General features: G+C 67.1%; 59 protein-coding genes and 1 pseudogene (2 of these 60 only partly in view). 51 read left to right on the top strand and 9 right to left on the bottom strand.

Annotated features, from left to right (window positions below):
• The 9 genes and pseudogenes from nusG to ACFYR3_RS10270 form a co-directional block, all read left to right on the top strand.
• On the top strand, positions 1-818 hold the 3' portion of the coding sequence (nusG, locus tag ACFYR3_RS10310; RefSeq protein WP_356782114.1) for a transcription termination/antitermination protein NusG. The gene continues 58 nt to the left of window position 1, outside the view; the window shows 818 of its 876 coding nt (coding positions 59-876); its start codon lies beyond the left edge, outside the window; it ends in the stop codon at positions 816-818.
• Between the two features lie 193 nt (positions 819-1,011).
• Entirely contained in the window at positions 1,012-1,446 is a 435-nt protein-coding gene (gene rplK / locus ACFYR3_RS10305; protein WP_326786085.1) for a 50S ribosomal protein L11, read from the top strand.
• A gap of 94 nt (positions 1,447-1,540) precedes the next feature.
• On the top strand, positions 1,541-2,266 hold the full coding sequence (gene rplA, locus ACFYR3_RS10300; protein ID WP_355840683.1) for a 50S ribosomal protein L1: 726 nt from the start codon (positions 1,541-1,543) through the stop codon (positions 2,264-2,266).
• Positions 2,267-2,456: 190 nt separating this feature from the next.
• Complete coding sequence (locus ACFYR3_RS10295) at positions 2,457-3,404, top strand: hypothetical protein (protein WP_356782113.1); 948 nt, start codon at positions 2,457-2,459, stop codon at positions 3,402-3,404.
• 97 nt (positions 3,405-3,501) lie between these two features.
• Positions 3,502-4,188 (top strand): annotated as a pseudogene (locus ACFYR3_RS10290) (DUF1396 domain-containing protein).
• 287 nt (positions 4,189-4,475) lie between these two features.
• Complete coding sequence (gene rplJ, locus ACFYR3_RS10285) at positions 4,476-5,006, top strand: 50S ribosomal protein L10 (RefSeq protein ID WP_153289132.1); 531 nt, start codon at positions 4,476-4,478, stop codon at positions 5,004-5,006.
• A gap of 110 nt (positions 5,007-5,116) precedes the next feature.
• Positions 5,117-5,494 carry a 50S ribosomal protein L7/L12 gene (rplL, locus tag ACFYR3_RS10280; protein ID WP_261705306.1) on the top strand — a complete coding sequence of 126 codons (378 nt, stop codon included), beginning with the start codon at positions 5,117-5,119 and terminating at the stop codon, positions 5,492-5,494.
• 638 nt (positions 5,495-6,132) lie between these two features.
• Positions 6,133-9,618 (top strand): DNA-directed RNA polymerase subunit beta, encoded by a 3,486-nt coding sequence (rpoB, locus tag ACFYR3_RS10275; protein ID WP_355840681.1) that lies wholly within the window; start codon positions 6,133-6,135, stop codon positions 9,616-9,618.
• Positions 9,619-9,732: 114 nt separating this feature from the next.
• Positions 9,733-13,632 carry a DNA-directed RNA polymerase subunit beta' gene (locus ACFYR3_RS10270; protein ID WP_328553981.1) on the top strand — a complete coding sequence of 1,300 codons (3,900 nt, stop codon included), beginning with the start codon at positions 9,733-9,735 and terminating at the stop codon, positions 13,630-13,632.
• 117 nt (positions 13,633-13,749) lie between these two features.
• Here ACFYR3_RS10270 and ACFYR3_RS10265 read toward each other — a convergent pair whose 3' ends face one another.
• The 5 genes from ACFYR3_RS10265 to ACFYR3_RS10245 all read right to left on the bottom strand — a co-directional run bounded on the left by ACFYR3_RS10265 (position 13,750) and on the right by ACFYR3_RS10245 (position 21,262).
• Positions 13,750-14,592, bottom strand: a complete 843-nt coding sequence (locus ACFYR3_RS10265; protein ID WP_355840680.1) for a M48 family metalloprotease — start codon at positions 14,590-14,592, stop codon at positions 13,750-13,752.
• A 773-nt stretch (positions 14,593-15,365) separates the two neighbouring features.
• The gene (locus ACFYR3_RS10260; RefSeq protein ID WP_355840679.1) at positions 15,366-17,126 is read right to left on the bottom strand and encodes a hypothetical protein; all 1,761 of its coding nucleotides are present in this window, start codon (positions 17,124-17,126) and stop codon (positions 15,366-15,368) included.
• Positions 17,127-17,129: 3 nt separating this feature from the next.
• A complete protein-coding gene (locus tag ACFYR3_RS10255) occupies positions 17,130-19,304 on the bottom strand; it encodes a hypothetical protein (RefSeq protein WP_389282371.1) in 2,175 nt (724 codons plus the stop codon).
• Positions 19,301-20,419, bottom strand: coding sequence for a hypothetical protein (locus ACFYR3_RS10250; protein WP_389282370.1), 1,119 nt, complete (start codon positions 20,417-20,419; stop codon positions 19,301-19,303). Before ACFYR3_RS10250 ends, ACFYR3_RS10255 begins: the two co-directional genes overlap by 4 nt.
• A 111-nt stretch (positions 20,420-20,530) precedes the next feature.
• Positions 20,531-21,262 carry a Crp/Fnr family transcriptional regulator gene (locus ACFYR3_RS10245; RefSeq protein ID WP_355840676.1) on the bottom strand — a complete coding sequence of 244 codons (732 nt, stop codon included), beginning with the start codon at positions 21,260-21,262 and terminating at the stop codon, positions 20,531-20,533.
• 429 nt (positions 21,263-21,691) lie between these two features.
• Between ACFYR3_RS10245 and rpsL the strand changes: the two genes are divergently transcribed.
• From rpsL to tuf, 4 genes are all read left to right on the top strand, one after another.
• Positions 21,692-22,063, top strand: a complete 372-nt coding sequence (rpsL, locus tag ACFYR3_RS10240) for a 30S ribosomal protein S12 (RefSeq protein WP_003948652.1) — start codon at positions 21,692-21,694, stop codon at positions 22,061-22,063.
• A 3-nt stretch (positions 22,064-22,066) separates the two neighbouring features.
• Positions 22,067-22,537 (top strand): 30S ribosomal protein S7, encoded by a 471-nt coding sequence (rpsG, locus tag ACFYR3_RS10235; protein WP_181650348.1) that lies wholly within the window; start codon positions 22,067-22,069, stop codon positions 22,535-22,537.
• Positions 22,538-22,576: 39 nt separating this feature from the next.
• Positions 22,577-24,706: an elongation factor G gene (fusA, locus tag ACFYR3_RS10230; RefSeq protein WP_355840675.1), complete on the top strand. Its 2,130-nt coding sequence runs from the start codon at positions 22,577-22,579 to the stop codon at positions 24,704-24,706.
• A gap of 143 nt (positions 24,707-24,849) precedes the next feature.
• Positions 24,850-26,043, top strand: coding sequence for an elongation factor Tu (tuf, locus tag ACFYR3_RS10225; RefSeq protein WP_355840674.1), 1,194 nt, complete (start codon positions 24,850-24,852; stop codon positions 26,041-26,043).
• Positions 26,044-26,227: 184 nt separating this feature from the next.
• Here the strand turns inward: tuf and ACFYR3_RS10220 are convergent, their stop codons facing one another.
• The 3 genes from ACFYR3_RS10220 to ACFYR3_RS10210 form a co-directional block, all read right to left on the bottom strand.
• Positions 26,228-26,821, bottom strand: coding sequence for a Uma2 family endonuclease (locus ACFYR3_RS10220; protein ID WP_389282367.1), 594 nt, complete (start codon positions 26,819-26,821; stop codon positions 26,228-26,230).
• A complete protein-coding gene (locus tag ACFYR3_RS10215; protein ID WP_389282365.1) occupies positions 26,805-27,878 on the bottom strand; it encodes a helix-turn-helix domain-containing protein in 1,074 nt (357 codons plus the stop codon). The genes ACFYR3_RS10220 and ACFYR3_RS10215 overlap by 17 nt, the downstream gene beginning before the upstream one ends.
• A 310-nt stretch (positions 27,879-28,188) precedes the next feature.
• The gene (locus ACFYR3_RS10210; protein ID WP_389282363.1) at positions 28,189-28,644 is read right to left on the bottom strand and encodes an ATP-binding protein; all 456 of its coding nucleotides are present in this window, start codon (positions 28,642-28,644) and stop codon (positions 28,189-28,191) included.
• A 139-nt stretch (positions 28,645-28,783) separates the two neighbouring features.
• Between ACFYR3_RS10210 and ACFYR3_RS10205 the strand changes: the two genes are divergently transcribed.
• From ACFYR3_RS10205 to ACFYR3_RS10195, 3 genes are read left to right on the top strand one after another with little or no spacing between them, the layout of a single operon-like run.
• Positions 28,784-29,632: a helix-turn-helix domain-containing protein gene (locus tag ACFYR3_RS10205; protein WP_389282361.1), complete on the top strand. Its 849-nt coding sequence runs from the start codon at positions 28,784-28,786 to the stop codon at positions 29,630-29,632.
• Complete coding sequence (locus tag ACFYR3_RS10200) at positions 29,629-29,838, top strand: DUF397 domain-containing protein (RefSeq protein ID WP_355840671.1); 210 nt, start codon at positions 29,629-29,631, stop codon at positions 29,836-29,838. The genes ACFYR3_RS10205 and ACFYR3_RS10200 overlap by 4 nt, the downstream gene beginning before the upstream one ends.
• Before the next feature lie 41 nt (positions 29,839-29,879).
• Positions 29,880-30,485 (top strand): hypothetical protein, encoded by a 606-nt coding sequence (locus ACFYR3_RS10195; protein ID WP_355840670.1) that lies wholly within the window; start codon positions 29,880-29,882, stop codon positions 30,483-30,485.
• 18 nt (positions 30,486-30,503) lie between these two features.
• On the opposite strand, the gene ACFYR3_RS10190 is transcribed toward ACFYR3_RS10195, so the two are convergent.
• Positions 30,504-31,520 (bottom strand): hypothetical protein, encoded by a 1,017-nt coding sequence (locus ACFYR3_RS10190; RefSeq protein WP_389282359.1) that lies wholly within the window; start codon positions 31,518-31,520, stop codon positions 30,504-30,506.
• A gap of 204 nt (positions 31,521-31,724) precedes the next feature.
• Between ACFYR3_RS10190 and ACFYR3_RS10185 the strand changes: the two genes are divergently transcribed.
• The 35 genes from ACFYR3_RS10185 to ACFYR3_RS10015 form a co-directional block, all read left to right on the top strand.
• Entirely contained in the window at positions 31,725-36,263 is a 4,539-nt protein-coding gene (locus ACFYR3_RS10185) for a DUF6531 domain-containing protein (RefSeq protein WP_389282357.1), read from the top strand.
• Between the two features lie 331 nt (positions 36,264-36,594).
• Entirely contained in the window at positions 36,595-37,065 is a 471-nt protein-coding gene (locus ACFYR3_RS10180; RefSeq protein WP_355840667.1) for a hypothetical protein, read from the top strand.
• Between the two features lie 17 nt (positions 37,066-37,082).
• Positions 37,083-37,550: a hypothetical protein gene (locus ACFYR3_RS10175; protein ID WP_356782101.1), complete on the top strand. Its 468-nt coding sequence runs from the start codon at positions 37,083-37,085 to the stop codon at positions 37,548-37,550.
• A gap of 218 nt (positions 37,551-37,768) precedes the next feature.
• Positions 37,769-38,194: a hypothetical protein gene (locus tag ACFYR3_RS10170; RefSeq protein ID WP_355840665.1), complete on the top strand. Its 426-nt coding sequence runs from the start codon at positions 37,769-37,771 to the stop codon at positions 38,192-38,194.
• 63 nt (positions 38,195-38,257) lie between these two features.
• Positions 38,258-38,722 carry a hypothetical protein gene (locus ACFYR3_RS10165; RefSeq protein WP_355840664.1) on the top strand — a complete coding sequence of 155 codons (465 nt, stop codon included), beginning with the start codon at positions 38,258-38,260 and terminating at the stop codon, positions 38,720-38,722.
• A gap of 17 nt (positions 38,723-38,739) precedes the next feature.
• Positions 38,740-38,982: a hypothetical protein gene (locus ACFYR3_RS10160; RefSeq protein WP_356782100.1), complete on the top strand. Its 243-nt coding sequence runs from the start codon at positions 38,740-38,742 to the stop codon at positions 38,980-38,982.
• A gap of 674 nt (positions 38,983-39,656) precedes the next feature.
• Positions 39,657-39,965 (top strand): 30S ribosomal protein S10, encoded by a 309-nt coding sequence (gene rpsJ, locus ACFYR3_RS10155; protein ID WP_003948644.1) that lies wholly within the window; start codon positions 39,657-39,659, stop codon positions 39,963-39,965.
• A gap of 17 nt (positions 39,966-39,982) precedes the next feature.
• The gene (gene rplC, locus ACFYR3_RS10150; RefSeq protein ID WP_037627001.1) at positions 39,983-40,627 is read left to right on the top strand and encodes a 50S ribosomal protein L3; all 645 of its coding nucleotides are present in this window, start codon (positions 39,983-39,985) and stop codon (positions 40,625-40,627) included.
• Between the two features lie 4 nt (positions 40,628-40,631).
• Entirely contained in the window at positions 40,632-41,288 is a 657-nt protein-coding gene (rplD, locus tag ACFYR3_RS10145) for a 50S ribosomal protein L4 (protein ID WP_037627000.1), read from the top strand.
• The gene (gene rplW / locus ACFYR3_RS10140) at positions 41,288-41,704 is read left to right on the top strand and encodes a 50S ribosomal protein L23 (RefSeq protein WP_189190335.1); all 417 of its coding nucleotides are present in this window, start codon (positions 41,288-41,290) and stop codon (positions 41,702-41,704) included. The genes rplD and rplW overlap by 1 nt, the downstream gene beginning before the upstream one ends.
• 39 nt (positions 41,705-41,743) lie before the next feature.
• Entirely contained in the window at positions 41,744-42,580 is an 837-nt protein-coding gene (rplB, locus tag ACFYR3_RS10135; RefSeq protein WP_355840662.1) for a 50S ribosomal protein L2, read from the top strand.
• A gap of 12 nt (positions 42,581-42,592) precedes the next feature.
• The gene (rpsS, locus tag ACFYR3_RS10130; protein ID WP_024755409.1) at positions 42,593-42,874 is read left to right on the top strand and encodes a 30S ribosomal protein S19; all 282 of its coding nucleotides are present in this window, start codon (positions 42,593-42,595) and stop codon (positions 42,872-42,874) included.
• 42 nt (positions 42,875-42,916) lie between these two features.
• Positions 42,917-43,264: a 50S ribosomal protein L22 gene (rplV, locus tag ACFYR3_RS10125; RefSeq protein WP_006604878.1), complete on the top strand. Its 348-nt coding sequence runs from the start codon at positions 42,917-42,919 to the stop codon at positions 43,262-43,264.
• A complete protein-coding gene (rpsC, locus tag ACFYR3_RS10120) occupies positions 43,264-44,112 on the top strand; it encodes a 30S ribosomal protein S3 (protein WP_355840661.1) in 849 nt (282 codons plus the stop codon). The genes rplV and rpsC overlap by 1 nt, the downstream gene beginning before the upstream one ends.
• 5 nt (positions 44,113-44,117) lie before the next feature.
• On the top strand, positions 44,118-44,537 hold the full coding sequence (gene rplP, locus ACFYR3_RS10115) for a 50S ribosomal protein L16 (protein WP_099500627.1): 420 nt from the start codon (positions 44,118-44,120) through the stop codon (positions 44,535-44,537).
• The gene (rpmC, locus tag ACFYR3_RS10110) at positions 44,537-44,761 is read left to right on the top strand and encodes a 50S ribosomal protein L29 (protein WP_003998824.1); all 225 of its coding nucleotides are present in this window, start codon (positions 44,537-44,539) and stop codon (positions 44,759-44,761) included. Before rplP ends, rpmC begins: the two co-directional genes overlap by 1 nt.
• Positions 44,761-45,045, top strand: coding sequence for a 30S ribosomal protein S17 (rpsQ, locus tag ACFYR3_RS10105; protein ID WP_037626988.1), 285 nt, complete (start codon positions 44,761-44,763; stop codon positions 45,043-45,045). The genes rpmC and rpsQ overlap by 1 nt, the downstream gene beginning before the upstream one ends.
• Positions 45,046-45,165: 120 nt before the next feature.
• Positions 45,166-45,534, top strand: a complete 369-nt coding sequence (gene rplN / locus ACFYR3_RS10100) for a 50S ribosomal protein L14 (protein WP_003992364.1) — start codon at positions 45,166-45,168, stop codon at positions 45,532-45,534.
• Positions 45,535-45,536: 2 nt separating this feature from the next.
• Positions 45,537-45,860, top strand: a complete 324-nt coding sequence (gene rplX / locus ACFYR3_RS10095) for a 50S ribosomal protein L24 (protein WP_261705329.1) — start codon at positions 45,537-45,539, stop codon at positions 45,858-45,860.
• Positions 45,860-46,417: a 50S ribosomal protein L5 gene (gene rplE / locus ACFYR3_RS10090; protein ID WP_261705330.1), complete on the top strand. Its 558-nt coding sequence runs from the start codon at positions 45,860-45,862 to the stop codon at positions 46,415-46,417. The genes rplX and rplE overlap by 1 nt, the downstream gene beginning before the upstream one ends.
• A 5-nt stretch (positions 46,418-46,422) precedes the next feature.
• Positions 46,423-46,608, top strand: a complete 186-nt coding sequence (locus ACFYR3_RS10085) for a type Z 30S ribosomal protein S14 (RefSeq protein ID WP_261705331.1) — start codon at positions 46,423-46,425, stop codon at positions 46,606-46,608.
• Positions 46,609-46,818: 210 nt separating this feature from the next.
• Positions 46,819-47,217, top strand: coding sequence for a 30S ribosomal protein S8 (rpsH, locus tag ACFYR3_RS10080; RefSeq protein ID WP_261705332.1), 399 nt, complete (start codon positions 46,819-46,821; stop codon positions 47,215-47,217).
• Between the two features lie 24 nt (positions 47,218-47,241).
• Positions 47,242-47,781 carry a 50S ribosomal protein L6 gene (gene rplF / locus ACFYR3_RS10075; protein ID WP_261705333.1) on the top strand — a complete coding sequence of 180 codons (540 nt, stop codon included), beginning with the start codon at positions 47,242-47,244 and terminating at the stop codon, positions 47,779-47,781.
• Between the two features lie 3 nt (positions 47,782-47,784).
• A complete protein-coding gene (rplR, locus tag ACFYR3_RS10070) occupies positions 47,785-48,168 on the top strand; it encodes a 50S ribosomal protein L18 (RefSeq protein ID WP_168510320.1) in 384 nt (127 codons plus the stop codon).
• A gap of 65 nt (positions 48,169-48,233) precedes the next feature.
• Positions 48,234-48,839, top strand: a complete 606-nt coding sequence (gene rpsE, locus ACFYR3_RS10065) for a 30S ribosomal protein S5 (RefSeq protein WP_006376045.1) — start codon at positions 48,234-48,236, stop codon at positions 48,837-48,839.
• Positions 48,839-49,021 carry a 50S ribosomal protein L30 gene (rpmD, locus tag ACFYR3_RS10060; RefSeq protein WP_055553514.1) on the top strand — a complete coding sequence of 61 codons (183 nt, stop codon included), beginning with the start codon at positions 48,839-48,841 and terminating at the stop codon, positions 49,019-49,021. The genes rpsE and rpmD overlap by 1 nt, the downstream gene beginning before the upstream one ends.
• A gap of 2 nt (positions 49,022-49,023) precedes the next feature.
• The gene (rplO, locus tag ACFYR3_RS10055) at positions 49,024-49,479 is read left to right on the top strand and encodes a 50S ribosomal protein L15 (protein ID WP_189190330.1); all 456 of its coding nucleotides are present in this window, start codon (positions 49,024-49,026) and stop codon (positions 49,477-49,479) included.
• 244 nt (positions 49,480-49,723) lie between these two features.
• Entirely contained in the window at positions 49,724-51,037 is a 1,314-nt protein-coding gene (gene secY, locus ACFYR3_RS10050) for a preprotein translocase subunit SecY (RefSeq protein WP_355840660.1), read from the top strand.
• Entirely contained in the window at positions 51,037-51,693 is a 657-nt protein-coding gene (locus ACFYR3_RS10045; RefSeq protein ID WP_355840659.1) for an adenylate kinase, read from the top strand. The genes secY and ACFYR3_RS10045 overlap by 1 nt, the downstream gene beginning before the upstream one ends.
• A 213-nt stretch (positions 51,694-51,906) precedes the next feature.
• Positions 51,907-52,746 (top strand): type I methionyl aminopeptidase, encoded by an 840-nt coding sequence (gene map / locus ACFYR3_RS10040; protein WP_355840658.1) that lies wholly within the window; start codon positions 51,907-51,909, stop codon positions 52,744-52,746.
• 292 nt (positions 52,747-53,038) lie between these two features.
• Positions 53,039-53,260: a translation initiation factor IF-1 gene (infA, locus tag ACFYR3_RS10035; protein WP_003948620.1), complete on the top strand. Its 222-nt coding sequence runs from the start codon at positions 53,039-53,041 to the stop codon at positions 53,258-53,260.
• A gap of 68 nt (positions 53,261-53,328) precedes the next feature.
• Complete coding sequence (rpmJ, locus tag ACFYR3_RS10030; RefSeq protein ID WP_003998809.1) at positions 53,329-53,442, top strand: 50S ribosomal protein L36; 114 nt, start codon at positions 53,329-53,331, stop codon at positions 53,440-53,442.
• A 217-nt stretch (positions 53,443-53,659) separates the two neighbouring features.
• Complete coding sequence (rpsM, locus tag ACFYR3_RS10025) at positions 53,660-54,040, top strand: 30S ribosomal protein S13 (RefSeq protein ID WP_081218901.1); 381 nt, start codon at positions 53,660-53,662, stop codon at positions 54,038-54,040.
• Between the two features lie 69 nt (positions 54,041-54,109).
• Complete coding sequence (gene rpsK, locus ACFYR3_RS10020; RefSeq protein WP_003956432.1) at positions 54,110-54,514, top strand: 30S ribosomal protein S11; 405 nt, start codon at positions 54,110-54,112, stop codon at positions 54,512-54,514.
• Positions 54,515-54,692: 178 nt separating this feature from the next.
• Positions 54,693-55,182 carry the 5' portion of a DNA-directed RNA polymerase subunit alpha gene (locus tag ACFYR3_RS10015; RefSeq protein ID WP_003966937.1) on the top strand. Its footprint extends 533 nt past the window's final position, so only the first 490 of its 1,023 coding nucleotides appear in the window; its start codon is at positions 54,693-54,695; its stop codon lies off the right edge, out of view.

Here is a 55,182-nt window from a genome sequence, read left to right as displayed (position 1 = left end):
TCGAGATCGTCGAGGGAGCGGACGTCGTGGACGAGTTCGAGGCTGCCGATGCCGCCGCCGGCGAGCCCGCCGAGGATGCGGCCCTGCACGTCGAGGACGAGTCCGGTGACGACGTCGAGGACGAGGACGTGCCCGCCGAGGCGCTCGCCGACGAGGCCGAGGCTGAAGTAGAGGCCGAGCCCGAAGTAGAGGCCGAGCCCGTCGACCCCGTGACCGCCCTGCGCGAGGAACTGCGCATGCTCCCCGGCGAGTGGTACGTCATCCACACGTACGCCGGTTACGAGAACCGCGTGAAGACCAACCTCGAACAGCGTGCCGTTTCGCTGAACGTCGAGGACTTCATCTTCCAGGCCGAGGTGCCGCAGGAAGAAGTCGCGCAGATCAAGAACGGCGAGCGCAAGACGATCAAGCAGAACAAGCTCCCGGGCTACGTTCTGGTCCGCATGGACCTGACGAACGAGTCCTGGGGTGTCGTCCGCAACACGCCCGGCGTCACCGGCTTCGTGGGCAACGCCTACGACCCGTACCCGCTGACCCTGGACGAGATCGTCAAGATGCTCGCCCCGGAGGCCGAGGAGAAGGCCGCCCGCGAGGCCGCAGAGGCCGAGGGCAGGCCCGCTCCGCAGCGCAAGGTCGAGGTCCAGGTGCTGGACTTCGAGGTCGGCGACTCGGTCACCGTCACCGACGGCCCGTTCGCCACGCTGCAGGCGACCATCAACGAGATCAACGCCGACTCGAAGAAGGTCAAGGGCCTCGTCGAGATCTTCGGCCGCGAGACCCCGGTCGAGCTCTCCTTCGACCAGATCCAGAAGAACTAGCACCTTCTGGACGTACGTCTTCCGAACAGGTCAGACGGGCTGTCACAGCCCGTCTGACCTGCTCGGTTTTTAGCCGCGCGCAGATACCCGTTATCGTTGTGCGGTATGCCTCCATCCGGATCATCACCTCGGTTGAAGGCAGCCGTCCGGGGCGACTCGGACGTAGGAAGGCGAAAACGAAAGAGGACCCGGAATGCCTCCCAAGAAGAAGAAGGTCACGGGGCTTATCAAGCTCCAGATCAACGCCGGTGCGGCGAACCCGGCCCCGCCGGTCGGCCCCGCGCTCGGTCAGCACGGCGTCAACATCATGGAGTTCTGCAAGGCCTACAACGCCGCGACCGAGTCGCAGCGTGGCTGGGTCATCCCGGTGGAGATCACGGTCTACGAAGACCGCTCCTTCACCTTCGTGACCAAGACTCCGCCGGCCGCCAAGATGATCCTCAAGGCCGCGGGTGTCGAGAAGGGCTCCGGCGAGCCGCACAAGACCAAGGTCGCCAAGATCACCCAGGCGCAGGTCCGCGAGATCGCCACGACCAAGATGCCCGACCTCAACGCCAACGACCTGGACGCCGCCGCGAAGATCATCGCCGGCACCGCCCGTTCCATGGGCGTCACGGTCGAGGGCTGACACCCACCTTCGTAGGAACCATGCGGCTCCGGCCGCGCGTGGCAGGGCCTGCTCGGCCCGTACCACGACTCCTCAGAACACATCAGGAGCAGTAGTGAGCAAGCGCAGCAAGTCTCTCCGCGCTGCGGACGCCAAGGTCGACCGGGAGAAGCTCTACGCCCCGCTCGAGGCCGTCCGTCTCGCCAAGGAGACCTCCACGAGCAAGTTCGACGGCACCGTCGAGGTCGCCTTCCGCCTGGGTGTCGACCCGCGCAAGGCCGACCAGATGGTCCGTGGCACCGTGAACCTCCCGCACGGCACCGGTAAGACCGCCCGGGTCCTGGTCTTCGCGACCGGTGACCGTGCCGAGGCCGCGACTGCCGCGGGCGCCGACATCGTCGGCTCCGACGAGCTCATCGACGAGGTGGCGAAGGGCCGTCTGGACTTCGACGCCGTCGTCGCCACCCCGGACCTCATGGGCAAGGTCGGCCGCCTCGGCCGCGTGCTCGGTCCCCGTGGTCTCATGCCGAACCCCAAGACCGGCACCGTGACCCCGGACGTCGCCAAGGCTGTCACCGAGATCAAGGGTGGCAAGATCGAGTTCCGCGTCGACAAGCACTCGAACCTGCACTTCATCATCGGCAAGGTGTCCTTCGACGACGCCAAGCTGGTGGAGAACTACGGTGCGGCCCTCGACGAGATCCTTCGTCTGAAGCCGTCGGCCGCCAAGGGTCGCTACATCAAGAAGGCCGCGATCAGCACCACGATCGGCCCCGGCGTTCCCGTCGACTCGAACCGCACCCGCAACCTCCTCGTCGAGGAGGACCCGGCCGCCGTCTGAGCCTCCCGCTCACCCCGGTGACCGCGTCGCGCACGCGTATCTGAACGGGCCCCGCAACCTTTCGAGGTGCGGGGCCCGTCCTCATGTCCGGAGGCCTTTCCGAGGCGATCGCGCCGGAAGGAATTCAGATACGTGTGTCAGTGGGCTGCGCTAGCGTGCGGTTCACATAATTCGCATAGGGGTGGGACGAATGAACAGCACCATGGTGCGCCGCGTGACCCTCTCGATCGCGCTGACGGCCGCGCTGGCGGGGGTGACGGCCTGCAACTCCTCGGGTTCTTCCGGGAGTTCGGGCAAGGACGACAAGGCCGGTCACAAGAGCACCACGCGCGTCAGTCCCATCGCGGCCCTGCGGTCCGCCGAGAAGTCCACCGACGGTGCGGACTCCGCCCGGATCGAGTCCACGACGAGCATGGGCACGATCATGTCCATGAAGTCGGGCGGCGTCATGGGCTGGGGCAACGGCCTCACCGGTGACATGACGATCACGTACACCGGCGGCACGATGGCCGACACGATGCGCAAGATGGGCAGCGCCTCCATGGAGGCCCGCTATCTGTCCGACGCCTACTACGCGAAGATGGGCGACACGTTCGCCCAGCAGGCGGGCGGCAAGCACTGGATCAGGTACGGGTACGACGACCTGGCGAAGTTCGGGGGCGGCTCCGGCGCGCTCCTGAAGGACCAGATGCAGAACAATTCGCCGAACCAGTCGGTGAAGACCCTGCTGGCGTCCGGCGACGTCAAGAAGGTCGGCGACGAGACGGTCCGCGGCGAGAAGGCCGCGCACTACGCGGGCACGGTGAACGTCGCGGACTTCGCGGCCAAGAGTTCCCATCTCACCGCGGGTCAACTCGCCGACATGAAGAAGCAGTTCACCCAGGCCGGCATCACGACGGAGGCCGTCGACATCTGGGTCGACGGCAAGGGCCTGGTCGTCAAGGCGGTCTCCAAGGCCGAGATGACGGGCGGCACGATGTCCTCCACGACGTACTACAGCGACTACGGAGTGAAGGTCTCCGCCGCGGCGCCCCCGGCCGGTGACACCGAGGACTTCAAGGACCTCCTGAAGAAGCAGGGCGGGACACCCGGCAGCAGCGACACGTCGACCGGATCCGGCACGGTTTCCGGCTCCTGAGCCCCGCCGCCCGCCGTCCAGGCCTGGCCCCGCCGCCCGCCGTCCAGGCCTGGCCTCGCCGCCCCCTCTCCAGGTCGCGGGGAAACTCGGATGATCCCTGCGCTACCGGATGACCGGCCGGGTCCCCGAGGAGGGCAAGGTCGGCGGGGAGGCGGCGATGAGCATGAAGCCGCTGGCCATGAGCATGAAGATGACCGCCGAGGACCAGGCCGCCGACGGCCCGGTCGAGATCCGGCTGGTGGGCAAGCCGATGTACATCGGCGGAGGCGCCGAGGCCGCCAAGGACAATGGGCGGCAAGCACTGGATCAAGTTCGACATGTCCGCGCTGGGTGCGGACAAGCAACTGAACGCCGACCAGCCGGGCGGCGGAGCGGCCGACAGGAACCCGGCCACCGAGTCGACCTTCCTCACCGGCTCGAAGGACGTGAAGAAGGTCGGGACCGAGACCGTCGACGGTGTGCGGACCACGCACTACAAGGGGAAGGTCACCCTCGACGAGTTCCGCAAGTCCCTCAAGAATGAAGGACAAGGCCACCCGTGAGGCGCGGCAGAAGAGCCTCGACCGGTAAACGACGATGGGCATCGACGCTTCTCACGATGGACATGTCGGTCGACGGCGCCGACCGCACCAAGCAGTTCCGTATGCGGGGGACCGCCGACAAGGGCCCGCTCGACATGACCATCACCTTCCTCGACTTCAACAGGCCGGTGACGGTGACGGCCCTGCCCGCCAAGGACGCCGTCGACCTCGCCGAGATGACGAAGGGCGCCGAGCAGGGCTGACCCCCTCCGGGCGGATTTGCTTGGCGACGTCCCCTTCACGTACTCTCCTCGAGAAGCCAAAGACCGCTGGTCGTTGCCTCGTGCTCGCAAGAGGGCGTGGTGACCGAAGGATCCGCTGAAACTGCGGACGACCCGCGTAGGTGATTCGTGGATGTGTTCCCGGAGTTCGCACGCCCAGCGTGCGGAGGAATCCGGTAGAGCTACGCCCCGTGCGCCTGCGCCGGGGCGTTTCGTTTTGTCAGTCCCTTCTGAGCGGTCCTCATCACCCGGAAGGAGGCCGACGCTCTATGGCAAGGCCCGACAAGGCTGCCGCGGTAGCCGAGCTCGCGGACCAGTTCCGCAGCTCGAACGCCGCCGTGCTGACCGAGTACCGGGGTCTCACCGTGGCGCAGCTCAAGACGCTGCGCCGTTCGCTCGGTGAAGACGCCCAGTACGCCGTGGTGAAGAACACGCTGACCAAGATTGCGGCCAACGAGGCCGGGATCTCTACGCTCGACGACCTGTTCAACGGTCCGACGGCGGTCGCCTTCATCACCGGTGACCCGGTGGTGTCCGCGAAGGGTCTTCGTGACTTCGCCAAGGACAACCCGAACCTCGTCATCAAGGGCGGTGTCCTTGACGGCAAGGCGCTGTCCGCCGACGAGATCAAGAAGCTTGCGGACCTCGAGTCCCGCGAGGTTCTGCTCGCCAAGCTGGCGGGTGCCTTCAAGGGCAAGCAGACGCAGACTGCTCGTCTCTTCCAGGCGCTCCCCTCGAAGTTCGTCCGCACCGCGGAGGCGCTTCGTGTCAAGCAGGCCGAGCAGGGCGGTGCCGAGTAATTCGGCTCGCGCATTGACCGCCGCCTGAGGCGACGGTCGTAGCGGGCCGAACGTACGCCCGCCTCACCAGTACATACCGGCACCTGCCGAATTAGTGGAAGGACGCCATCATGGCGAAGCTGTCCCAGGAAGAGCTGCTCGCGCAGTTCGAGAACCTCACCCTCATCGAGCTCTCCGAGTTCGTGAAGGCCTTCGAGGAGAAGTTCGACGTCACCGCCGCCGCCGCGGTCGCCGCTGCCCCGGTCGGCCCCGCCGCCGTTGAGGCCGTCGAGGAGCAGGACGAGTTCGACGTCATCCTCACGGGTGCCGGCGAGAAGAAGATCCAGGTCATCAAGGTCGTGCGTGAGCTCACCTCGCTGGGTCTGAAGGAGGCCAAGGACCTCGTCGACGGCGCTCCGAAGCCGGTCCTCGAGAAGGTCGCCAAGGAGGCCGCCGAGAAGGCTGCCGAGTCCCTCAAGGCCGCTGGCGCCTCCGTCGAGGTCAAGTAACTCGACGAGTCCCCCGAGGACTCCTGTGAAGCTGTGACAGCCGCTCAAGAAGCGCTGTAACGCTGACGCACCGAAGAGCGATCACCCAACTGGGTGGTCGCTCTTCGGCGTTCCAGGGGGTCCCCGAAGCGGCAGCCTTGCGCTGCAGGCCGCGACGAGTATGGTGATCTTCGTTGTGCCTCCGGCCGCCCTGTGACAGGCAGAGGGACGGGTTGCAAGACGGGCCGCACGTGACGATCGCGGCACTTGCTTTGGGCATGGGGGGCCTTGACGAACCGCACGCAGCGCGCAATTCTCAGGACGCGTCGTCACAACGATCCGTATCCGAGGCATGGATCGCTGACGAAGAGGGCAGTATCGATGTGCATTGAGGGCGTGGCTTGCCGCAGGTGTTGACAACAATGAGGGTCTCCCGAAACCGGGACTGGACATCAGTGGGCCTAGTGGCTACACTGACCCTTTGCGCTGCCTGTTAGCTGCCTCCTGCCCGTCACCAGGGGCATACCCGTGTGTGAGCATCGACGGTTGGATCATCCCTGACCTGGCCTTATCCGGCTGGATCGGGAACGGCCCGACGCTTTGTCCGACATGGGACCGGTACGCGCGTAGTGAGTCCGAGCCCTCGGAAGGACCCCCTCTTGGCCGCCTCGCGCACTGCCTCGACCGCGAATATGAACAACGGCGCCAGCACCGCCCCGCTGCGCATCTCCTTTGCAAAGATCAAGGAGCCCCTCGAGGTTCCGAACCTTCTTGCGCTGCAAACCGAGAGCTTCGACTGGCTGCTCGGCAACGACGCGTGGAAGGCTCGTGTCGAGGCGGCTCTGGACAGCGGACAGGACGTCCCCACCAAGTCCGGTCTGGAGGAGATCTTCGAGGAGATCTCCCCGATCGAGGACTTCAGTGGGTCGATGTCCCTGACGTTCCGCGATCACCGCTTCGAGCCCCCGAAGAACTCCATCGACGAGTGCAAGGACCGCGACTTCACGTACGCGGCCCCGCTCTTCGTCACCGCCGAGTTCACCAACAACGAGACCGGCGAGATCAAGTCCCAGACGGTCTTCATGGGCGACTTCCCGCTCATGACCAACAAGGGCACCTTCGTCATCAACGGCACCGAGCGTGTCGTCGTGTCGCAGCTGGTCCGCTCGCCGGGTGTCTACTTCGACTCCTCCATCGACAAGACGTCCGACAAGGACATCTTCTCGGCCAAGGTCATCCCGTCCCGGGGTGCCTGGCTGGAGATGGAGATCGACAAGCGCGACATGGTCGGTGTCCGCATCGACCGCAAGCGCAAGCAGTCCGTCACCGTTCTCCTGAAGGCTCTCGGCTGGACCACCGAGCAGATCCTCGAGGAGTTCGGCGAGTACGAGTCCATGCGCGCCACCCTGGAGAAGGACCACACCCAGGGCCAGGACGACGCGCTGCTGGACATCTACCGCAAGCTGCGTCCGGGCGAGCCGCCGACCCGTGAGGCCGCGCAGACGCTTCTGGAGAACCTCTACTTCAACCCGAAGCGCTACGACCTCGCCAAGGTCGGCCGGTACAAGGTCAACAAGAAGCTGGCCGGCACCGCCCCGCTCGACGCCGGGATCCTGACCGTCGAGGACATCATCTCGTCGATCAAGTACCTGGTGAAGCTGCATGCCGGTGAGACCGAGACCGTTGGTGACAACGGCACCTCGATCGTCGTCGAGACCGACGACATCGACCACTTCGGCAACCGTCGTCTGCGCAACGTCGGCGAGCTCATCCAGAACCAGGTCCGCACGGGTCTGGCTCGTATGGAGCGCGTCGTCCGCGAGCGCATGACGACTCAGGACGTCGAGGCGATCACGCCGCAGACCCTGATCAACATCCGGCCGGTCGTCGCCTCCATCAAGGAGTTCTTCGGCACCAGCCAGCTGTCGCAGTTCATGGACCAGAACAACCCGCTGTCGGGTCTCACCCACAAGCGCCGTCTCTCGGCGCTTGGCCCGGGTGGTCTCTCCCGTGAGCGGGCCGGCTTCGAAGTCCGTGACGTGCACCCGTCGCACTACGGCCGCATGTGCCCGATCGAGACCCCCGAAGGCCCGAACATCGGCCTGATCGGCTCGCTCGCCTCCTACGGCCGGGTCAACGCGTTCGGTTTCGTCGAGACCCCGTACCGCAGGGTCACGGGCGGCTTCGTCACCGACGAGGTCGACTACCTGACGGCCGACGAAGAGGACCGATTCGTCATCGCGCAGGCCAACGCGCCGCTGACGGAGGAGTTCCGTTTCGAGGAGTCCCGCGTCCTGGTCCGCCGTCGTGGCGGAGAGGTCGACTACGTCCCCGGTGACGACGTCGACTACATGGACGTCTCCCCGCGCCAGATGGTGTCGGTCGCGACCGCGATGATCCCGTTCCTGGAGCACGACGACGCCAACCGTGCCCTCATGGGCGCGAACATGATGCGTCAGGCCGTTCCGCTCATCAAGTCCGAGGCGCCGCTGGTCGGCACCGGCATGGAGTACCGCTGCGCGGTCGACGCCGGTGACGTCCTGAAGTCGGAGAAGGACGGTGTGGTCCAGGAGGTCTCCGCGGACTACATCACCACCGCCAACGACGACGGCACGTACACCACGTACCGCCTGCACAAGTTCTCCCGGTCGAACCAGGGCACCTCCGTCAACCAGAAGGTTGTCGTGGACGAGGGCGCCCGCGTGATCGAAGGCCAGGTCCTGGCCGACGGTCCCGCGACCGAGGACGGCGAGATGGCGCTCGGCAAGAACCTGCTCGTGGCGTTCATGCCGTGGGAGGGTCACAACTACGAGGACGCGATCATCCTGTCGCAGCGCCTCGTGCAGGACGACGTCCTCTCCTCGATCCACATCGAGGAGCACGAGGTCGACGCCCGTGACACCAAGCTCGGCCCGGAGGAGATCACCCGGGACATCCCGAACGTCTCCGAAGAGGTCCTCGCCGACCTCGACGAGCGCGGCATCATCCGTATCGGTGCCGAGGTCGTCGCCGGCGACATCCTCGTCGGCAAGGTCACGCCCAAGGGCGAGACCGAGCTGACGCCGGAGGAGCGCCTGCTGCGCGCGATCTTCGGTGAGAAGGCCCGTGAGGTCCGTGACACCTCGCTGAAGGTCCCGCACGGCGAGATCGGCAAGGTCATCGGCGTCCGCGTCTTCGACCGTGAAGAGGGCGACGAGCTGCCGCCGGGCGTGAACCAGCTGGTTCGTGTCTACGTGGCGCAGAAGCGCAAGATCACGGACGGTGACAAGCTCGCCGGCCGTCACGGCAACAAGGGTGTCATCTCGAAGATCCTGCCGATCGAGGACATGCCGTTCCTGGAGGACGGCACCCCGGTCGACATCATCCTCAACCCGCTGGGTGTCCCGTCCCGAATGAACCCGGGACAGGTCCTGGAGATCCACCTCGGCTGGCTCGCCAGCCGCGGCTGGGACGTCTCCGGTCTCGGGGACGAGTGGGCCCAGCGCCTGCAGTCCATCGGCGCCGACAAGGTCGCCCCGGGCACCAACGTCGCCACCCCCGTCTTCGACGGTGCGCGTGAGGACGAGCTCGCGGGTCTCTTCGAGCACACCCTGCCCAACCGCGACGGTGACCGTCTGGTCCTCCCGTCCGGCAAGGCGAGGCTGTTCGACGGCCGCTCCGGTGAGCCGTTCCCGGACCCGGTCTCGATCGGGTACATGTACATCCTCAAGCTCCACCACCTGGTCGACGACAAGCTCCACGCCCGCTCGACCGGTCCGTACTCGATGATCACCCAGCAGCCGCTGGGTGGTAAGGCTCAGTTCGGTGGCCAGCGCTTCGGTGAGATGGAGGTGTGGGCGCTGGAGGCGTACGGCGCCGCTTACGCCCTCCAGGAGCTGCTGACGATCAAGTCCGACGACGTCACCGGCCGCGTGAAGGTCTACGAGGCCATCGTCAAGGGCGAGAACATCCCCGAGCCCGGCATCCCCGAGTCCTTCAAGGTGCTCATCAAGGAGATGCAGTCTCTCTGCCTCAACGTGGAGGTGCTGTCCAGCGACGGTATGTCCATCGAAATGCGTGACACCGACGAGGACGTCTTCCGCGCGGCGGAGGAGCTCGGCATCGACCTGTCCCGGCGCGAGCCGAGCAGCGTCGAAGAGGTCTGACGGGAGTTCGGCGGGCCTTCTGCCACCTGTGGAAAAGGTGAAGAAGGCCTGCCGGCCCCAGGACCCCCGTATCAGACCCCTAAGACTTACAACCCTGAGAGGGATTGACGCATAGTGCTCGACGTCAACTTCTTCGATGAGCTCCGGATCGGTCTGGCCACCGCTGACGACATCCGTCAGTGGAGCCACGGCGAGGTCAAGAAGCCCGAGACCATCAACTACCGCACGCTCAAGCCCGAAAAGGACGGACTCTTCTGCGAGAAGATCTTCGGTCCGACCCGGGACTGGGAGTGCTACTGCGGTAAGTACAAGCGTGTCCGCTTCAAGGGCATCATCTGTGAGCGCTGCGGCGTCGAGGTCACTCGCGCCAAGGTGCGTCGTGAGCGGATGGGCCACATCGAGCTGGCCGCTCCCGTCACCCACATCTGGTACTTCAAGGGCGTTCCGTCGCGGCTGGGCTACCTGCTCGACCTCGCCCCGAAGGACCTCGAGAAGGTCATCTACTTCGCCGCGTACATGATCACGTACGTCGACGAGGAGCGCCGCACCCGCGACCTGCCCTCGCTGGAGGCCCACGTCTCCGTCGAGCGCCAGCAGGTCGAGAACCGCCGCGACGCCGACCTGGAGGCCCGCGCCAAGAAGCTCGAGACCGACCTGGCCGAGCTCGAGGCCGAGGGTGCCAAGGCCGACGTGCGCCGCAAGGTGCGCGAGGGTGCCGAGCGTGAGATGAAGCAGCTGCGCGACCGCGCGCAGCGCGAGATCGACCGTCTCGACGAGGTGTGGACCCGCTTCAAGAACCTCAAGGTCCAGGACCTGGAGGGCGACGAGCTCCTCTACCGCGAGCTGCGTGACCGCTTCGGCACGTACTTCGACGGTTCGATGGGTGCCGCGGCGCTGCAGAAGCGCCTGGAGTCCTTCGACCTGGACGAGGAGGCCGAGCGCCTCCGCGAGATCATCCGCACCGGCAAGGGCCAGAAGAAGACCCGTGCGCTCAAGCGCCTCAAGGTCGTCTCCGCGTTCCTGCAGACCAGCAACAGCCCCAAGGGCATGGTGCTCGACTGCGTGCCGGTCATCCCGCCGGACCTTCGCCCGATGGTGCAGCTGGACGGTGGCCGCTTCGCGACCTCCGACCTGAACGACCTGTACCGCCGTGTGATCAACCGCAACAACCGCCTGAAGCGCCTCCTCGACCTCGGCGCCCCCGAGATCATCGTGAACAACGAGAAGCGCATGCTTCAGGAGGCCGTCGACGCGCTCTTCGACAACGGCCGTCGTGGCCGCCCGGTGACGGGCCCCGGCAACCGTCCGCTGAAGTCGCTGTCCGACATGCTCAAGGGCAAGCAGGGTCGATTCCGTCAGAACCTGCTCGGCAAGCGTGTGGACTACTCCGCGCGTTCCGTGATCGTCGTCGGTCCGCAGCTGAAGCTGCACCAGTGCGGTCTGCCCAAGGCCATGGCGCTGGAGCTCTTCAAGCCGTTCGTGATGAAGCGCCTGGTCGACCTGAACCACGCGCAGAACATCAAGAGCGCCAAGCGGATGGTCGAGCGCGGCCGCACGGTCGTGTACGACGTTCTCGAAGAGGTCATCGCCGAGCACCCGGTTCTGCTGAACCGTGCGCCCACGCTGCACCGCCTCGGCATCCAGGCCTTCGAGCCCCAGCTGGTCGAGGGCAAGGCCATCCAGATCCACCCGCTCGTCTGCACCGCGTTCAACGCGGACTTCGACGGTGACCAGATGGCCGTCCACCTGCCGCTCTCCGCGGAGGCGCAGGCCGAGGCCCGCATCCTGATGCTGTCCTCGAACAACATCCTCAAGCCGGCCGACGGCCGCCCGGTCACGATGCCGACCCAGGACATGGTCCTCGGTCTGTTCTTCCTGACCACCGACGGCGACCTGCGGAACGTGAAGGGCGAGGACCGCTCCTTCGCTTCCGTGGCCGAGGCGATCATGGCGTTCGACGCCAAGGAGCTCTCGCTCCAGTCGCGCGTGGACATCCGCTTCCCGGTGGGCACCATCCCGCCGCGCGGCTGGACCCCGCCGGCGCAGGAGGAGGGCGACCCGGAGTGGCAGCAGGGTGACACCTTCCGCCTGCGGACGACCCTGGGCCGCGCGCTCTTCAACGAGCTGCTGCCCGAGGACTACCCGTTCGTCGACTACGAGGTCGGCAAGAAGCAGCTCTCCGAGATCGTCAACGACCTCGCCGAGCGCTACCCCAAGGTCATCGTGGCGGCGACGCTCGACAACCTGAAGGCGGCCGGCTTCTTCTGGGCGACCCGCTCCGGCGTCACCGTGGCCATCTCCGACATCGTCGTTCCGGATGCGAAGCGCGCGATCGTCAAGGGCTACGAGGACCTGGACGAGAAGGTCCAGAAGCAGTACGAGCGCGGTCTGATCACCAAGGAAGAGCGCACGCAGGAGCTCATCGCGATCTGGACCAAGGCGACCAACGAGGTTGCCGAGGCGATGAACGCGAACTTCCCGAAGACCAACCCGGTCTCGATGATGGTGAACTCGGGCGCCCGAGGCAACATGATGCAGATGCGTCAGATCGCCGGTATGCGTGGTCTGGTGTCCAACGCCAAGAACGAGACGATCCCGCGTCCCATCAAGGCGTCCTTCCGTGAAGGTCTGTCCGTGCTGGAGTACTTCATCTCCACCCACGGTGCCCGTAAGGGTCTGGCCGACACCGCCCTGCGTACCGCCGACTCGGGTTACCTCACCCGTCGTCTGGTCGACGTCTCGCAGGACGTCATCATCCGCGAGGAGGACTGCGGCACCGACCGTGGTCTGCGTCTGGCCATCGCCCAGCGCGGCGAGGACGGCGTGCTGCGCAAGACGGAGAACGTCGAGACCAGCGTGTACGCACGTGCGCTGGCCGAGGACATCACCGTCGACGGCAAGGTGCTGGCCCCGGCCAACACCGACCTCGGCGACGTCCTCATCGATGAGCTCGTCAAGCACGGCATCGAGGAGGTCAAGACCCGTTCGGTCCTGACCTGTGAGTCCGCCGTCGGCACCTGCGCCATGTGCTACGGCCGCTCGCTGGCCACCGGCAAGCTGGTCGACATCGGTGAGGCGGTCGGCATCATCGCCGCCCAGTCCATCGGTGAGCCCGGTACCCAGCTGACGATGCGTACCTTCCACACCGGTGGTGTGGCCGGTGACGACATCACCCAGGGTCTGCCCCGTGTCGTCGAGCTCTTCGAGGCTCGTACGCCGAAGGGTGTCGCCCCGATCTCCGAGGCCTCCGGCCGCGTGCGGATCGAGGAGACCGAGAAGACCAAGAAGCTCGTGGTCACCCCGGACGACGGCAGCGAGGAGACGGCGTTCCCGATCTCCAAGCGTGCCCGGGTCCTGGTGTCCGAGGGCGAGCACGTCGAGGTGGGCCAGAAGCTCACCGTGGGTGCCACCAACCCGCACGACGTGCTGCGCATCCTGGGGCAGCGTGCCGTCCAGGTCCACCTGGTCGGAGAGGTCCAGAAGGTCTACAACTCGCAGGGTGTGTCGATCCACGACAAGCACATCGAGATCATCATCCGGCAGATGCTGCGCCGTGTGACGATCATCGAGTCGGGCGACGCGGAGCTGCTGCCCGGCGAGCTGGTCGAGCGTTCGAAGTTCGAGACCGAGAACCGTCGTGTGGTCCAGGAAGGCGGCCACCCGGCCTCCGGCCGTCCGCAGCTGATGGGTATCACCAAGGCCTCGCTGGCGACCGAGTCGTGGCTGTCGGCGGCGTCCTTCCAGGAGACGACCAGGGTTCTGACGGATGCGGCGATCAACGCCAAGTCCGACTCCCTGATCGGCCTCAAGGAGAACGTCATCATCGGTAAGCTCATCCCGGCCGGTACGGGTCTGTCCCGCTACCGCAACATCCGGGTCGAGCCGACCGAGGAAGCCAAGGCCGCGATGTACTCGGCCGTCGGCTACGACGACATCGACTACTCGCCGTTCGGCACGGGCTCCGGCCAGGCCGTCCCGCTGGAGGACTACGACTACGGTCCGTACAACCAGTAAGCGGTAGGCAGTAGGCAGTAGGCAGTAGTACGAAGGGCGGTCATCCCCGACGGGGGTGACCGCCCTTCGGCGTTTCCCGTTCCTGGTCCCAGTCCGCGGGCCGCGCAGGACCTGGTCCTAGCGAGGGAGCTGGAGATACGGCTCCAGGGCCCGCAGCCGCGTGTAGTTGTCGGGGTGGGTGGAGAGCAGCTTGGCGAGGCCGCCCGGCTCCTGGAGCTTCTTGCCCTGGCTGACGGCGGCCGCCTTCGCGGCGTCCTCCTCGGCCTGGAAGTGGTGCAGGACCTGGGCCATCTCGGGTGCGAAGCCGAGGGCCGCGGCCTGCTGGTCGGCGCGCAGTTCGCCGAGGCGGCCCGCGTAGGCGAGGAGGTAGGGCGCGACGAGGAGCGGGATGGTGATGTACCAGGCGACGAGGAACCCGGCGAGCACGAACATGCCCATGAAGAGGATCAGCAGCCCGGTCGCGGCCGCCGAGAAGACCCCGGCGACGGCGAGCGCGATCCGGGCCAACCCGCGGGTGAAGGCCCAGGCGAGCCGGCCGGGCAGCGAGTACCAGTAGCCGAGGAGGCCGGCCCAGGCGTGGCCGCCGGTGTGGTGGCCGAGCTCATGGGCGAGTACGGCGGCGAGGTTGCTGCTGGGAATCCGGTTGAGGGAGTAGGTGGTGACGCCGACGACATGGCCGGCGACCGCGACCGCGTTCAGGTCGTCGCTGTTCTCCACCATCAGCTCGTAGGTGTTCGCCTCGATACCCGCCCGGGCGGTGATCTCGCGCCAGATCGGCTCCAGCCGGGCCCGCTCCTCGGCCAGCGGCGTCCGCAGTTTGAGCGCGTGCCGGGCGAAGCGCAGCTCGGTGGGCCGGTGGAAGACGAGGGCCCCGGAGGCCAGCCAGGCCACCACGACCAGCCAGCCCACGACCGCGCCGAACAGCCCGAGCGCGAGGGCCGACACCACGGCGAGGCTCACCAGGGCCCCCGGGACCTGCGTCGCGAGCTGCCCGATGGCGGTGGCGTCGGCACCCCGCTGATGGCTCGCCAGATGAACTCGTGAGCCCTGGTGGCGGTAGTCGAGATCGTCGGGCGCGACGGCGGGCCGCGGGACGAACGGTGCGGGTTGCGGCTGCCGCGGATCCGCGTGGTGCGGGTCCGCCCCCGGATACTGCGGCGGAGGGGCCGCCGTCTGCTGGTAGGCCGCCTGCTGGTGCGCCGGGGGCGGGGCGCCGGAACCCGGGTACTGGGGCGGGTGGCCCGCCGGTCCCGGGTACTGCGGTCCCGGCCCGCCGGGCGCAGGTCCCCCGGGGTACTGAGGGGGCTGGCCTGTCGTACCTGGGTACTGGGGAGCGGGTCCTCCGGGGCCTGGGTACCGGGCCGGGTTGCCGGTCGCTCCCGGGTACTGCGGTCCCGGCCCGTCGGTCCCTGGGCCCCCGGGGTACTGAGCGGGGTGGCCTGTCGTACCGGGGTACTGCGGTGCGGGCCCGCCGGCCCCGGGCCCCCCGGGGTACTGCGGCGGGGACGCGGAGGCGCCGGGGTACTGGGGTGGCGGGGTCGTGGCCCCGGGGTACGGGGGCGGTGGGTTGCTGGATCCCGGGTACGGGGGCTCGGGGGACGGGCCGGGGGGCTGGGACATGAGGGCTCCTTCGGAGTGGCTGGTGGCTGTGCGGGGACGTCAGCCGATGAGCGGCGCGGTCGGCGGCGCGGCAACGGGTGCCGGCGCGGAGTGCGGCGCCGCGTCCGGCGCGGTTACGCGGGCTCGCCCTCCGTGGCGTCGATGGGCAGCACGGCGGGCGGTACGGCGGCTCGGGTGCCAGCGGGGCCGCCGGGCATCGGGGGCACGGCGGGAGCCGGGCCGGCGGTGGCGTAGGGCGTCGTGGAGGGCGGTCCGTACCGGGCGGCGGGGCTGTCGGGCTGCCCGGGGGCCCCGGCGTCCGGACCGCCGGTGTACGGCGACTGAGCGCCCGCGTAAGGGGGCCGTTCGGCGTGGGGCGACTGCCCCGCGTAGGGCGGCTGACTCTCCGCGTAGGGCGGCTGTCCCGCGTACGGAGACTGACTCTCCGCGTACGGCGGCTCTCCCGTGTACGGCGGCTGCCCGCCGGTGTGGGGCGACTGTCCTGAGGAGGGAGGCTGACTCTCCGCGTACGACGGCGGCCCGCCGGTGTGGGCCGACTGTCCCGCGTACGGAGACTGACCCCCTGCGGACGACGGCTCTCCCGCGTACAGGGGCTGCCCGCCGGTGTGCGGCGGCTCTCCCGCGTAGGGAAGCCGACTCCCCGCAGACGACGGCTCTCCCGTGTAGGGAGGCTGACCCCCTGCGGACGGCTGCTGTCCCGCGTAGGGCGGCTGACCGCTCGCATACGGGGGTTGCCCGGTGTACGGCGGCCGGTCGTCGGCGTACGGAGGACGGCCACCCTCGTACGGAGGTCGCTCGCCGTACTGCGGCTGGGGCGATGGGCCGGGGTACGGAGACTGGCCCGGATACGGCGGCTGGGGCGGCGTCTGCGGCGCTCCGGGCGTCGTCCCGACGGGCAGTGCCCCCTGCCCGTCCCGCGGCCCCGGAGGCGTCTGCTGCTGGATCAGCGCGTCGACGGCCCGCAAGGTCGAGCGGGCCGACTCGGCCTTCTGGAAGTCCTCCAGGGTGTCCCCGGCGATGACCTGCAGCTGGCCTCTGATGGCGGACAACTGGTCCTTCTGGAGGGTCCCGATGACCATCTTGGTGTCCTCGGGGTGCTGGGCGAGATGCAGGGCCCAGGCGGCGACGCCCCCGTGCTGGAGGTGGTACTGGTAGAAGTTCATCTTCTCGGTGATCAGATGGTGGTCCTGCTGCTGGCGCAGGATCTCCAGCTCGTGCTGCTGCCGGGCCAGCCGGAGCCGGAACTCGTGCTCGGGGTCGAGCATGTCCGACTCGTAGCGCAGGCTCCGCTGCCTGCGCCGGTGCGCGATCGCCTCGTCGTCCAGCCGCAGTCGTACGGCGCAGGTCACGTCGAGCCCGATGCCCGCCGCGAAGCCACCCGTCTCCACGGCCCGCTGGACCGCGCGCTCGGCGGCCGGGCTGTCCTCGATGGAGAAGTCGCGGCACACCGGGCGGGCGAGCTGGTGCAGTTCACGGGTGAGCCGCGTCGGCACGTCGCGCTCGCCGCTCGCCACGTACGCGATCGGGTCCGCGACCCGCCAGGTCAGATCGGCCGTGGCGCCGAAGCAGAACGCGTCGTCGTCGCTCGGCACCTCCAGGGCGAGCTGTACGGGGTGGCTGCCCATGTCCACCTCGTAGACGGAGGTGTAGCGGCGGGTGGCCGCCTCCGAGCGGCTCGGCCGGTGCGGCGGCGTGTAGACGTCGTACGTGCCCTTCGCGGTGACGAAGACCAGCGCGTGGTCGATGGCGGTGACCGCGCGGCGGACGGTGTAGTCGAAGCGCGCGATCGGCCGCACGGTGAGCACCGGGTCGATGAGCGCGGTGTGCCGGTTGGCGTCCTGCTGCCACTCCGGCTGACGGCGGAACTCCGCCATGGTTCAACTCCTCGATGGATCTGGGGTGGAGGGGATCAGGAGGTCGAGCAGGCGGTCGGCCACGGGTGGGCGCGCGCCGCCGTCCGGGGCGCGCAGGTTGACCAGTTCGTGGCTCAGGCGTTTGCGGTCGTCGGCCGTGACGACCAGCGCGGGCAGCAGCAGTTCCAGGGCCTGTGCGACGTCCGCCCGGCGCTCGGCCAGCCGTACCCAGGTGTGCAGGGCGTCCAGGGCGCCACGGGTGTGCCCGCGGTCGCCGAGCGCGGTCCGCCAGAGGGCGGCCAGGTCGCGGGCCGAGTCCGCCTCGTACATGCCGGTGTCGGCGTACCACTCGACGAGCGCGCCCTCCTCGGCGTTGTCGCAGGCGCGCACGAACGCGGCCAGCGCGAGTGTGCGGACCGAGGCCGTGTCGTGGTGGAGCAGGCGCACCAGCTCGGAGAGCATCTCGCCGCGCCGGGCGCCGACCGAGAGCAGCAGGGCGGTGGAGTCGATCAGGTTGTTCGACTCGGTCCGGCTGCTGCCCCCGGCGCGGGCGCGGGCGGCGAGCGCGCTGAGCGCCGGGCCCGCGAGGTCCGGGCGCAGCGGGGTGAGCAGGCCGAAGGCGCGGATCGCGGTCCAGCGGCGGCCCCAGTGGGTGTCCGTGCACCACTGGGTGAGCAGGCGCAGCACGACGGGCGCGTCGAGGAGCTGGGCGAGCGTGAGGGTGTTCGCGGCGGTGACCCGGGGGCCGAAGGCCTTCGACACCGCCCAGCCGTCGATCAGCAGCGCGACCGCGGAGGGCAGGTCGGCGCGGGCCAGCAGCGCGGCGGCCGCGGCGGCCCGGGTCCGGACGACCGGGCGGCTGTCGCGGGCCAGTTCCTTCAGCCAGGAGACCAGCGCGGGCCGCGCCGACGGATGGCCCGTCCACACCTCCCCGAGCAGCAGAGGCGGAGTGTTCTCCTTCTTGAAGTACGCCGTGAACTGCGGCACTGAGCCCCACTCGGTGGCCTCGTCCCGTACCTCACCCTCGGCCCGCGCCCGCTCCAGCCGGGTTTCGGCGGAGAGGCCGAACAGCGGGATCTCCGGCGGCTGTTCGGGGTGCTGGAGCCGCTGGAAGTGCACGTACAGCTTGTCGGCGAGTTCGGCGGCCAGTACGTACGGCGCCTGGTCGAAGACGGCGAGCGAGATGAGGAACGCCTTGTCGCGCAGGGTGGCCTCGGGGTCGCTGAGCCACTCCCGGCACTGCTGTTCGACCGCCGCCTGCCCGAAGTCGGCGAGGCGGGCGGCCGCTTCCTCGCCGCCGTCGTAACGGGCGACCTCCACGGCGAACCGGGCGACCTCGGCGGGGCGGTGGGCGTCGCGCGAGAGGAAGTCGCGGACGGGGCCGAGGGCCAGCAGACCGGCGCTGTCCCCCGGCTCGCTCCGCAGGTCGGCGAGGTGGGCGCGCAGCACCGCGGCGGCGTCCGGCGGTTCCCAGACGGCGGGGGCGACCCCCAGCAGGAACGGGGAGTTCTCCAGGGTCACCACCAGATACCCGTCGGTCTTCCGGAGCCGGTCGCGGGCCGCGTACAGATGGGTTTCCCGCATCGGGCGGTTGCGGCTCAGCGGCAGATCGCGCAGGACGTGCCCGCCGGGCGCGGTGAGCTGGGTGCCCAGGTTCGCCGGGCCGGTCTCGGCGGACAGCGCGTGCACGGCGGGCACGCCCAGGCGGTGCAGGAGCATCAGCGCGGCGGCGTGGCGGCCGGTGGAGTGGGTGCCGGCGAGGACGAGGACGCGCTCGTCGCGCAGCCGGTCCAGGGCGGCGGCGAAGGAGGGCCCTTCGACGAAGACCCTGGAGAGCGCGTCGAGCCGTTGCCGGGGGATCTCCCCGGAGACGTACGCCGCCGAGGCGGATGCCGCCGCGTGGTGGTGGATCTCCGTCTTGCCGCCCATGAACACATCACGGGCCGAGCCGCCCGCCGACACCCCGTGCTGGGCCCCGCCGACCAGGCTGCCGCCGAAGGACGCGGCCTCGCTGAAGATGAATCCCGGGGTGTGCGCGACGAGTTCGCGCTGAGCGGCCCTGGCCTCCTGGGTCCGCTCCTCGGGCTCGCCCCCGTCGCTGCCCGTCTCGGCGGCCGGGTGCGGCCCTCCGGGCCACTGCCGCTCCGGCGGTGGTACGTCGTCCGAGGCGCCCCGCGTCGTGGGCGGAGGCACCGTCACGCGGGCTCACCCCCGCTCCTGCCCAGGTGGACGTCCCCGGTGACCTGGCCGCCGGACACGCCGTGCTGGTCCCCCGCGACCAGGCTGCCGCCGAAGCTGGGGGAGCCACCGCCGAAGTCGAAGACGACGTTCGCGGGGGGAGCGGCGCGCTGCGCGGGCCGGGCAGGCCGTTCCGGGCCCGGCGCCTCCGCCGCTGCCGCCTCCGCCGCTGCCGCCTCGGCCCCCGCTGCCGTCTCGGCTCGCGTCTCCGCTTCGGCTCGTGTCTCCGTCTCGGCTCGTGCCTCCGCTTCGGCCCCCGCCTCCGCTTCGGCTCGCGTCGCCGTGTCGGTTCGTGTGTCCGCTTCGGTCCTAGTCGCCGTCTCGGCTGGCGGCTCGGCTCCCGTCTTCGCGCGCGGGCTCGTCCCGGTTCCTGTCCCCGTACGCGGGCTCGTCCCGGTCCCCGGCTCGGCTTCCGGGCCCAAGACCCCGGCCCCCGGCGCCGGGCGCTCCCCCGAGCCGCCCGGCACCGGGGCTCCCCCTCTTTCACTGTGGTCGTCCGCCCCGTACGGAACCGGGCCGTGCAGCCAGGCCCGCAGGGGTCCGTTCTTGCTGTCCACCGTCACCGCGTGGAAGCCGTCCGCCGGGATGCCCGGGTGGCTGTGCCGCACGATCCCCGCGTGCACGCTCTCCGAGACGCACAGGGCGAAGTCGTCCGGCCGCTCCCGCAGGGCCGCGCGCAGCAGTTGGGCGTCGAGGAGCCGGCAGGCGTGGTTGAGGTCGGAGCCGACCCAGCCGTCGTACGCGTCGACGGCGACGTATCCGGTGGCGACGACACCGCGCAGACGGATCTGGGCGGAGCTGGAGGCCGTCCGGTTGACCCCGCGGAGCAGCGCGGGCACCTCGGTGAGCAGGGCCCGCAGCAGCGCCGTGACCGAGGCGTTGGCGTCGATCAGCTCCATCACCGAGTCGCCGCGGTCCGCCCGCAGGCGCAGCCGCTCGTCGATGCCGGCACTCTCCAGCGCGCGGTCCGTGATGTCGTACAGCATCCGGCGCAGATAGGCCTGCTCGACGTCGTCCCGGTCGCTGTACTTCTCGATGTCCAGCAGGAGGATCGTCCGGCTCACGGGGTCGGTCATGGTCGCCTTTCGGTGGGGGCCTCGCCTGGCAAGCAGGGTGGCGTCACCGGTGGGCCGGGTGTGAGGGCGGATGTCCCACTCGAAGTGTGACCGTGTGCACAGAAGCGGTCCTCAGTCACGGAGGTCCCAGTTGACAGGGGGTTCACCCCCGGCGATCCGGCGCAGGACGTCCATCCGCAGGAGCACCATCGTCCGCCGGCCCGTCAGCACCACGCCCCGCTCCCGGAGCTCCTTCAGGAGGCGCTGGACCATCTCCCGGGACGCCCCCACGGAGCCCGCCAGCTCCTGCTTGCTCAGCGGGACGGAGAGTTCGGTGCCCTCCTCGGTGCGGTGGCCGTTCGTGCGGGCCAGGTCGAGGAGGAGCGCCGCGAAGCGCTCGCGGACGCTCATGGAGGCGAACTCCAGGCGGCGGCGGTCGGCGGCGCGGGTGCGGTCCGAGGTGAGGCCGAGGAGGGCGAAGGAGACCGCGGGGGAGCGGGCGAGGAAGTCGTTGAAGTGTTCGCGTACGACGGCGACCGTGCGGACCGGTTCCAGGGCCGTCACGGTCGCGGAGCGCGGCCGGCCGGTGAGTGCGGCGGCCTCGCCCACGATGTCGCCCGGCCCGCGCAGCGCGAGCAGTGCCTCGTAGCCGTTGGCGGCGGACGCCGTCACCTTCGTCCAGCCGTGCGTCACGATCAGCACGTGCGAGGAGGGTTCGCTCTGGCGCAGGAGCACCATCCGGGGCGTGAAGACCAGCTCACGCCCGAGCGACAGCAGCGCGGAGCGGTCCTCGCTCTCCAGGCGTGCCAGGAACGGCACCCGGTCGTCCAGGCTCTCGTCCCCGGCTAAGGGTGCAGCCGCCATGAGTCCATCCCCCGTCCCCCGATCGGCCTCGCGGCCGACGCACAGTGACCGATGCGCAGCAACCGGTCAACGTACTCACCCAGTGTGTGCGGTGCGCACGGAATCGGGACTTTCGCCGCTGAACCGGTGAGAAGCTGCGCCAGGCGTGAAGAGCCCCGAGAATGGATCGGGAGAAGTCCGGCGTGTCGGGCACCACGGCATTTGTTTTGACCGAAGTCCGTGAGGTAGGTACGCTCTTACCTTGTGCCTGGGGTGTGCCCTGGCTCTCGTGCGTGCCTTCAGACCGCAAGGAGAGCCGTAAGCGGCCACCGCAATCTGCGCCCTTTTCGCCTTACGGCGAGAGTCTGCAGTGTTCGACACACCCGACCGCGTGGGTCGGTGGCGTTCCAGGTTAGCTCCACCATTCGGCACACAGAAACCGGAGAAGTAGTGCCTACGATCCAGCAGCTGGTCCGGAAGGGCCGGCAGGACAAGGTCGAGAAGAACAAGACGCCCGCACTCGAGGGTTCGCCCCAGCGTCGTGGCGTCTGCACGCGTGTGTTCACGACCACCCCGAAGAAGCCGAACTCGGCCCTGCGTAAGGTCGCGCGTGTGCGTCTGACCAGCGGGATCGAGGTCACGGCTTACATTCCGGGTGAGGGACACAACCTGCAGGAGCACTCCATCGTGCTCGTGCGCGGCGGCCGTGTGAAGGACCTGCCGGGTGTTCGCTACAAGATCATCCGAGGATCGCTTGACACCCAGGGTGTCAAGAACCGCAAGCAGGCCCGCAGCCGCTACGGCGCCAAGAAGGAGAAGTAGAAAATGCCTCGTAAGGGCCCCGCCCCGAAGCGCCCGGTCATCATCGACCCGGTCTACGGTTCCCCTCTTGTGACCTCCCTCATCAACAAGGTGCTGATGAACGGCAAGCGCTCCACCGCCGAGCGCATCGTCTACGGCGCCATGGAGGGTCTGCGTGAGAAGACGGGCAACGACCCGATCATCACGCTGAAGCGCGCGCTGGAGAACATCAAGCCCACGCTCGAAGTCAAGTCCCGCCGTGTCGGTGGTGCGACGTACCAGGTTCCGATCGAGGTCAAGCCCGGTCGCGCCAACACGCTCGCGCTGCGCTGGCTCGTCGGTTACTCCCGCGCCCGTCGCGAGAAGACCATGACCGAGCGTCTGCTCAACGAGCTTCTCGACGCCTCCAACGGCCTCGGTGCCGCTGTGAAGAAGCGTGAGGACACCCACAAGATGGCCGAGTCCAACAAGGCCTTCGCGCACTACCGCTGGTAGTCGTTACCCACATCGAGACCGAGAGAAGACTGAAGCCTTATGGCTACCACTTCACTTGACCTGGCCAGGGTCCGCAACATCGGGATCATGGCTCACATCGACGCGGGCAAGACGACCACCACCGAGCGGATCCTCTTCTACACCGGCGTCAGCTACAAGATCGGTGAAGTCCACGACGGCGCCGCCACCATGGACTGGATGGAGCAGGAGCAGGAGCGTGGCATCACGATCACCTCTGCTGCCACCACCTGTCACTGGCCGCTTGAGGACAACGACTACACGATCAACATCATCGATACCCCGGGGCACGTCGACTTCACGGTCGAGGTGGAGCGTTCGCTCCGCGTCCTCGACGGTGCCGTCACGGTGTTCGACGGTGTCGCCGGTGTCGAGCCGCAGTCCGAGACGGTGTGGCGTCAGGCCGACCGTTACGGCGTGCCGCGTATCTGCTTCGTGAACAAGCTTGACCGTACCGGCGCCGAGTTCCACCGCTGCGTGGACATGATCAGGGACCGGCTTGGCGCCGTTCCGATCATCATGCAGCTGCCGATCGGTGCCGAGATGGACTTCAAGGGCGTTGTGGACCTGGTCCGCATGAAGGCGCTCGTGTGGTCCGCCGAGGCCGCCAAGGGCGAGATGTACGACGTCGTCGACATCCCGGCCACGCACGCCGAGGCTGCCGAGGAGTACCGCGGCAAGCTGGTCGAGACCGTCGCGGAGCACGACGACGAGATCATGGAGCTGTTCCTGGAGGGCCAGGAGCCCACCGAGGAGCAGCTGTACGCCGCGATCCGTCGTGTCACCATCGCGTCCGGCAAGTCCACCGACGTCACGGTCACCCCGGTGTTCTGTGGCACCGCGTTCAAGAACAAGGGCGTCCAGCCCCTGCTCGACGCGGTCGTGCGCTACCTTCCGACCCCGCTTGACGTCGAGGCCATCGAGGGCCACGACGTGAAGGACCCCGAGGTCGTCGTCAAGCGCAAGCCGTCCGTCGACGAGCCGCTGTCCGCGCTCGCGTTCAAGATCATGAGCGACCCGCACCTGGGCAAGCTCACCTTCGTCCGGGTCTACTCGGGCCGCCTGGAGACTGGCACCGCGGTGCTGAACTCCGTCAAGGGCAAGAAGGAGCGCATCGGCAAGATCTACCGCATGCACGCGAACAAGCGTGAGGAGATCGAAGCGGTGGGCGCCGGCGACATCGTCGCCGTCATGGGCCTGAAGCAGACCACCACCGGTGAGACGCTGTGCGACGACAAGAACCCGGTCATCCTGGAGTCCATGGACTTCCCGGCGCCGGTCATTCAGGTCGCCATCGAGCCCAAGTCCAAGGGTGACCAGGAGAAGCTGGGTGTCGCCATCCAGCGTCTCGCGGAGGAGGACCCCTCCTTCCACGTCCACTCGGACGAGGAGACGGGCCAGACCATCCTCGGCGGTATGGGCGAGCTGCACCTCGAGGTGCTGGTCGACCGTATGAAGCGCGAGTTCCGGGTCGAGGCCAACGTCGGCAAGCCGCAGGTCGCGTACCGCGAGACGATCCGCAAGGGCGTCGAGCGTCACGACTACACGCACAAGAAGCAGACCGGTGGTACCGGTCAGTTCGCCAAGGTGCAGATCGCGATCGAGCCCATCACCGAGACCGATGGTCCGGCGTACGAGTTCGTGAACAAGGTCACCGGTGGGCGTATCCCGCGGGAGTACATCCCGTCGGTGGACGCCGGTGCGCAGGAAGCCATGCAGTTCGGCATCCTGGCCGGCTACGAGATGACGGGCGTCCGCGTCATTCTTCTCGACGGTGGCTACCACGAGGTCGACTCCTCCGAGCTCGCCTTCAAGATCGCCGGTTCGCAGGCCTTCAAGGAGGCCGCTCGCAAGGCGTCCCCCGTGCTTCTTGAGCCGATGATGGCCGTCGAGGTCACCACGCCCGAGGACTACATGGGTGAGGTCATCGGCGACATCAACTCCCGCCGTGGTCAGATTCAGGCCATGGAGGAGCGTATGGGCGCCCGGATCGTCAAGGGTCTGGTGCCGCTCTCGGAGATGTTCGGCTACGTCGGCGACCTCCGCAGCAAGACCTCGGGTCGCGCAAGCTACTCGATGCAGTTCGACTCCTACGCCGAGGTTCCCAGGAACGTCGCCGAGGAGATCATCGCGAAGGCCAAGGGCGAGTAACACACCCCGTTTGCACGCTTTAGGCTTGACACCGACCGCCGGGGCTCACCCGGAAGGGAAAACCCCGGCGGGCGGCATCCCAGCAAAGATCACCTGGCGCCGATGAGTAAGGCGTACCAGAACCACTCCGCAGGAGGACCCCAGTGGCGAAGGCAAAGTTCGAGCGGACTAAGCCGCACGTCAACATCGGCACCATCGGTCACATCGACCACGGTAAGACGACCCTCACGGCCGCCATTACCAAGGTGCTGCACGACGCATTTCCGGACCTGAACGAGGCTTCGGCCTTCGACCAGATCGACAAGGCTCCCGAGGAGCGCCAGCGCGGTATCACGATCTCGATCGCGCACGTCGAGTACCAGACGGAGGGCCGTCACTACGCCCACGTCGACTGCCCCGGTCACGCGGACTACATCAAGAACATGATCACGGGTGCGGCGCAGATGGACGGCGCCATCCTCGTCGTCGCCGCGACCGACGGCCCGATGCCGCAGACCAAGGAGCACGTGCTCCTGGCCCGCCAGGTCGGCGTTCCGTACATCGTCGTCGCCCTGAACAAGGCCGACATGGTGGACGACGAGGAGATCCTGGAGCTCGTCGAGCTCGAGGTTCGTGAGCTCCTCTCCGAGTACGAGTTCCCGGGCGACGACCTTCCGGTCGTCAAGGTCTCGGCGCTCAAGGCGCTCGAGGGCGACAAGGAGTGGGGCCAGACCGTTCTGGACCTCATGGCCGCCGTCGACGAGGCGATCCCGACCCCGCCGCGTGACACCGAGAAGCCGTTCCTCATGCCCGTCGAGGACGTCTTCACGATCACCGGTCGCGGTACGGTCGTCACCGGCCGTATCGAGCGTGGTGTCCTGAAGGTCAACGAGACCGTTGACATCATCGGCATCAAGCAGGAGAAGACCACCACCACGGTCACCGGCATCGAGATGTTCCGCAAGCTGCTCGACGAGGGCCAGGCCGGTGAGAACGTCGGTCTGCTCCTCCGTGGCATCAAGCGCGAGGACGTCGAGCGCGGCCAGGTCATCATCAAGCCCGGTTCGGTCACGCCGCACACCGAGTTCGAGGCCCAGGCCTACATCCTGTCGAAGGACGAGGGTGGCCGTCACACCCCCTTCTTCAACAACTACCGCCCGCAGTTCTACTTCCGTACCACGGACGTGACCGGCGTCGTGACCCTCCCCGAGGGCACCGAGATGGTCATGCCGGGCGACAACACTGAGATGACCGTTTCGCTCATCCAGCCCGTCGCCATGGAAGAGGGCCTGAAGTTCGCCATCCGTGAGGGTGGCCGGACCGTGGGCGCCGGCCAGGTCACCAAGATCAACAAGTAATTGTTGACCGTATGACCTGGTAGCTCCTTCCAGAGCTCCAGAGAGGGCCCGTACGACTTCGGTCGTACGGGCCCTTTCGTCGTGTCCGTCACCCGATACCCCTCGGCGCTGATGACCGCTCGGCGGGGAACCGTCACTGCATCCCCGGTTGCCAGGCCGGCGGGGTTGCCGTTCCTCGGCCCGGCTAGTTCTTGTAGCGCGGCAGGTTCCGGGTCAAGATGGTCCACTCTGCGATGGTGATGTCCTCGCCGTAGACGAAGTCCTTGCGGGCCGCATAACGCGGGCCGTCGGGGGTGGAGTGGATGTCGGTCAGGACGGCGCCCGTGCCGGTGCGGGGGTCGAAGACGGCGTAGACAGGGATGCCGATCAGGGGGTAGTCACGCATCTTGCCGACCCAGTCGTTGTCCGGGTTGGACTGGGACACGACCTCGACGGCGGCGACGACGGTGCGCGGATCGATCGAGGCCTCGGTGTCCAGATCGGTCCAGGCGATCACCATGACGTCGGGGTGGCGCATGATGCCTTCGGGTTCGTTCTCCACGTCCGGTTCTCCCGTGTGGGCCAGGATCTGATCCGGCATCTCTGCCTCCAGAATCCTCCGGACGCGTAGCACGGTCAGTTCATGAGGGGCGTTGGGGGAGAGCAGGTCGTGGACGATGCCCTCCTTGGTGATCTCGAACTTGCCGGGGAGGGTGTCGTCCATCGACTGAAGGAAGTCCCGCATCGCTCGGTAGCGGTGGACCGTACCCGGCCGTGCGTCGTCAGAGGCGGCGGCCATGGAGCTCGCTCCTTGTCTGCCGGGTCGAGGGGCGCGGATCGTTGCCTTCATGCTGGGCGGCCTTCCGGGGAACGGATCGGCAGTCGCGGCAGCGGCCCGGATCGGGTGCGCGGAAGGCGCGGTCGCAGCCGTCGCAGTTCTGGAGCGGGTGGGGTTGCGAGCGCTGTGGGTGTGAGCGCGCGATCGGCAGGGCGATGGCGGGCAGGCGCGGTGGCAGGAGTTCGGTGAGGCGGTGTGCCAGGAGGGACGCCGGGTGGTGCAGGCGCTCGCGGGGGAGCCCGCCCGTCAGGGTGAGGCGTACGGCTTCGGGGGCGGCGCCGCGTTCCAGCCAGGCGGCGACGGCCGGGGCGAGACGGTGCACATCACGCTCCGCGAGCAGCAGGCGCGGGTCCTCGCGGTGCAGGCTCGCGAGGAGGGCGGTGGCCGCGCGGTCCCGGTCCGGGTTGTCGGCGTCGGGGGTGGGGAGAGGACGTGCCGGTGCCGGTGCCGGTCCTGGCATGGATGGGGGTGTGGGCGCGGCCACGGATGGGGGCGCCTGCGGCACGGGGCTCACGGTGGCGGAGTTCGGCACGGCCGCTGGTACTGGCCCCGGGCCGGGTGGGGGAGCCTGGATGGGGGCCGACTCATGAACCGGTCCGGGTGCGGGCGGGAGTTCGGGCACGTGCACGGGGTCGGGCACAGGTGGCCGTACTGCCGGCTCGACGAGTCCTCGCGGCTTGTTGTACGACACCGTGTGCGTGACGATCTGGCCGCTCGGTAGCCGCTCCCGCCTGCGGGACAGGTAGCCGTGCGCCTCCAACTCCCGCAGGGCCGCCGCGATCCGCATCTCGCCATCGGGCAGGCGCGCTGCGAGCGACTTGATGTCCACGCGGGCGCCCTCGGGCAGCGACTGGATGTGCAGGGCGAGCCCTCGCGCGCTGAGGGTCAGCTCGCGGTGCTGGGCGAGGTGGTTGCCGACCACCGTGAAACGGGTGGAGTGGCGGACGTTGATGTGGGTGACACCCCGCGGAACACGGGGCTGGGCGCACGAGGGCGCGCTAAGGTTTTGGGAATCCATCGGGAAGTTGTCTCTTCCTCGTTGGTCAGGCCCTCGATCGGGATGCCAGTCCCGGCCGGGGGCCGTCGCATGTCTGCGATTGCTGTGGGGACAGCGTGCTGGAGCGCCGCCATGACGCCGGGACGTCGTGGGGGCACTAGTTACGCTGTCGCGGCGAGCATATGCCTGCCAACGGGCAGAAAATCCAGCTCAGTTAGCAATCATCACCCTTGCGAGTGATGCGCTACCTGCGGGTGGACAGGTGGGGTTGGGAGGTTTTTCTTCCTCCGGACTTAAAAGCTTTTGATGTCGTGCGGGGCCGAGACGTCGATCACCGGGACGTTGAAAACCGCGATCCGGTGGTGGGGATGGCCAGTTCGGCCCAGACGGTCTTGCGCGGGGCGGGTCCGGGCGTCACGCCCCAGCGGCCGGCGAGGGCCGCCACGAGGAGCAGGCCACGTCCGCGCTCGACGTCGGGGTCGGCCGCCGAGGCCCGGGGGATTCGGTCGTCCCGCGTGTCGGTCACCTCGATGCGGAGGGTGTCGCCGACGACGTACAGGGTCAGTCGGAAGTTGCGCCCAGGCACGTGCCCGTGGGTCGCCGCGTTGGCCGCGAGCTCGGCGACGATCTGATCGGCCGGGCTCAACGGAATCTCCCAGGAACGGAGTTGCTCGACGGCGAGCAGCCGGGCCAGGCGGGCTCCGCGTGGCGTGGGGGACAGCAGCACACTGAAGTTGCGGACGGGCTCGATGAGTTGGGCACCGGCCCCGTCGGTCTCCTGATTCATGTCACTCAGCGTGTCGAACCCTGCCTACTGTGAGCTGCGATGACGTCTGTGCGTACAGGGATTGTCCGGTCGCTGTCCTGCTCTGTCCCGGCTGTCCCGAGTGCCGTACGGGAACGGTGGGCGTTGGAGGTGGGTGGGCATGAACAGCGAGAGCGCGGACGAGCCCGGGTGGGACGTCAGCCCCGAGGACGAGATCGCGCAGGTGGTGGAGTCGACCGGCCGCCAGGTCAGGCTCTGGCGCGAGGCCGCAGGGATGCGGGTGGTCGAGTTCGGGCGGGCGATCGGGTACGGGGAGGACCTGGTCCGCAAGGTGGAGCGCGGGGCGCGGATTCCGCGGGCGGACTTCCTGGACCGGGCGGACGAGGTCCTGGACGCAGGCGGCCATCTCAGGGCCTTCAAGGAGGACATGGAGAAGGCCCGGTACCCGAAGAAGGTGCGCGAGCTGAAGATGCTGGAGGAACGGGCGGTCGAGCTGCTGCTGTACAGCAACCACAACATCCATGGGTTGTTGCAGACGGCGGAGTACGCACGGGCGTTGCTCGGTACCTGGCGGCCGGCCTACTCGCTGGACGAGCTGGAGCGGATGGTGGCCGCGAGGGTGGCCCGGAAGCCCGTCTTCGATCGGTCACCGGCTCCGGAACTCAGCTTCGTCCAAGAAGAGGTGACGTTGCGCCGACCTGTCGGGGGCACAATGGTGCTGCGCCGCCAGCTCGAACACATGTTGGAGCTGGCTCGGTTGCCGTTCGTGGAATTTCAGGTGATGCCGACAGCGCACGCGAATCATCCGGGAACGGGTGGGTTGGTCGAGGTGCTGAAGTTCCATGACGGCTCGGGAGTGGGGCGTACCGACGGTGACTTCGGAGGCCGACCGGTATCCGGACCGAGGCAACTCAGGGTCCTCGAACTGCGCTATGGCATCATCCGGGCCCAGGCCCTTTCGCCCAAGGAATCCCTGGCCTTCATCGAGCAAATGCTGGGGGAGACATGACCCGTCAGACGTCGGCCCACGTTGGTTCCGGGCTGCGGTGGGCCAAGAGCACGTACAGCAGCAGCAGCAACGGAAATGACTGCGTCGAAATAGCTCCCACCCCCACCAGGATCCACATCCGCGACTCCAAGAACCCGGGCGGCGCCCGCCTGGCGATGGCCCCCGCCGCCTGGACGTCGTTCATCGGCTTCGTCGCCCAGGGCTGACCGGAGGAGCGGCGATCCACCCGCAGAGCTACGCCCGTACCGTGTTCGCCGCCCTGGGCGGAATCGTCGAGATCGGCGCGGTGAACCACACCGGCACCTGGGACCTGGCCGATGTCTCGGTGGGGGACTTTCTGGCGCCCAGGGGCGAGGACATCGCACGGATCATGGCGGCGGTCCGGACGATCGGCCGGTTCGACGCGCCCGTCATGGCCATCTCGGACGAGCTGGGATATCTGCGCGAGCACCCGGTCGAGGCACCGTTCCTGCTGCTCTGGTCGGCGGGCGTCACCTGGGTTCCGGAGTCGGCGGAGAACGTCGCGTATCTGGAGGAGCCGCAGGTGGTACGCCGGATGTGCCGTATGGGCGCGGACCTCCAACTGACGCGTCTGCTGGACGCTTTGGTGACCGCCGGCATCGCGGCCGGAGTGGACGCCGAGGAGGGCGTGGCCCTGGCCGCCGGGATCACCCGCATCGCCTGTGACCTGGTGGACGATGGCGGGCGCAACACTTCGGAAGGCGTCTTCCGGATGTGGCGGGTGGCCGAGCTGCCGGACGTCCTGCGCCCGGACTCCGGTGCACCGGAGTCCGGCAAGGCGGGCTACAGGGCGTACGACGCGGAGCTGGAGCGGTTGCTCGCGCCGTTCTGAGGTCCGCTCGGAGAACAGTTACTGCATGTTCTGGACGTGCGGATGGTCGTACGAGGACACGCACACGTAGATCTGCATGTTGTACCCGCGGCCGATCGTGAGCTGGGTGGCGCAGGCCGGGCCGAGGAAATGCAGGCCGTCGTAGTCGGCGTCCTCAAGGGGGCGCCAGCTGCGGTTGCCGTCCCATTCGGCGCCGTCGATGGTGAGCAGCGGGCGTACGTCCGAGCCGCACTCGGGGCAGGACATCGGGAACGGGTCGCTGAAGCTCCAGGGGCCGTGGCCGCCGAGCTTGCAGCCGGGGGCGACGCTGAGGTCGTACTGGTAGTCGACGACCTCGATGCCGCCCTCCTCGTCCGGGTTCTGTTCCTCCTCCCAGGCGTGGATGCGGTCCGCCAGTTCCTCGGCCAGTTCGTGCGGGGCCGGGTACTCGGTGACCGTCTCGGGGTGGAGGAGGCACGGTTCGGGCAGGTAGTCGTCGTTGCCGATCACCGACGGCTCCGGGGGTGCGGTGAGCGGGTCGGTGACGTCGGCGGAGGCGCGCCAGTACAGCTCGGCGGCGGGGAGGTAGTCCTCGTCGTGGTCGAAGGGGCACCAGAGGACTTGCAGCAGGTCGGTGCCGACCGGGCGGGGCAGCGTGGGGATGTCGGCGGCGTAGAGCTGGGCCACGGGGATGAGTGGGACCGGGCCGTCCTGCGGTATCCGCGTCTTCGCGACGGCACGGTCGACGATCACGCGCTCCTCGGGGGTGAGGAGGTCGGCGCCCTCGGCGCGTGGGCGCGTCCAGGCGTCGGCAAGGATGCGCCGCCGCTGTCGTACGTCGCCGGGGGCCAGACCGCTGTGCGTGGGCGCGTCGTGGTCGGGGCAGGTGGGCCACGGCTCGTCGGCGGGCCACAGTTGGGGGCCGCCGATCGAACTGTCCTTGACCGTAGGGGTACTTGGACGCGGATGTAGTCGGACGGCGGTGCGGGCCAGGGGAGCGAGTTCGGGGAACAGGGTGGTGACGTCCAGGGGCCGCGGGGGAGTGGTGCGAGACATGGAGTGAGGCTACGGGCCCAATGGGACCTGCGATCAAGGGACATGGGGCGCATCCCGGTCGGGCGGGGCCGGTGGCGCACTCCCCGAGGAAGCGGGGTCGCGCGGTGCCCTGCTGCGAGGCGGCCGCCGTGTCGAATCGTCGTTCCCTGTAAGTTCACTTGTGCGTACGGGTGTTGTAGAGATGGGCGTGACGGGGGTTGCGACGTGGCGGGGAATCGGCCGACGGATTGGCATGTCCTGGACCTGGACAAGGACCCCACTCCCGGGGACCCGGACCGGGTGCGCCATCTGGCCAAGAACCTGCACGACTTCGCGGACGACGTCTCGGACGCGTTGCGTCTGATCAAGGGGATGGCGGACGAGGACACCGTCCTGCAGTGGGCGGGGAAGTCGGCGAAGGCGTTCCAGGACGAGTTCTCGGCTGTGCCGAAGCAGCTGAGGAAGCTGAAGAAGTCGTACGAGATGGCGGGGGACGCGCTCGCCGACTACTGGCCGAAGCTGGAGCGCGCCCAGACGCTGGCGGACAAGGCCCTCGCCAAGGGCCGCGAGGCCCAGTCCGACCTGACCTCCGCCAAGTCCCGTCTGTCGTCGGCCGATTCGTGGGTGACGAAGGCCGGCAAGGAAGCGGACAAGTACAAGGACGATCCGACCGGCAGCAAGGACACCGAGAAGCCGGACGAGGCGAAGGTGCGGGCCGCGACCAGGGACGCCCAGCACGCGAAGTCGGCGCAGACCTCGGCTCAGTCGGATGTGACGAACGCGAACAGTGCGCTGGACGCGGCGAAGAAGATGGCCGCGGACGCCCGCAAGATGCGGGAGGAGGCGGCGCGGGACGCGAAGTCGAAGATCGACGAGGCGTCGGACGCCGGTATTCACAACCGGAAGTGGTGGGAGGAGGTCGGGGACTGGTTCTCCGACAACTGGGACACCATCGTCGCGGTCTGCAAGGTCGTCGTGGCCGTGGTCGGCATCATCGCGATGATCATCGGAGGGCCGATCCTCGGCGCGATCGTGCTGATCGCAGCACTCGTGGTCCTCGCCGACACCCTCAATAAATACGCGAAGGGCCAGGCGTCCCTGTGGGATGTGGGCTTCGCGGCGCTGGACTGCATACCCATGATGAAGGGGATCACCACCCTCGGCGGGCTGGCCAAGGGCCTCAAGGGTGGCCTTGCCGCGATGAAGGGGCTGAAGTTCGGTCTCAAAGGCATGGGACTTGCAGCGCGTGGCCTGGGCAAGAACGCGCGCGGCGCCATCGCCGACGGGGCGAAGGGTGCTTTCAGTCGGCTCAAGAGCAAGATCAAGGGATGCGGCGACCCGGTCGACGTCGCGACCGGGCAGATGTTCCTGGCAGAGACGGACGTGTCATTGCCGGCAGTACTGCCATTTGCGTTCACGCGCCGGGTTGCGTCCGGGTACCGCACCGGCTGGTGGTTCGGGTCGACCTGGACCTCCACCATCGACCAACGCCTTGAGATCGATGGGCAAGGCATAGTCTTCGTCACCGAAGACGGCATGCTTCTCGCATATCCGCTCCCCGCAGAGCCGCACGACAAGGTCCAGCCTGTGGCCGGTCCGCGTTGGCCTCTGACACGCTTGGACAGCGGTGGCTACCGCGTAGACGATCCGATCACCGGTTTGAGGCGTGATTTCGCTCCGCCGCGTGGGGGCCTGGCATTGCTGGAGCGCATAGCCGACCGAAACCACAACACCATCGATTTCGCTTACGACGCAGATGGCACCCCCCTCGCGATCAGGCACTCGGGCGGCTACACCATCACCTTGACCGTTCAAGAGAACCGGGTCACCGCTCTGAGTCTTGCCGGAGCCGGCGAGGACCGTTCGGATCTCACGCTCAAGCGATACGGATACACAGACGGCAACCTGACCGCAGTCATTGGCGTCTCCGGCCTGCCCATGGAATTCACGTATGACGAGCGACTGCGCGTTTCGTCATGGCGAGACACCAACCGCAGCCGGTACGAGTACACGTACGACGACCGGGACCGATGTATTGCTCAGGGTAGTGAAGCCGGGTACGCCACCAACACCTTCACCTACGACGCCACCGATCCCGCTTGGCCCGGGCGTCGCGTCACAAAGGTCACCTCGCCCGAGGGCGCTGAATCCCGATTCGTCGTTGACGACCGCAGCCTGGTCGTCGCCGAGATCGATCCCTTGGGTGGTGTGGTCAGCACCGCGTACGACAGCGATCACCACATCATCTCCTCGACGGATCAACTCGGTTCCACCACGAGCATCGTGAACAACGAGCTAGGCCAGCCCATAGCGATATCCCGGCCCGACGGCAGTGTTGTGCGCGTCGCCTACAACCACCTCAACCTCGCCACAGCCGTCGAACTGCCGGATGGCAGTTCCTGGAAGTACTCCTTTGACGAGCGGGGCAACTGCACGAGCATCACCGACCCAGCCGGAGCCGTCGACCATCGCACCTATACGGCGGCTGGACATCCTGCCGCGATCACCAACGTGTTGGGGCATACCACCGAGGTGTTCTGCGACGCGGCGGGCCTTCCTGTCCGGGCTACGGATGCGCTGGGTGGGGAGTTCTGTTGGGAGCGGGACGCTCTGGGACGGACTGTCGCTTTTACCGATGCGATGGGACACACCATGCATTTCGCATGGTCGGCGGAGGGCCAGCTCGTTCGCCGCTCCACCCCCGATGGCGGGAGCGAGTCATGGACCTACGACGGTGAGGGCAACTGCACAAGTCATACGGACCAACTCGGGCAGATCTCCCGCTTCGAGTACACCCACTTCGACCTCCTGGCGGCCCGTACCGACGTCGACGGCACCCGCCACGAGTTCGCCTACGACGCCTCGCTGCGACTCGTCCAGGTCACCAATCCCCTCGGCATGGAATGGAGCTATGCCTATGACGCCGCTGGGCGTCTGATGTCGGAGACGGACTTCAGCGGCCGCAGGCTCGCGTACACGCATGACGCCGCGGGCCGTCTCTTGTCACGTACGAACGCCCTGGGCGAGACGGTTTCGTTCGAACATGACGTGCTCGGCCGAATCGTTCGCAAGGACGCCGAAGGGTCGGTCACTACGTTCGCTCACGACCTTTCCGGCCGTCTCCTGCGCGCCACGGGTCCGGACTGTTCGCTCGTGCTGGAGCGTGATCGTCGTGGCCGCCTGCTCTCCGAGACGATCGACGGGCGGACTGTCGCTTTCGGGTACGACCGGGCAGGCCGTCGCACAAGCCGTACGACGCCCAGTGGCGCGATCAGTACGAGGACCTATGACGCCGCGGGCAACCTTGCTCGGCTCGTCACGTCCGGCCACGTTATCGATTTCGAACGCACGCCCTCGGGCCAGGAGATGGTCCGGAGTATCGGCGGGAATGTCACCCTGGCTCGCGCCTACGACGAGCTGGGTCGCCTCACGAACCAGTCGGTGACCGCGGGGGACGGGCGGTCGATCCAGAGCCGTACCTTTACGTACCGCGCCGATGGCAATGTCACCGATGTCGACGAGCAGCTTTCCGGTGCCCGCCACTTCGAGCTGGATCCAGCGGGACGGGTCACCGCCGTCCATGCCCACAAGTGGACCGAGACCTACGCGTACGACGCCGCCGGCAACCAGTCGCACGCTGACTGGCCCAGTACTCACCCGAACCATGAGAGCACCGGTCCGCGCCTCTACGAGGGCACGGACATCACCGTTGCCGGTCAGTTGCGATACGAGCACGACGCCCTCGGCCGGATCACTCTGCGCCAGAAGACGCGTCTGTCCCGCAAACCGGATACCTGGCGCTACAGCTGGGACGCCGAGGACCGACTGACATCCGTCATCACGCCGGACGGCACGCGCTGGCGTTACAGATATGACCCACTGGGGCGCCGTATCGCGAAACAGCGCGTCCCTCCCAACGACGGAACCGTAACCGAGCAGACCGTGTTCGCCTGGGACGGGACCACGCTCTGCGAACAGACCACCACGGCAGTGGGATTCCCCAGTCCGGTCACCCTCACTTGGGATCATCAAGGCCTACACCCCATTGCCCAGACCGAACGCATATCCGCTGCCGATGCTCCGCAGGATGAGATCGACTCCCGTTTCTATTCGATCGTCACTGATCTCGTTGGTACTCCTACTGAACTCATCGATGAAACTGGAGAGATCGGTTGGCGTGCCCGCAGCACGGTCTGGGGCACGACCGCCTGGGCATCCGGCAGTACGACCTATACGCCGCTGCGTTTCCCCGGACAGTATTTCGACCCGGAATCGGGCCTGCACTACAACTGCTTCCGGTATTACGACCCTGAAACCGGTCGCTATCTCACCACGGACCCCCTCGGCCTTGCGCCGGCTCCCAACTCCAGCACCTACGTTCCCAACCCTCATATATGGACGGACCACCTTGGGCTGGCCCCAGACGAGTGCGTACAATCCATTTTCAAAGCGCCGGGTAGGAATCGCGGGGAAATCGAAGAGAAATACGGATATAGTGCGGATGACTTCCCCGGAGACCCGGACGGGCCGGACTATGTTTATCCGAATGGGCGCGTGTACTTCGCGAAGGAGCGGGAGCTGGCGGATGTGTACGCAAGGTCCTACGGTGAGGGCGTGGTCGAGATCAAGATTCCAAAGTCGGAATATGCTGCCAAGTACGAGCAGTATGAGAGGAAGTATCAAGGCGGGCCACTGAAGGAGTTGGAGATCCCGAACAATATTGTGGAAGATTTGAATCAATACCCAAGAATGAGGCACAAGTGACGACGGAGCAGTCTTGGGGGGATGCGAAGCGGACTTATCCGCTGGGGAGCGTCGCCCGAGGAAGCGTGAAGGACCGATTCCCCTATGGTGTCTTTCTGGAGCTCGACGACGCTCCAGGAGTCAACGGCTTCCTCGATCTCGTGTCATACAACCCCAATGGAACCCTCAATGACCCTCAGATCCCCCCGGTTCCGCTGCCCCAGGTCGGCGATCGTGTCGAAGGAGTCGTAGCGGACCACGTCGATCGTGACCGACAGATCAGGATCCGAGTCGGACCGCCGTTCTGGGAGTCGTGAGCCGAGGTTTACACAGATAAGGATGATGTCGTCCCATGACGTCCGAGCCTGACTGGGAGACCGGCAAAGGTCTCCTGGGTCTCGACGACCCCGGCAAGTGGGATTCCGCGTTCGAGCGCGGCGAAAGCCGTCTCGGTACGGCGGTGATCGGCCTGGCCTTCAATTGCACCCTGGCCGAGGCCTCGCCGCGGATCATCAAGGCGATGCGGTTGCCGGACCGTGCTCAGCGGGGGTTCGCGTTCACCGCGGCCGGTGTTGCTGCCCGACTCAACGGCGCGTTGACGCCGGAGTTGTACGCCGCGCTGCGGGCGGAAGGCCCCGGTCGCATGAGCATCGCCGTGAACGCCGTCGACGACACCCTCGACTACGTGCCGTTCCGGGATCTGCCGTTGTGGCTCAAGTGGTGGAAGGTCGTGTCAAAGGTGCTGGACAAGCTGGAGACTTGGCGGCTGGAGTGCTCGTACGCGGTCAGTGATGCCTGGAAGGCCCTGCGTCGACGGCGCTGAAGGAAGGAGAGCCGTCCATGGCGTCGGAGTGGAACTGGGAGAGCGGCGAGGGCGTGTCGCATGTCGACGACCCTGCTGAGTGGGACGCGGCATTCGAGCGCGGTGAGTGGCCACTCGGGTCGGCGGTGATCGGGCTGGCCTTCAACTGTTCGCTGGAGGAGGCGTCGCCTCGGATCATCAGGGCGATGAAATTGCCGGATCGCGCCCAGCGAGGGTTCGCGTTCACGGCGGCCGGCGCCGCCGCTCGAATCCACGGTGAGTTGACGTCGGAGCTGTACGCCGCATTGCGCGCCGAAGGCCCTGGCGGCATCGCCGACAACGCCATCAGGGACACCCTCACCTTTGTGCCGTTCCGGCGGCTGCCGCTGTGGTTCAGATGGCAGATGGTGCGGACAACCGTGTCGGACAAGCTGGGGTACTGGTGGACTCGGTCCCAGGATGTCGTCGGCGACGCTTGGCGATCATTGCGCCGACGCCGTACCTGAGCGCGGTCGCAGGGATTTCTTGCTGCGATGCGGAGGCCCACACCATGAAAGTGGGATGGCGGCCCTGAGAACTCCCTGAAGCTACTGAAGGGGTAATGGCGTTGACGCGGGGAGAGGAGTCCACCCCAGCTCGGCGGGGCAGGAAGCGGCAACCCTACGACGTGTTCCGATCCGCGCCGGATACGCGGTCTGTGTGGGCGGAGTTGTCGGCAGAGGTCATGGAGGCCGTCGCTCGGTGCGACGCGGAGCGTCTTGAGGTGGAGCGGTCCCGGGTCGCGCCGCAGTTGCGGGAGAGGATCACGACCCCCGTCTATTCGGTCGCGGATCGGTTCGCGTCCTGGGAGCGTTTGGTGCGCCGGATGGAGCCCGGTTGGCCGGGCGACGACTTCTATCCCATCAGCGCCTACGAGAACGACCTCGACTCCCGTGACTCGCTTGAGCAGTTGATGCTCGGGCTGCCCGCGGAGGCCCGGGAGGGTGCGCTGGGGAAGCTGCTGGCGCGGTTGGACGAGCGCTTCGTGGCCGCGAGCGTTCCGGATCCAGAGCGATCTCTGCGCGCCTGGGTGCGTCCGACGAAGGCGAGTCCCGAGGCGGAACTCGCAGAGTGGTGGAAACGCAGGCCGCTGCGTGATCCGTGGGATTGATCCATTGGCGGGTTGGAGGATTGCCGTGGGTGCAGGCGCGAGAGGGAGCGATGAGGGATCGGTATGACGTCAGGCCATGACTGGGACTCCGGCGAGAACCTGATACGTATCGACGACCCCACCGAGGTGGACGCCGCGTTCGAGCGGGCGGAGGGGCATCTCGGGACCGCGGTGATCGGCCTGGCCTTCAATTGTTCCCTGGAGGAGGCGTCGCCTCGGATCGTCAGGGCGATGCACTTGCCGGATCTCGCCGAGCGCGCGTTCGCGTTCACCGCGGCCGGCACTGCCGCGCGGCTCAACGGACGCCTGACCCCCGAGCTGTACGCCGCACTGCGCGCGGAGGGCCCCAGGAGCATCGCCGAGTACGCCATCAGCGACACCCTGGCCTTCGTACCGTTTCGGGAGCTGCCTCCGCGATTCAAATGGTGGAAGGTCCGGTCGCGGGTGCGCAATAAGCTGGAGGGCTGGTGGCTGCGATCGGCGGAGACGGTCGAAGACGCCTGGCGGGCGCTGCGCCGGCGGCGCTGACACGGGGGGAGTCGGACATGGCACCGGAGTGGGACTGGGAAAGCGGCGAAGGGCTGCTGCGCATCGACGACCCCGCCGATTGGGACGCGGCGTACGACCGCGGCGAAAGCCGTCTCGGTACGGCGGTGATCGGCCTGGCCTTCAATTGCACCCGGTCCGAGGCCTCGCCCCGGAAGGTGCTGGACAAGCTGGAGACCTGGCGACCGGAGTCCACATACGCGGTCAGTGACGCCTGGAAGGCCCTGCGCCGACGGCGCTGATGGAAAAGGGGAACGGTCATGTGGCCCGGCTCCATGGGGAGTTGACACCGGAGCTGTACGCGGCGCTGCGGGCCGAGGATGCCGTCGGGGGCGTGTGGCGCGTCCTGCGTCGGCGTCCGCGTCGGCCCTGAGCAGGAGTCCGTGCGCGCGCCGTGGCTCTCGGCGGGGCGACGGGCCTGCCGGGGGAGCCCGGGAGCGATGGCGGCCCCCGAGCGGAGACTCGGTGGACCGGCGCCGGGATCTTGTTCGTGCCGGGGTTTGACCTTCGTCACCTTAGGGGTACGATCTCCGGCTCGATTAGCCAGCCCCCCGTCCGGTATGGCAGACTAGCGGGGTTGCTCGGTCGAGTGCCGATGCTGCGCGCCTCCCGTCGGGAGGACTGGAAGCGAGTCCCACAGTACTCGTCGCCCAATCTGTCGTGAGGCAGCGCTGGGGCGGACGTACGGGAATCTTCCGGGAAGTGTCAGCGGGGTGCAGGCCAGGCACCCGGTGGGTGTTCTCACCCCCGGTCCTGCGGTTGCTTTCGGGCGGAGCCGCGTCCCTCGTAGGGAAATCCGTGACGGATATCCCTGTCGGCAGGAGCGCGACACACCCGACCGCGTGGGTCGGAGGTCAGGACGCGAACCCCCGGGTACCAGAGCGTTTTAACCGAGACAAAGGACTACTGAGTAGCCATGGCGGGACAGAAGATCCGCATCCGGCTCAAGGCCTACGACCACGAGGTCATCGATTCGTCGGCGAAGAAGATCGTCGAGACGGTGACGCGCACTGGTGCGTCGGTCGCGGGCCCGGTGCCGCTGCCCACTGAGAAGAACGTGTACTGCGTCATCAAGTCGCCGCACAAGTACAAGGACTCTCGCGAGCACTTCGAGATGCGCACGCACAAGCGCCTCATCGACATCCTCGACCCCACGCCCAAGACCGTTGACTCCCTGATGCGACTCGACCTCCCGGCCGGTGTCGACATCGAGATCAAGCTCTAGGGATCGGTGATCTGAGAATGGCTAAGCAGATCAAGGGCATCCTCGGCGAGAAGCTCGGCATGACGCAGGTGTGGGACGAGAACAACCGTGTTGTTCCCGTCACCGTCGTCAAGGCCGGCCCGAACGTCGTGACCCAGGTCCGTACGAACGATGTCGACGGCTACGAGTCCGTCCAGATCGCGTTCGGCGAGATCGACCCGCGCAAGGTGAACAAGCCCCTCAAGGGCCACTTCGCGAAGGCCGACGTCACTCCCCGCCGCCACCTCGTCGAGATCCGTACCGCTGACGCCAGCGAGTACACCCTCGGCCAGGAGATCACCGCTGAGGTGTTCGAGGCCGGCATCAAGGTGGACGTGACCGGCAAGAGCAAGGGCAAGGGCTTCGCCGGTGTCATGAAGCGTCACAACTTCAAGGGCCTCGGCGCCGGACACGGTGTCCAGCGCAAGCACCGCTCCCCCGGCTCCATCGGTGGCTGTGCCACCCCGGGCCGTGTGTTCAAGGGCGTCCGCATGGCGGGCCGCATGGGCAACGAGCGGGTCACCACCCAGAACCTGACCGTTCACGCCGTTGACGCGGAGAAGGGCCTGCTCCTCATCAAGGGAGCGATCCCTGGTCCGAACGGCGGCCTCGTCCTGGTCCGTACCGCGGCCAAGGGGGCCTGAGGACATGAGCACCATCGACATTCTGTCGCCCTCCGGCGACACCGCCGGGACCGTTGAGCTCCCGGCTGAGATCTTCGACGTCGAGAAGATCAGCATCCCGCTGCTCCACCAGGTTGTCGTCGCGCAGCTGGCCGCGGCCCGTCAGGGCACGCACAAGGTCAAGCGTCGTGGCGAGGTCCGCGGTGGTGGCCGCAAGCCTTACCGCCAGAAGGGCACCGGCCGCGCCCGTCAGGGTTCGACCCGCGCGCCGCAGTTCGCCGGCGGTGGCGTCGTTCACGGCCCCACCCCGCGTGACTACTCGCAGCGGACCCCGAAGAAGATGAAGGCCGCGGCCCTGCGCCACGCCCTCACCGACCGGGCCCGCAACGCTCGCATCCACGTCATCACCGGCGTGATCGAGGGCGAGACCCCCTCCACCAAGGCCGCGAAGAGCTTCCTCGGCAAGGTCAGCGAGCGCAAGAACGTGCTCCTGGTCATCGAGCGCTCCGACGAGGCCGCGCTGCTCTCCGCGCGCAACCTGCCCCAGGTCCACATCCTGGAGCCGGGCCAGCTGAACACGTACGACGTTCTCGTCTCGGACGACGTGGTCTTCACCCAGGCCGCTTTCGAGTCCTTCGTGTCTGGCCCCCAGGCCGCTGACACCGAAGGGAGCGAAGCCTGATGGCTACGCGTCACCCGAGCATTGCCTCGAAGGCCGCCAAGGCCAAGAAGGTCGCGCGCGTCGCCAAGGCGAAGCGCCACGAGGCCGAAGGCAAGAACACCGTCGAGACCCCGCTGAGCAAGAGCTTCACGGATCCCCGTGACGTCCTCCTCAAGCCGGTCGTCTCGGAGAAGAGCTACGCGCTGCTCGACGAGGGCAAGTACACCTTCGTCGTGGACCCGCGGGCCAACAAGACCCAGATCAAGCAGGCCGTCCAGGCGGTCTTCTCGGTCAAGGTCACCGGGGTCAACACGATCAACCGTCAGGGCAAGCGCAAGCGCACCAAGACGGGCTTCGGCAAGCGTGCCGACAGCAAGCGCGCGATCGTGACCCTCGCTGAGGGCGACCGTATCGACATCTTCGGCCAGGCCTCCTAACGGAGTGCCCTGGTCCGAATATCGGACGAGGACTGAGAAATGGGAATCCGCAAGTACAAGCCGACTACGCCGGGCCGTCGTGGCTCCAGCGTCGCCGACTTCGTCGAGGTCACGCGGTCCACGCCGGAGAAGTCGCTGGTTCGCCCCCTGCACAGCAAGGGCGGCCGTAACAATTCCGGTCGTGTGACCGTTCGCCACCAGGGTGGCGGACACAAGCGCGCCTACCGAGTGATCGACTTCCGTCGTCACGACAAGGACGGCGTGCCGGCGAAGGTCGCGCACATCGAGTACGACCCCAACCGCACCGCGCGCATCGCGCTGCTGCACTACGCGGACGGCGAGAAGCGCTACATCCTCGCCCCGCGCAACCTGTCGCAGGGTGACCGCGTCGAGAACGGTCCTGGGGCCGACATCAAGCCGGGCAACAACCTGGCCATCCGCAACATCCCGGTCGGTACCACGATCCACGCGATCGAGATCCGTCCCGGTGGCGGCGCCAAGTTCGCCCGCTCCGCCGGTGCCTCGGTGCAGCTGCTCGCGAAGGAGGGCACCATGGCCCACCTCCGCATGCCGTCGGGTGAAATCCGCCTGGTCGACCAGCGCTGCCGCGCCACGGTCGGCGAGGTCGGCAACGCCGAGCAGAGCAACATCAACTGGGGTAAGGCCGGCCGCAAGCGCTGGCTGGGCGTTCGCCCGTCCGTCCGCGGTGTGGCGATGAACCCGGTTGACCACCCGCACGGTGGTGGTGAGGGCAAGACCTCCGGTGGTCGCCACCCGGTCTCCCCGTGGGGTCAGAAGGAGGGTCGTACTCGTTCGCCGAAGAAGGCTTCGAACAAGTACATCGTCCGCCGCCGCAAGACGAACAAGAAGCGCTAGGAGCGGGTTTAGATGCCGCGCAGTCTCAAGAAGGGACCCTTCGTCGACGGACACCTTGTAAAGAAGGTGGACGTACAGAACGAAGCCGGTACCAAGAACGTCATCAAGACCTGGTCCCGTCGCTCGATGATCATCCCGGCCATGCTCGGCCACACGATCGCGGTGCACAACGGCAAGACCCACATCCCGGTGTTTGTCACCGAGTCGATGGTCGGCCACAAGCTCGGCGAGTTCTCGCCGACGCGCACCTTCCGGGGTCACGTCAAGGACGACCGGAAGTCGAAGCGCCGCTAACGCGGGGTGGAATCGACCATGACAGACACTGGAAGGACAACCATGGAAGCCAGGGCCCAGGCGCGGTACATCCGCGTTACGCCCATGAAGGCCCGCCGAGTGGTGGACCTTATCCGTGGCATGGATGCCACGGAGGCTCAGGCGGTCCTGCGTTTCGCCCCGCAGGCCGCGAGCGTGCCGGTCGGCAAGGTGCTTGACAGCGCCATTGCCAACGCCGCACACAACTACGACCACACCGACGCCGGCAGCCTTGTCATCTCCGAGGCCTACGTCGACGAGGGTCCGACCCTGAAGCGGTTCCGGCCGCGTGCCCAGGGCCGTGCCTACCGGATCCGCAAGCGGACCAGCCACATCACCGTGGTCGTCAGCAGCAAGGAAGGAACCCGGTAATGGGCCAGAAGGTTAACCCGCATGGGTTCCGGCTCGGCATCACCACGGACTTCAAGTCCCGCTGGTACGCCGACAAGCTGTACAAGGACTACGTCAAGGAAGACGTCGCCATCCGTCGGATGATGACGTCCGGCATGGAGCGCGCCGGCATCTCGAAGGTTGAGATCGAGCGCACCCGTGACCGCGTGCGGGTGGACATCCACACCGCGCGTCCCGGCATCGTCATCGGCCGCCGTGGCGCCGAGGCCGACCGCATCCGCGGTGACCTCGAGAAGCTCACGGGCAAGCAGGTCCAGCTGAACATCCTCGAGGTCAAGAGCCCCGAGACCGATGCTCAGCTGGTTGCCCAGGCCGTTGCCGAGCAGCTGTCCTCCCGCGTCTCCTTCCGTCGCGCCATGCGTAAGAGCATGCAGGGCACGATGAAGGCCGGCGCCAAGGGCATCAAGATCCAGTGTGGTGGCCGTCTCGGCGGCGCCGAGATGTCCCGCTCGGAGTTCTACCGCGAGGGCCGTGTGCCCCTGCACACCCTCCGCGCGAACGTCGACTACGGCTTCTTCGAGGCCAAGACGACCTTCGGCCGTATCGGCGTGAAGGTCTGGATCTACAAGGGCGACGTCAAGAACATCGCCGAGGTTCGCGCCGAGAACGCCGCTGCCCGTGCGGGTAACCGCCCGGCCCGTGGTGGCGGCCCGAGCGACCGCCCGGCCCGTGGTGGTGGCCGTGGTGGCGAGCGTGGCGGCCGCGGCCGCAAGCCGCAGCAGCAGTCCGCGCCGGCTGCCGAGGCCCCCAAGGCCGAGGCTCCCGCCGCCGCTGCCGCTCCGGCTGAGAGCACCGGAACGGAGGCCTGACCGACATGCTGATCCCCCGCAGGGTCAAGCACCGCAAGCAGCACCACCCGAAGCGCCGTGGTCAGGCCAAGGGCGGTACGCAGGTTTCGTTCGGCGAGTACGGCATTCAGGCCCTCACGCCGGCGTACGTGACGAACCGCCAGATCGAGGCCGCACGTATCGCGATGACCCGCCACATCAAGCGTGGCGGCAAGGTCTGGATCAACATCTACCCGGACCGCCCGCTCACGAAGAAGCCCGCCGAGACCCGCATGGGTTCCGGTAAGGGTTCCCCCGAGTGGTGGGTCGCGAACGTGCACCCGGGCCGGGTCATGTTCGAACTGTCCTACCCCAACGAGAAGATCGCCCGTGAGGCCCTCACTCGCGCAGCCCACAAGCTGCCGATGAAGTGCCGGATCGTCAAGCGCGAGGCAGGTGAAGCGTGATGTCGGCCGGTACCAAGGCGTCCGAGCTGCGCGAACTGGGTGACGAGGAGCTTCTCGCGAAGCTCCGCGAAGCCAAGGAAGAGCTGTTCAACCTCCGCTTCCAGGCGGCGACCGGTCAGCTCGAGAACCACGGGCGGCTCAAGGCCGTCCGCAAGGACATCGCGCGGATCTACACCCTGATGCGTGAGCGCGAGCTGGGCATCGAGACGGTGGAGAGCGCCTGATGAGCGAGAGCAACGTGACTGAGCAGAAGACCGACCGCGGTTTCCGCAAGACCCGTGAGGGTCTGGTCGTCAGCGACAAGATGGACAAGACCGTCGTCGTCGCTGTCGAGGACCGCGTGAAGCACGCGCTGTACGGCAAGGTCATCCGCCGTACCAGCAAGCTCAAGGCCCACGACGAGCAGAACGCCGCCGGCGTCGGCGACCGCGTCCTCCTGATGGAGACCCGGCCGCTGTCCTCGACGAAGCGCTGGCGCATCGTCGAGATCCTCGAGAAGGCCAAGTAACCATCTGAGGCCCCGGGAAATCATTCCCGGGGGCCCCTCAGGTTCGTTCCGCCAGGCTCGGGGCGGGACCGTCCTTCGACGGTCCCGCCCCGGGAACCGGCAGACAAACAGGAGATAGACGTGATCCAGCAGGAGTCGCGACTGCGTGTCGCCGACAACACTGGTGCGAAGGAAATCCTTTGCATCCGTGTGCTCGGTGGCTCCGGTCGCCGCTACGCGGGCATCGGCGACGTCATCGTCGCCACCGTCAAGGACGCGATCCCCGGCGGCAATGTGAAGAAGGGTGACGTCATCAAGGCGGTCATCGTTCGCACCGTCAAGGAGCGCCGCCGTCCGGACGGCTCGTACATCCGCTTCGACGAGAACGCCGCTGTCATTCTGAAGAACGACGGCGACCCTCGTGGCACCCGTATCTTCGGCCCGGTCGGCCGGGAGCTGCGCGAGAAGAAGTTCATGAAGATCATCTCGCTCGCGCCGGAGGTGCTGTAAGCATGAAGATCAAGAAGGGCGACCTGGTTCAGGTCATCACCGGTAAGGACAAGGGCAAGCAGGGCAAGGTCATTGCCGCTTACCCGCGCGACGAGCGCGTCCTGGTCGAGGGTGTCAACCGGGTCAAGAAGCACACCAAGGCCGGCCCGACCGCCAAGGGCTCGCAGGCCGGTGGCATCGTCACGACCGAGGCGCCCGTCCACGTCTCCAACGTCCAGCTGGTCGTTGAGAAGGACGGCAACAAGGTCGTCACGCGCGTCGGTTTCCGCTTCGACGAAGAGGGCAACAAGATCCGCGTTGCCAAGCGGACGGGTGAGGACATCTGATGACTACCACCACCACTCCGCGTCTCAAGACGAAGTACCGCGAGGAGATCGCGGGCAAGCTGCAGGAAGAGTTCTCCTACGAGAACGTCATGCAGACCCCGGGCCTCGTCAAGATCGTGGTCAACATGGGTGTCGGCGACGCCGCCCGTGACTCGAAGCTCATGGACGGTGCCGTCCGTGACCTGACCACGATCACCGGTCAGAAGCCGGCCATCACCAAGGCCCGCAAGTCCATCGCGCAGTTCAAGCTGCGTGAGGGTCAGCCGATCGGTGCCCACGTCACACTCCGTGGCGACCGCATGTGGGAGTTCCTGGACCGCACCCTGTCGCTCGCGCTTCCGCGCATCCGCGACTTCCGTGGTCTGTCCCCCAAGCAGTTCGACGGCCGTGGCAACTACACCTTCGGTCTCACGGAGCAGGTCATGTTCCACGAGATCGACCAGGACAAGATCGACCGCACCCGGGGTATGGACATCACCGTGGTGACCACGGCGACCAACGACGCTGAGGGCCGCGCGCTCCTTCGTCACCTCGGCTTCCCCTTCAAGGAGGCGTAAGCGAGATGGCGAAGAAGGCTCTGATTGCCAAGGCTGCTCGTAAGCCCAAGTTCGGTGTGCGTGGCTACACGCGCTGCCAGCGCTGCGGTCGTCCGCACTCCGTGTACCGCAAGTTCGGCCTGTGCCGCATCTGCCTTCGTGAGATGGCTCACCGTGGCGAGCTGCCGGGCGTGACCAAGAGCTCCTGGTAGTCCCTGTAATTCAGGGATCCAGGACTCTCGGTAAGTAAAGGGCTCTGTCAGGTGCCCACCTCTCCATGCCTTAGGCTAGGAGGGTTGGGCGCCTGACGCCCAGACGACTTACTACGCCGTAGGTCCCCGCACCGCACCCGTCCCGCCGCTGAGTGGGGAGAGGGATGGCGCATACAGGAAACCCCGGCGAGAGAGGCCGAAGGCCAATTCATGACCATGACTGATCCCATCGCAGACATGCTTACTCGTCTGCGTAACGCGAACTCGGCGTACCACGACGATGTCGCGATGCCGCACAGCAAGATCAAGTCGCACATCGCAGAGATCCTCCAGCAGGAGGGCTTCATCACCGGCTGGAAGGTCGAGGACGCCGAGGTCGGCAAGAAGCTCGTCCTCGAGCTGAAGTTCGGCCCGAACCGTGAGCGCTCCATCGCGGGCATCAAGCGGATTTCGAAGCCTGGTCTGCGTGTGTACGCGAAGTCCACCTCCCTGCCCAGGGTGCTCGGTGGCCTCGGCGTGGCGATCATCTCCACGTCTCACGGTCTCCTCACCGACAAGCAGGCCGGCAAGAAGGGCGTAGGCGGAGAAGTTCTCGCCTACGTCTGGTAGCGGAAGGAATCGGAGGAAACAGCTATGTCGCGTATTGGCAAGCTCCCCATCACGGTTCCCGCCGGCGTGGACGTCACCATCGACGGCCGTACGGTCCAGGTGAAGGGCCCTAAGGGCGCCCTCTCCCACACCGTCGCGGCGCCGATCGAGGTCGCCAAGGGCGAGGACGGCATTCTCAATGTCACCCGCCCGAACGACGAGCGTCAGAACAAGGCCCTCCACGGCCTGTCCCGCACGCTGGTGGCGAACATGATCACCGGCGTGACCACGGGTTACGTGAAGAAGCTCGAAATCAGCGGTGTCGGTTACCGCGTCCTGGCGAAGGGCTCCAACCTGGAGTTCTCGCTCGGCTACAGCCACTCGATCACCGTCGAGGCCCCCGAGGGGATCACCTTCAAGGTCGAGAACCCCACCCGGTTCTCGGTCGAGGGCATCGACAAGCAGAAGGTCGGCGAGGTTGCGGCCAACATCCGCAAGCTGCGCAAGCCCGACCCGTACAAGGCCAAGGGCGTCAAGTACGAAGGCGAAGTCATCCGCCGCAAGGTCGGAAAGGCGGGTAAGTAAGCCATGGCATACGGTGTCAAGATTGCTAAGGGCGACGCTTACAAGCGTGCTGCCATCAAGCGTCGTCACATCCGGATCCGTAAGCACATCTCGGGTACGGCTGAGCGTCCGCGCCTGGTCGTGACGCGCTCCAACCGCCACATCGTGGCCCAGGTCATCGACGACGTTAAGGGTCACACCCTCGCGTCGGCGTCGACCCTGGACACCACGGTCCGCGGTGCCGAGGGCGACAAGTCCGCGCAGGCCAAGTCGGTCGGCGCCCTGGTCGCCGAGCGCGCCAAGGCCGCCGGTGTCGAGGCTGTCGTATTCGACCGTGGTGGAAACCAGTACGCCGGGCGCATTGCCGCCCTGGCGGACGCCGCCCGCGAAGCCGGACTCAAGTTCTGAGTCGCCCGTCGCGCAGTGGCTTCATTGACGCTGCGTAGCTAGCGGAAAAAGAGAGAGGTAATCCAATGGCTGGACCCCAGCGCCGCGGGAGCGGTGCCGGTGGCGGCGAGCGGCGGGACCGGAAGGGCCGTGACGGCGGCGCAGCTGCTGCCGAGAAGACCGCGTACGTTGAGCGCGTCGTCGCGATCAACCGCGTCGCCAAGGTTGTGAAGGGTGGTCGTCGCTTCAGCTTCACCGCGCTGGTCGTGGTGGGCGATGGTGACGGCACCGTCGGTGTCGGTTACGGCAAGGCCAAGGAGGTGCCGGCCGCGATCGCCAAGGGTGTTGAAGAGGCCAAGAAGCACTTCTTCAAGGTCCCCCGTATCCAGGGCACCATCCCGCACCCGATCACGGGCGAGAAGGCTGCGGGCGTCGTCCTGCTCAAGCCTGCTTCCCCCGGTACCGGCGTTATCGCCGGTGGCCCGGTGCGAGCTGTCCTGGAGTGCGCCGGCGTTCACGACATCCTGTCGAAGTCGCTCGGTTCTTCCAACGCGATCAACATCGTGCACGCGACCGTGGCGGCCCTCAAGGGCCTGCAGCGTCCCGAGGAGATCGCGGCTCGCCGTGGTCTGCCCCTCGAGGACGTCGCCCCCGCGGCTCTTCTTCGTGCACGTGCCGGGGCGGGTGCGTAATGGCTCGCCTCAAGGTCACGCAGACGAAGTCGTACATCGGCAGCAAGCAGAACCACCGTGACACCCTGCGTTCCCTTGGTCTCAAGGGCATCAACACGCAGGTCGTCAAGGAGGACCGCCCCGAGTTCCGCGGAATGGTTCACACCGTCCGCCACCTCGTGACGGTCGAGGAGGTCGACTGATCATGGCGGAAAACAACCCGCTCAAGATCCACAACCTCCGTCCCGCCCCGGGCGCCAAGACCGCCAAGACCCGTGTTGGTCGTGGTGAGGCGTCGAAGGGTAAGACGGCTGGTCGTGGTACCAAGGGCACGAAGGCCCGCTACCAGGTTCCGGAGCGCTTCGAGGGTGGCCAGATGCCCCTCCACATGCGTCTTCCGAAGCTGAAGGGCTTCCGTAACCCGTTCAAGACCGAGTTCCAGGTCGTGAACCTCGACAAGCTGGGCGCGCTGTACCCGGAGGGTGGCGAGGTCACCGTCGAGGGTCTCGTCGCCAAGGGTGCCGTTCGCAAGAACAGCCTCGTCAAGGTCCTCGGCCAGGGCGAGATCTCCGTGGCGCTGCAGGTGACGGTCGACGCCGTCTCCGGCTCCGCCAAGGAGAAGATCACCGCTGCCGGCGGTACTGTCACCGAGCTCGTCTGATTTCAGCAGGCGTCTCGATGACCTGAACGATCCCGACCGGGGATGCCCCACAAATGGGGCATCCCCGGTTGGTCGTTCCTAGGGGGGCAGTGTCGCCGGTAAGGTGGCCTGCACTGTTAATTTTCGTCCGGCGTGCCTCAAGGGAACTCCGGACGGGCTTTGACTGTTGGTTAGCTGTCAGTCATCCGTCGAACCTCAAGACCGTCACCTCTGACGCAGTAGCGCGGGGGTCGCAGGAGGCACCGTGCTCACCGCGTTCGCCCGGGCGTTCAGGACGCCCGACCTGCGCAAGAAGCTGCTCTTCACGCTCGGCATCATCGTGGTCTACCGGGTCGGTACCCACGTTCCGATCCCCGGCGTGGACTACAAGAACGTCCAGTCGTGTATTCATGCGGCCGACTCGAACCGCGGGCTGTTCAGCCTGATCAACATGTTCAGTGGCGGCGCGCTGCTGCAGATCACGATCTTCGCGCTCGGCATCATGCCGTACATCACGGCGAGCATCATTCTTCAGCTGCTCACCGTGGTGATCCCGCGACTGGAAGCCCTCAAGAAGGAGGGCTCGGCCGGTACGGCGAAGATCACGCAGTACACCCGCTATCTGACGGTCGCGCTCGCCATCCTGCAGGGCACCGGCCTGGTGGCCACCGCCCGCAGTGGCGCACTGTTCTCGGGCTGTCCCGTGGCCAACCAGATCGTGCCGGACCAGTCGATCTTCACGACCATCACGATGGTCGTCACGATGACCGCCGGTACCTGTGTCGTCATGTGGCTCGGTGAGATCATCACCGACCGCGGCATCGGCAACGGCATGTCGATCCTCATGTTCATCTCGATCGCCGCGACCTTCCCGAGCGCGCTGTGGACCGTCAAGGTCCAGGGCAAGCTGGCCGGTGGCTGGATCGAGTTCGGCACGGTCATCGCGGTGGGTCTGTGCATGGTCGGCCTGGTGGTCTTCGTCGAGCAGGCGCAACGCCGGATTCCGGTCCAGTACGCAAAGCGCATGATCGGCCGCCGTTCGTACGGTGGCACCTCGACCTACATTCCGCTGAAGGTCAACCAGGCAGGTGTGATCCCTGTCATCTTCGCCTCGTCGCTGCTCTACATTCCGAGCCTGATCGCTCAGTTCTCGAAGAGCAACTCCGGGTGGAAAACGTGGGTCACACAGAACCTGACCAAGGGTGACCACCCGGTTTACATCGCTCTGTACTTCCTTCTGATCGTTTTCTTCGCGTTCTTCTACGTGGCGATCTCGTTCAACCCCGAGGAAGTAGCCGACAACATGAAGAAGTATGGTGGCTTCATCCCGGGCATCCGGGCTGGCCGGCCGACCGCTGAGTACCTCAGTTACGTACTCAACCGGATCACCTGGCCGGGTTCGCTGTATCTGGGGCTGATCGCTCTCGTGCCGACGGTCGCGTTGGTTGGTTTCGGGGCAAACCAGAACTTCCCGTTCGGTGGTACCAGCATCCTGATCATCGTGGGTGTCGGTCTCGAGACGGTGAAGCAGATCGAGAGTCAGCTTCAGCAGCGCAATTACGAAGGGTTCCTCCGCTGATGCGAATCGTCCTCGTCGGGCCGCCCGGTGCCGGGAAGGGAACGCAGGCCGCGTTCCTCGCCAAGAATCTGGGGATCCCGCACATCTCAACGGGCGACCTGTTCCGCGCCAACATCTCCCGGCAGACGGAACTCGGCAAGCTGGCGAAGTCCTACATGGACAAGGGCGAACTGGTACCGGACGAGGTCACCATCGCCATGGCCAAGGACCGCATGGAGCAGCCCGACGCGGAGAACGGCTTCCTGCTCGACGGCTTCCCGCGCAACGTCTCGCAGGCCGAGGCGCTGGACGAGATGCTGAGCACCGAGGGCATGAAGCTGGACGCGGTGCTGGACCTCGAGGTCCCCGAGGACGAGGTGGTCCGCCGTATCGCGGGCCGTCGCATCTGCCGGAACGACTCGTCGCACGTCTTCCACGTCTCGTACAAGACGCCGAAGCAGGAAGGCGTCTGTGACGTCTGCGGCGGCGAGCTGTACCAGCGCGACGACGACTCCGAGGACACCGTCCGCACGCGGCTGGAGGTCTACCACACGCAGACCGAGCCGATCATCGACTACTACAAGGCCCAGGGCCTGGTCGTCACGATCCCGGCGCTCGGCAAGGTGGAAGAGGTCACGGCGCGCGCGATGGGGGCGCTGTCCCGCGAGGACGCCTAGTCCGTGCGGGGCCCGCTCCGCGTATCGCGGGGTGTGTGAAGCAGTACGTCGCGTCGGCCGCGGCACCCTCACCGGGTGCCGCGGCCGATGTGCGAGGCGGGCGGGGCGAAGGCCCTGTGCGCGAGCCTGGGGCCCTACCCCGGGCGGGGTGCGTCGAGTCCCCCGTATCGTTGGAGTAGTCCGTAGTTCCGGTCCAGAAAGGCCGCAGCCACCATGGTGCAGATCAAGACCCCCGAGCAGATCGCCAAGATGCGTGAGGCGGGGCTGGTCGTCGCGGCGATCCATGCGGCCACGCGGGAAGCGGCGGTGCCCGGTGCGACGACCCGTGACCTGGACGAGGTCGCGCGCAAGGTGCTCGAGGAGCACGGCGCCAAGTCGAACTTCCTCGGGTACGGCGGTTTCCCCGCGACGATCTGCACCTCGGCCAACGAGGTCGTCGTCCACGGCATCCCGGACGAGAAGACCGTCCTGAAGGACGGCGACATCATCTCCATCGACGCCGGCGCGATCGTGGACGGCTGGCACGGCGACGCCGCGTACACGGCCTTCGTGGGCACCGGCCACGCCCCGGAGCTCATCGAGCTCTCCAGGGTGACCGAGGAGTCGATGTGGGCGGGCATCGCGGCCATGAAGGTGGGCAACCGCCTGGTGGATGTCTCGCGGGCCATCGAGACCTACATCCGCCGGCAGCCGAAGCCGGGCGGTGGCAAGTACGGGATCATCGAGGACTACGGCGGCCATGGCATCGGCACCGAGATGCACATGGACCCGCACCTGCTGAACTACGTCGAGCGGAAGCGGGGGAAGGGGCCGAAGCTGGTTCCCGGGTTCTGCCTCGCGATCGAGCCGATGGTGTCGCTCGGCACACCGCGGACCGACGTGCTCGAGGACGACTGGACCGTGATCACCACGGACGGGACCTGGTCCTCGCACTGGGAGCACTCCGTGGCGCTGACGGAGGAAGGACCGCTGGTCCTCACGGCACCCGACTGCGGCAGGGCGAAGCTCGCCGAGTACGGGGTCACGGCCGCGCCCGATCCCCTCGCGGGCTGAAGCACCGCCCGCAGGGGCGTTCGCAGAATCCCTTGATATCGATCTTGCGTTCGATATCTCTCGCGCTTTTCCAGTCGCTCCCTTTCTCCGTCGACCGTGCAATCGGTCAGCCCCGCCCCTCGCGCATACGGCGCCGAAGGGTGGGGCATCGTCATGAGTGACGGAGGAGGGTGGAGCCGAATTCGTCTTTCCGGGGGCCCTGACGTAGACTGACTCGTCGGCTCTCGTGCACCCGCATGTCTGCATGCGCTCGCACGAAGTCGATCAAGGTAGTCGATTCGAAGGGCAAAGCGTGGCCAAGAAGCAAGGTGCCATCGAGATCGAGGGCACTGTCGTTGAGTCTCTTCCGAACGCGATGTTCAAGGTGGAGCTCCAGAACGGCCACCAGGTCCTGGCGCACATCAGCGGCAAGATGCGCATGCACTACATCCGCATCCTCCCTGACGACCGGGTCGTGGTGGAGTTGTCTCCGTACGACCTGACGCGCGGCCGGATCGTCTACCGCTACAAGTAGATCTTGCCTTGCTCCGTGTCCCGGTCCCGGGACGCGGGGGGTGGCACTGACCCGGAGAACCTCACCTAATGAAGGTCAAGCCGAGCGTCAAGAAGATCTGCGACAAGTGCAGGGTGATCCGCCGTCACGGTCGGGTCATGGTCATCTGCGAAAACCCGCGCCACAAGCAGCGCCAGGGCTGACGCACGACCGCACCTTCTGCACCCGCAGATACTTCGCGCGACGCAGCAGTACATGTTCATACGCAGGATCCAGGGCTGAGTCTCATCAGGCCTGACACCCCCGGTCGGAGGCCGGGGACCCGGTTCGTACCGAATGCTCGGTCCATTGGATCAGAGGACGACGGCGGGCGGGATCCGGTTCTGCGGAAGACCTCCGAACGACAACTGGAGCCATTGAATGGCACGCGTTTCCGGTGTTGACATCCCGCGCGAAAAGCGTGTGGAGGTCGCCCTCACCTACGTGTTCGGCATCGGCCGGACGCTTTCCCAGCTGACGCTGGCCGAGACTGGCGTGAACCCCAACACGCGCGTTCGTGACCTCTCCGAGGAGGAGCTGGTCAAGATCCGCGAGTACGTGGACGCCAACATCAAGACCGAGGGTGACCTCCGTCGCGAGATCCAGGGCGACATTCGCCGCAAGATCGAGATCGGCTGCTACCAGGGCATCCGCCACCGTCGTGGCCTGCCCGTGCACGGTCAGCGCACCAGCACGAACGCTCGTACCCGCAAGGGCCCGCGTCGCGCGATCGCCGGCAAGAAGAAGCCGGGCAAGAAGTAGTCCTCAGCGGACAACGCTTCATCAGCGGTCTTCGCTGTAGGACCGACCACCTCCCCGTAGGAGAAATAGATGCCCCCCAAGGGTCGTCAGGGCGCTGCCAAGAAGGTGCGCCGCAAGGAAAAGAAGAACGTCGCTCACGGGCACGCTCACATCAAGAGCACGTTCAACAACACGATCGTCTCGATCACGGACCCCTCGGGCAACGTGATCTCCTGGGCCTCCGCCGGCCACGTCGGCTTCAAGGGCTCGCGCAAGTCCACCCCCTTCGCCGCGCAGATGGCCGCCGAGTCGGCTGCCCGTCGCGCGCAGGAGCACGGCATGCGCAAGGTTGACGTCTTCGTGAAGGGCCCGGGCTCCGGTCGCGAGACCGCGATCCGCTCCCTCCAGGCCACTGGCCTCGAGGTCGGCTCCATCCAGGACGTCACCCCCACCCCGCACAACGGCTGCCGTCCGCCGAAGCGCCGCCGCGTCTGACGCACGGCCGCTCGGTCGTCGTTTACGGCGGCCCTGTGCTGGTTCGAGGTTTCCGGGCGGTACGGCTCCGTAAAAGGGCCGTATCGCCCGTACCCTTGCTGTACCCGGCCTCTTGCGAGGCGCGGTTCCGTCGGGCGTCAAATAGCGGGCGTCCACGAAAGAAGGATCTGATCACCACATGCTGATCGCTCAGCGTCCGTCCCTGACCGAAGAGGTCGTCGACGAATTCCGCTCCCGGTTCGTGATCGAGCCGCTGGAGCCGGGCTTCGGCTACACCCTCGGCAACTCCCTGCGTCGCACCCTCCTCTCGTCGATCCCCGGCGCTGCTGTCACCAGCATCCGCATCGACGGTGTCCTGCACGAGTTCACCACCGTGCCGGGCGTCAAGGAGGACGTCACCGACCTGATCCTCAACATCAAGCAGCTGGTCGTCTCCTCGGAGCACGACGAGCCGGTCGTGATGTACCTGCGCAAGCAGGGCCCGGGTCTGGTCACCGCCGCCGACATCGCGCCCCCGGCCGGTGTCGAGGTCCACAACCCCGACCTCGTCCTCGCCACGCTCAACGGCAAGGGCAAGCTGGAGATGGAGCTGACCGTCGAGCGCGGTCGCGGCTACGTCTCCGCCGTCCAGAACAAGCAGGTCGGTCAGGAGATCGGGCGCATCCCGG

The sequence above is a fragment of the Streptomyces sp. NPDC005784 genome (assembly GCF_042871525.1).
GTDB lineage: Bacteria > Actinomycetota > Actinomycetes > Streptomycetales > Streptomycetaceae > Streptomyces.
Note: the sequence above shows the minus strand (reverse complement) of the source record. Positions and strands in the feature narration are given on the sequence as shown.

What these genes read in the sequence shown, in the direction of transcription:
- ACFYR3_RS10200 (WP_355840671.1), top strand. Translation starts at nt 29,629, where the DNA reads ATGACCCGTCAGACGTCGGCCCACGTTGGTTCCGGGCTGCGGTGGGCC.
- ACFYR3_RS10170 (WP_355840665.1), top strand. Translation starts at nt 37,769, where the DNA reads ATGGAGGCCGTCGCTCGGTGCGACGCGGAGCGTCTTGAGGTGGAGCGG.
- rplJ (WP_153289132.1), top strand. Translation starts at nt 4,476, where the DNA reads ATGGCAAGGCCCGACAAGGCTGCCGCGGTAGCCGAGCTCGCGGACCAG.
- ACFYR3_RS10085 (WP_261705331.1), top strand. Translation starts at nt 46,423, where the DNA reads ATGGCGAAGAAGGCTCTGATTGCCAAGGCTGCTCGTAAGCCCAAGTTC.
- ACFYR3_RS10250 (WP_389282370.1), bottom strand. Translation starts at nt 20,419, where the DNA reads ATGACCGACCCCGTGAGCCGGACGATCCTCCTGCTGGACATCGAGAAG.
- ACFYR3_RS10175 (WP_356782101.1), top strand. Translation starts at nt 37,083, where the DNA reads ATGGCGTCGGAGTGGAACTGGGAGAGCGGCGAGGGCGTGTCGCATGTC.
- rplB (WP_355840662.1), top strand. Translation starts at nt 41,744, where the DNA reads ATGGGAATCCGCAAGTACAAGCCGACTACGCCGGGCCGTCGTGGCTCC.
- rplL (WP_261705306.1), top strand. Translation starts at nt 5,117, where the DNA reads ATGGCGAAGCTGTCCCAGGAAGAGCTGCTCGCGCAGTTCGAGAACCTC.
- rplD (WP_037627000.1), top strand. Translation starts at nt 40,632, where the DNA reads ATGAGCACCATCGACATTCTGTCGCCCTCCGGCGACACCGCCGGGACC.
- rpsE (WP_006376045.1), top strand. Translation starts at nt 48,234, where the DNA reads ATGGCTGGACCCCAGCGCCGCGGGAGCGGTGCCGGTGGCGGCGAGCGG.
- rpmD (WP_055553514.1), top strand. Translation starts at nt 48,839, where the DNA reads ATGGCTCGCCTCAAGGTCACGCAGACGAAGTCGTACATCGGCAGCAAG.
- rplV (WP_006604878.1), top strand. Translation starts at nt 42,917, where the DNA reads ATGGAAGCCAGGGCCCAGGCGCGGTACATCCGCGTTACGCCCATGAAG.
- rpsM (WP_081218901.1), top strand. Translation starts at nt 53,660, where the DNA reads ATGGCACGCGTTTCCGGTGTTGACATCCCGCGCGAAAAGCGTGTGGAG.
- rpsS (WP_024755409.1), top strand. Translation starts at nt 42,593, where the DNA reads ATGCCGCGCAGTCTCAAGAAGGGACCCTTCGTCGACGGACACCTTGTA.
- rpsH (WP_261705332.1), top strand. Translation starts at nt 46,819, where the DNA reads ATGACCATGACTGATCCCATCGCAGACATGCTTACTCGTCTGCGTAAC.
- ACFYR3_RS10245 (WP_355840676.1), bottom strand. Translation starts at nt 21,262, where the DNA reads ATGGCGGCTGCACCCTTAGCCGGGGACGAGAGCCTGGACGACCGGGTG.
- rpsJ (WP_003948644.1), top strand. Translation starts at nt 39,657, where the DNA reads ATGGCGGGACAGAAGATCCGCATCCGGCTCAAGGCCTACGACCACGAG.
- ACFYR3_RS10220 (WP_389282367.1), bottom strand. Translation starts at nt 26,821, where the DNA reads ATGGCCGCCGCCTCTGACGACGCACGGCCGGGTACGGTCCACCGCTAC.
- rplF (WP_261705333.1), top strand. Translation starts at nt 47,242, where the DNA reads ATGTCGCGTATTGGCAAGCTCCCCATCACGGTTCCCGCCGGCGTGGAC.
- rplK (WP_326786085.1), top strand. Translation starts at nt 1,012, where the DNA reads ATGCCTCCCAAGAAGAAGAAGGTCACGGGGCTTATCAAGCTCCAGATC.
- fusA (WP_355840675.1), top strand. Translation starts at nt 22,577, where the DNA reads ATGGCTACCACTTCACTTGACCTGGCCAGGGTCCGCAACATCGGGATC.
- ACFYR3_RS10165 (WP_355840664.1), top strand. Translation starts at nt 38,258, where the DNA reads ATGACGTCAGGCCATGACTGGGACTCCGGCGAGAACCTGATACGTATC.
- ACFYR3_RS10180 (WP_355840667.1), top strand. Translation starts at nt 36,595, where the DNA reads ATGACGTCCGAGCCTGACTGGGAGACCGGCAAAGGTCTCCTGGGTCTC.
- rpsC (WP_355840661.1), top strand. Translation starts at nt 43,264, where the DNA reads ATGGGCCAGAAGGTTAACCCGCATGGGTTCCGGCTCGGCATCACCACG.
- map (WP_355840658.1), top strand. Translation starts at nt 51,907, where the DNA reads ATGGTGCAGATCAAGACCCCCGAGCAGATCGCCAAGATGCGTGAGGCG.
- rplC (WP_037627001.1), top strand. Translation starts at nt 39,983, where the DNA reads ATGGCTAAGCAGATCAAGGGCATCCTCGGCGAGAAGCTCGGCATGACG.
- ACFYR3_RS10215 (WP_389282365.1), bottom strand. Translation starts at nt 27,878, where the DNA reads ATGGATTCCCAAAACCTTAGCGCGCCCTCGTGCGCCCAGCCCCGTGTT.
- rplP (WP_099500627.1), top strand. Translation starts at nt 44,118, where the DNA reads ATGCTGATCCCCCGCAGGGTCAAGCACCGCAAGCAGCACCACCCGAAG.
- ACFYR3_RS10045 (WP_355840659.1), top strand. Translation starts at nt 51,037, where the DNA reads ATGCGAATCGTCCTCGTCGGGCCGCCCGGTGCCGGGAAGGGAACGCAG.
- ACFYR3_RS10190 (WP_389282359.1), bottom strand. Translation starts at nt 31,520, where the DNA reads ATGTCTCGCACCACTCCCCCGCGGCCCCTGGACGTCACCACCCTGTTC.
- rplO (WP_189190330.1), top strand. Translation starts at nt 49,024, where the DNA reads ATGGCGGAAAACAACCCGCTCAAGATCCACAACCTCCGTCCCGCCCCG.
- rpsK (WP_003956432.1), top strand. Translation starts at nt 54,110, where the DNA reads ATGCCCCCCAAGGGTCGTCAGGGCGCTGCCAAGAAGGTGCGCCGCAAG.
- ACFYR3_RS10295 (WP_356782113.1), top strand. Translation starts at nt 2,457, where the DNA reads ATGAACAGCACCATGGTGCGCCGCGTGACCCTCTCGATCGCGCTGACG.
- rpsQ (WP_037626988.1), top strand. Translation starts at nt 44,761, where the DNA reads ATGAGCGAGAGCAACGTGACTGAGCAGAAGACCGACCGCGGTTTCCGC.
- rplE (WP_261705330.1), top strand. Translation starts at nt 45,860, where the DNA reads ATGACTACCACCACCACTCCGCGTCTCAAGACGAAGTACCGCGAGGAG.
- rpsG (WP_181650348.1), top strand. Translation starts at nt 22,067, where the DNA reads ATGCCTCGTAAGGGCCCCGCCCCGAAGCGCCCGGTCATCATCGACCCG.
- rpmJ (WP_003998809.1), top strand. Translation starts at nt 53,329, where the DNA reads ATGAAGGTCAAGCCGAGCGTCAAGAAGATCTGCGACAAGTGCAGGGTG.
- ACFYR3_RS10205 (WP_389282361.1), top strand. Translation starts at nt 28,784, where the DNA reads ATGAACAGCGAGAGCGCGGACGAGCCCGGGTGGGACGTCAGCCCCGAG.
- rpmC (WP_003998824.1), top strand. Translation starts at nt 44,537, where the DNA reads ATGTCGGCCGGTACCAAGGCGTCCGAGCTGCGCGAACTGGGTGACGAG.
- ACFYR3_RS10260 (WP_355840679.1), bottom strand. Translation starts at nt 17,126, where the DNA reads ATGGCGGAGTTCCGCCGTCAGCCGGAGTGGCAGCAGGACGCCAACCGG.
- ACFYR3_RS10210 (WP_389282363.1), bottom strand. Translation starts at nt 28,644, where the DNA reads ATGAATCAGGAGACCGACGGGGCCGGTGCCCAACTCATCGAGCCCGTC.
- rplR (WP_168510320.1), top strand. Translation starts at nt 47,785, where the DNA reads ATGGCATACGGTGTCAAGATTGCTAAGGGCGACGCTTACAAGCGTGCT.
- rplW (WP_189190335.1), top strand. Translation starts at nt 41,288, where the DNA reads ATGGCTACGCGTCACCCGAGCATTGCCTCGAAGGCCGCCAAGGCCAAG.
- rplX (WP_261705329.1), top strand. Translation starts at nt 45,537, where the DNA reads ATGAAGATCAAGAAGGGCGACCTGGTTCAGGTCATCACCGGTAAGGAC.
- ACFYR3_RS10160 (WP_356782100.1), top strand. Translation starts at nt 38,740, where the DNA reads ATGGCACCGGAGTGGGACTGGGAAAGCGGCGAAGGGCTGCTGCGCATC.